General features: G+C 68.6%; 48 protein-coding genes (1 of these 48 cut by a window edge). 16 read left to right on the forward strand and 32 right to left on the reverse strand.

Annotated elements, in window-relative coordinates:
- Positions 1-274: 274 nt before the first annotated feature.
- From P3G67_RS22740 to P3G67_RS22760, 5 genes are all read left to right on the forward strand, one after another.
- On the forward strand, positions 275-1,300 hold the full coding sequence (locus P3G67_RS22740; protein WP_269853420.1) for an ABC transporter permease: 1,026 nt from the start codon (positions 275-277) through the stop codon (positions 1,298-1,300).
- An 82-nt stretch (positions 1,301-1,382) separates the two neighbouring features.
- On the forward strand, positions 1,383-3,146 hold the full coding sequence (locus tag P3G67_RS22745; protein WP_276095116.1) for an ABC transporter substrate-binding protein: 1,764 nt from the start codon (positions 1,383-1,385) through the stop codon (positions 3,144-3,146).
- Between the two features lie 147 nt (positions 3,147-3,293).
- Positions 3,294-4,271: an ABC transporter permease gene (locus P3G67_RS22750; RefSeq protein WP_276095117.1), complete on the forward strand. Its 978-nt coding sequence runs from the start codon at positions 3,294-3,296 to the stop codon at positions 4,269-4,271.
- 49 nt (positions 4,272-4,320) lie between these two features.
- On the forward strand, positions 4,321-5,400 hold the full coding sequence (locus P3G67_RS22755; protein WP_269853423.1) for an ABC transporter ATP-binding protein: 1,080 nt from the start codon (positions 4,321-4,323) through the stop codon (positions 5,398-5,400).
- A gap of 21 nt (positions 5,401-5,421) precedes the next feature.
- Entirely contained in the window at positions 5,422-6,555 is a 1,134-nt protein-coding gene (locus P3G67_RS22760; RefSeq protein WP_276095118.1) for an ABC transporter ATP-binding protein, read from the forward strand.
- A gap of 135 nt (positions 6,556-6,690) precedes the next feature.
- Here the strand turns inward: P3G67_RS22760 and P3G67_RS22765 are convergent, their stop codons facing one another.
- The 16 genes from P3G67_RS22765 to P3G67_RS22840 form a co-directional block, all read right to left on the reverse strand.
- Positions 6,691-7,722 carry an ABC transporter ATP-binding protein gene (locus P3G67_RS22765; protein WP_276095119.1) on the reverse strand — a complete coding sequence of 344 codons (1,032 nt, stop codon included), beginning with the start codon at positions 7,720-7,722 and terminating at the stop codon, positions 6,691-6,693.
- The gene (locus P3G67_RS22770) at positions 7,715-8,686 is read right to left on the reverse strand and encodes an ABC transporter ATP-binding protein (RefSeq protein ID WP_276095225.1); all 972 of its coding nucleotides are present in this window, start codon (positions 8,684-8,686) and stop codon (positions 7,715-7,717) included. Before P3G67_RS22770 ends, P3G67_RS22765 begins: the two co-directional genes overlap by 8 nt.
- Before the next feature lie 20 nt (positions 8,687-8,706).
- Positions 8,707-9,684, reverse strand: coding sequence for an ABC transporter permease (locus P3G67_RS22775; protein WP_269853426.1), 978 nt, complete (start codon positions 9,682-9,684; stop codon positions 8,707-8,709).
- Positions 9,677-10,600, reverse strand: a complete 924-nt coding sequence (locus tag P3G67_RS22780) for an ABC transporter permease (RefSeq protein ID WP_276095120.1) — start codon at positions 10,598-10,600, stop codon at positions 9,677-9,679. The genes P3G67_RS22775 and P3G67_RS22780 overlap by 8 nt, the downstream gene beginning before the upstream one ends.
- Before the next feature lie 21 nt (positions 10,601-10,621).
- The gene (locus P3G67_RS22785) at positions 10,622-12,244 is read right to left on the reverse strand and encodes a peptide ABC transporter substrate-binding protein (protein WP_276095121.1); all 1,623 of its coding nucleotides are present in this window, start codon (positions 12,242-12,244) and stop codon (positions 10,622-10,624) included.
- 238 nt (positions 12,245-12,482) lie between these two features.
- Positions 12,483-13,004, reverse strand: a complete 522-nt coding sequence (locus P3G67_RS22790; RefSeq protein WP_276095122.1) for a hypothetical protein — start codon at positions 13,002-13,004, stop codon at positions 12,483-12,485.
- A complete protein-coding gene (locus P3G67_RS22795; protein ID WP_276095123.1) occupies positions 12,982-13,434 on the reverse strand; it encodes a hypothetical protein in 453 nt (150 codons plus the stop codon). The genes P3G67_RS22790 and P3G67_RS22795 overlap by 23 nt, the downstream gene beginning before the upstream one ends.
- A 97-nt stretch (positions 13,435-13,531) precedes the next feature.
- Positions 13,532-13,744: a DUF397 domain-containing protein gene (locus P3G67_RS22800; RefSeq protein ID WP_276095124.1), complete on the reverse strand. Its 213-nt coding sequence runs from the start codon at positions 13,742-13,744 to the stop codon at positions 13,532-13,534.
- Positions 13,731-14,618, reverse strand: coding sequence for a helix-turn-helix domain-containing protein (locus tag P3G67_RS22805; protein ID WP_276095125.1), 888 nt, complete (start codon positions 14,616-14,618; stop codon positions 13,731-13,733). The genes P3G67_RS22800 and P3G67_RS22805 overlap by 14 nt, the downstream gene beginning before the upstream one ends.
- Positions 14,619-15,458: 840 nt before the next feature.
- The gene (locus P3G67_RS22810; protein ID WP_276095126.1) at positions 15,459-16,487 is read right to left on the reverse strand and encodes an ABC transporter ATP-binding protein; all 1,029 of its coding nucleotides are present in this window, start codon (positions 16,485-16,487) and stop codon (positions 15,459-15,461) included.
- Positions 16,480-17,508: an ABC transporter ATP-binding protein gene (locus tag P3G67_RS22815; RefSeq protein ID WP_276095127.1), complete on the reverse strand. Its 1,029-nt coding sequence runs from the start codon at positions 17,506-17,508 to the stop codon at positions 16,480-16,482. The genes P3G67_RS22810 and P3G67_RS22815 overlap by 8 nt, the downstream gene beginning before the upstream one ends.
- A 12-nt stretch (positions 17,509-17,520) precedes the next feature.
- Positions 17,521-18,453 (reverse strand): ABC transporter permease, encoded by a 933-nt coding sequence (locus tag P3G67_RS22820; RefSeq protein WP_276095128.1) that lies wholly within the window; start codon positions 18,451-18,453, stop codon positions 17,521-17,523.
- Positions 18,446-19,369: an ABC transporter permease gene (locus tag P3G67_RS22825; RefSeq protein ID WP_269853433.1), complete on the reverse strand. Its 924-nt coding sequence runs from the start codon at positions 19,367-19,369 to the stop codon at positions 18,446-18,448. The genes P3G67_RS22820 and P3G67_RS22825 overlap by 8 nt, the downstream gene beginning before the upstream one ends.
- Positions 19,370-19,492: 123 nt before the next feature.
- Positions 19,493-21,112 (reverse strand): peptide ABC transporter substrate-binding protein, encoded by a 1,620-nt coding sequence (locus tag P3G67_RS22830; RefSeq protein ID WP_276095129.1) that lies wholly within the window; start codon positions 21,110-21,112, stop codon positions 19,493-19,495.
- A 395-nt stretch (positions 21,113-21,507) separates the two neighbouring features.
- Positions 21,508-23,412 (reverse strand): translational GTPase TypA, encoded by a 1,905-nt coding sequence (gene typA / locus P3G67_RS22835; protein ID WP_269853435.1) that lies wholly within the window; start codon positions 23,410-23,412, stop codon positions 21,508-21,510.
- A 154-nt stretch (positions 23,413-23,566) separates the two neighbouring features.
- Positions 23,567-25,339, reverse strand: coding sequence for an ABC transporter family substrate-binding protein (locus tag P3G67_RS22840; protein ID WP_276095130.1), 1,773 nt, complete (start codon positions 25,337-25,339; stop codon positions 23,567-23,569).
- A 261-nt stretch (positions 25,340-25,600) separates the two neighbouring features.
- Between P3G67_RS22840 and P3G67_RS22845 the strand changes: the two genes are divergently transcribed.
- From P3G67_RS22845 to P3G67_RS22860, 4 genes are all read left to right on the forward strand, one after another.
- Entirely contained in the window at positions 25,601-25,906 is a 306-nt protein-coding gene (locus tag P3G67_RS22845) for a hypothetical protein (RefSeq protein WP_269853437.1), read from the forward strand.
- A gap of 64 nt (positions 25,907-25,970) precedes the next feature.
- Complete coding sequence (locus P3G67_RS22850) at positions 25,971-26,792, forward strand: hypothetical protein (RefSeq protein WP_276095131.1); 822 nt, start codon at positions 25,971-25,973, stop codon at positions 26,790-26,792.
- A gap of 45 nt (positions 26,793-26,837) precedes the next feature.
- Positions 26,838-28,781 (forward strand): fumarate reductase/succinate dehydrogenase flavoprotein subunit, encoded by a 1,944-nt coding sequence (locus P3G67_RS22855; RefSeq protein WP_276095132.1) that lies wholly within the window; start codon positions 26,838-26,840, stop codon positions 28,779-28,781.
- Complete coding sequence (locus P3G67_RS22860; protein WP_276095133.1) at positions 28,778-29,572, forward strand: succinate dehydrogenase/fumarate reductase iron-sulfur subunit; 795 nt, start codon at positions 28,778-28,780, stop codon at positions 29,570-29,572. Before P3G67_RS22855 ends, P3G67_RS22860 begins: the two co-directional genes overlap by 4 nt.
- A gap of 84 nt (positions 29,573-29,656) precedes the next feature.
- On the opposite strand, the gene P3G67_RS22865 is transcribed toward P3G67_RS22860, so the two are convergent.
- The 7 genes from P3G67_RS22865 to P3G67_RS22895 all read right to left on the reverse strand — a co-directional run bounded on the left by P3G67_RS22865 (position 29,657) and on the right by P3G67_RS22895 (position 38,765).
- Positions 29,657-31,870 carry a SpoIIE family protein phosphatase gene (locus tag P3G67_RS22865; RefSeq protein ID WP_276095134.1) on the reverse strand — a complete coding sequence of 738 codons (2,214 nt, stop codon included), beginning with the start codon at positions 31,868-31,870 and terminating at the stop codon, positions 29,657-29,659.
- A 228-nt stretch (positions 31,871-32,098) separates the two neighbouring features.
- Positions 32,099-34,648: a SpoIIE family protein phosphatase gene (locus P3G67_RS22870; RefSeq protein ID WP_276095135.1), complete on the reverse strand. Its 2,550-nt coding sequence runs from the start codon at positions 34,646-34,648 to the stop codon at positions 32,099-32,101.
- 187 nt (positions 34,649-34,835) lie between these two features.
- On the reverse strand, positions 34,836-35,246 hold the full coding sequence (locus P3G67_RS22875; RefSeq protein ID WP_276095136.1) for a (deoxy)nucleoside triphosphate pyrophosphohydrolase: 411 nt from the start codon (positions 35,244-35,246) through the stop codon (positions 34,836-34,838).
- Positions 35,247-35,288: 42 nt separating this feature from the next.
- Positions 35,289-35,459 (reverse strand): SPOR domain-containing protein, encoded by a 171-nt coding sequence (locus tag P3G67_RS22880; protein WP_269853444.1) that lies wholly within the window; start codon positions 35,457-35,459, stop codon positions 35,289-35,291.
- The gene (locus P3G67_RS22885) at positions 35,459-35,920 is read right to left on the reverse strand and encodes an RpiB/LacA/LacB family sugar-phosphate isomerase (RefSeq protein ID WP_276095137.1); all 462 of its coding nucleotides are present in this window, start codon (positions 35,918-35,920) and stop codon (positions 35,459-35,461) included. The genes P3G67_RS22880 and P3G67_RS22885 overlap by 1 nt, the downstream gene beginning before the upstream one ends.
- A 135-nt stretch (positions 35,921-36,055) precedes the next feature.
- On the reverse strand, positions 36,056-37,672 hold the full coding sequence (locus P3G67_RS22890; RefSeq protein WP_276095138.1) for an APC family permease: 1,617 nt from the start codon (positions 37,670-37,672) through the stop codon (positions 36,056-36,058).
- Positions 37,673-38,012: 340 nt separating this feature from the next.
- Positions 38,013-38,765 carry a GntR family transcriptional regulator gene (locus tag P3G67_RS22895; protein WP_276095139.1) on the reverse strand — a complete coding sequence of 251 codons (753 nt, stop codon included), beginning with the start codon at positions 38,763-38,765 and terminating at the stop codon, positions 38,013-38,015.
- A 398-nt stretch (positions 38,766-39,163) separates the two neighbouring features.
- Between P3G67_RS22895 and P3G67_RS22900 the strand changes: the two genes are divergently transcribed.
- Complete coding sequence (locus P3G67_RS22900) at positions 39,164-40,585, forward strand: APC family permease (RefSeq protein ID WP_276095140.1); 1,422 nt, start codon at positions 39,164-39,166, stop codon at positions 40,583-40,585.
- Positions 40,586-40,642: 57 nt separating this feature from the next.
- Here the strand turns inward: P3G67_RS22900 and P3G67_RS22905 are convergent, their stop codons facing one another.
- From P3G67_RS22905 to P3G67_RS22920, 4 genes are all read right to left on the reverse strand, one after another.
- Positions 40,643-41,815 (reverse strand): type III PLP-dependent enzyme, encoded by a 1,173-nt coding sequence (locus tag P3G67_RS22905; protein WP_391858321.1) that lies wholly within the window; start codon positions 41,813-41,815, stop codon positions 40,643-40,645.
- On the reverse strand, positions 41,805-43,535 hold the full coding sequence (locus P3G67_RS22910) for an IucA/IucC family protein (protein WP_276095141.1): 1,731 nt from the start codon (positions 43,533-43,535) through the stop codon (positions 41,805-41,807). The genes P3G67_RS22905 and P3G67_RS22910 overlap by 11 nt, the downstream gene beginning before the upstream one ends.
- 126 nt (positions 43,536-43,661) lie before the next feature.
- Complete coding sequence (locus P3G67_RS22915) at positions 43,662-45,380, reverse strand: IucA/IucC family protein (RefSeq protein WP_276095142.1); 1,719 nt, start codon at positions 45,378-45,380, stop codon at positions 43,662-43,664.
- A complete protein-coding gene (locus P3G67_RS22920; RefSeq protein WP_276095143.1) occupies positions 45,377-46,552 on the reverse strand; it encodes an ATP-grasp domain-containing protein in 1,176 nt (391 codons plus the stop codon). The genes P3G67_RS22915 and P3G67_RS22920 overlap by 4 nt, the downstream gene beginning before the upstream one ends.
- Positions 46,553-46,665: 113 nt before the next feature.
- Between P3G67_RS22920 and P3G67_RS22925 the strand changes: the two genes are divergently transcribed.
- Complete coding sequence (locus P3G67_RS22925) at positions 46,666-47,439, forward strand: (2Fe-2S)-binding protein (RefSeq protein ID WP_276095144.1); 774 nt, start codon at positions 46,666-46,668, stop codon at positions 47,437-47,439.
- Here P3G67_RS22925 and P3G67_RS22930 read toward each other — a convergent pair.
- Positions 47,361-48,176, reverse strand: coding sequence for a hypothetical protein (locus P3G67_RS22930; protein WP_276095145.1), 816 nt, complete (start codon positions 48,174-48,176; stop codon positions 47,361-47,363). The genes P3G67_RS22925 and P3G67_RS22930 overlap by 79 nt on opposite strands.
- An 84-nt stretch (positions 48,177-48,260) precedes the next feature.
- Here P3G67_RS22930 and P3G67_RS22935 point away from each other — a divergent pair, with 84 nt between their 5' ends.
- On the forward strand, positions 48,261-48,743 hold the full coding sequence (locus tag P3G67_RS22935) for an Lrp/AsnC family transcriptional regulator (RefSeq protein WP_276095146.1): 483 nt from the start codon (positions 48,261-48,263) through the stop codon (positions 48,741-48,743).
- Positions 48,744-48,954: 211 nt separating this feature from the next.
- Here P3G67_RS22935 and P3G67_RS22940 read toward each other — a convergent pair whose 3' ends face one another.
- From P3G67_RS22940 to P3G67_RS22955, 4 genes are all read right to left on the reverse strand, one after another.
- Positions 48,955-49,995: a hypothetical protein gene (locus P3G67_RS22940; protein WP_276095147.1), complete on the reverse strand. Its 1,041-nt coding sequence runs from the start codon at positions 49,993-49,995 to the stop codon at positions 48,955-48,957.
- Positions 49,996-50,051: 56 nt separating this feature from the next.
- On the reverse strand, positions 50,052-51,137 hold the full coding sequence (locus tag P3G67_RS22945) for a M23 family metallopeptidase (RefSeq protein WP_276095148.1): 1,086 nt from the start codon (positions 51,135-51,137) through the stop codon (positions 50,052-50,054).
- 83 nt (positions 51,138-51,220) lie between these two features.
- The gene (locus P3G67_RS22950) at positions 51,221-51,583 is read right to left on the reverse strand and encodes a thiol-disulfide oxidoreductase DCC family protein (protein ID WP_276095149.1); all 363 of its coding nucleotides are present in this window, start codon (positions 51,581-51,583) and stop codon (positions 51,221-51,223) included.
- 270 nt (positions 51,584-51,853) lie between these two features.
- Entirely contained in the window at positions 51,854-52,477 is a 624-nt protein-coding gene (locus P3G67_RS22955) for an HAD-IA family hydrolase (protein WP_276095150.1), read from the reverse strand.
- A gap of 1,146 nt (positions 52,478-53,623) precedes the next feature.
- On the opposite strand from P3G67_RS22955, the gene P3G67_RS22960 reads away from it, so the two are divergent.
- The 4 genes from P3G67_RS22960 to P3G67_RS22975 all read left to right on the forward strand — a co-directional run.
- A complete protein-coding gene (locus P3G67_RS22960) occupies positions 53,624-54,145 on the forward strand; it encodes an SseB family protein (protein ID WP_276095151.1) in 522 nt (173 codons plus the stop codon).
- A complete protein-coding gene (locus P3G67_RS22965) occupies positions 54,142-54,786 on the forward strand; it encodes a hypothetical protein (RefSeq protein ID WP_276095152.1) in 645 nt (214 codons plus the stop codon). Before P3G67_RS22960 ends, P3G67_RS22965 begins: the two co-directional genes overlap by 4 nt.
- Positions 54,783-56,624 (forward strand): putative T7SS-secreted protein, encoded by a 1,842-nt coding sequence (locus P3G67_RS22970; RefSeq protein WP_276095153.1) that lies wholly within the window; start codon positions 54,783-54,785, stop codon positions 56,622-56,624. The genes P3G67_RS22965 and P3G67_RS22970 overlap by 4 nt, the downstream gene beginning before the upstream one ends.
- A 589-nt stretch (positions 56,625-57,213) precedes the next feature.
- Positions 57,214-57,671, forward strand: the 5' portion of a protein-coding gene (locus P3G67_RS22975; RefSeq protein ID WP_276095154.1) for a toxin glutamine deamidase domain-containing protein. The gene runs 64 nt beyond the window's last position; the window shows 458 of its 522 coding nt (coding positions 1-458); it begins with the start codon at positions 57,214-57,216; its stop codon lies beyond the right edge, outside the window.

The raw sequence follows: 57,671 nt of genomic DNA on the forward strand, positions 1-57,671 counted from the left end.
CAGCGTGAAGCGTCCGTATATCGGTGATGCGACAGTCAAGTTGCCGGAATGTTAAGTCACTTGATGCCCGTTTAGGCACCTTCGCCCCAATGAATTGATCATTGTCAAGCACGCGGGCGCGGCAATCCGCAAAATCTTCGCTCAAGAAGCTGAAGAACATCACTTTCCCAGGGTTCCCCCTCTTGACTCCGCAATGAATCCATTGCGAAAGTCCGCACAACCCGCGGCATTCACTCAAAGCCGCGTCGACCCACTGCGCGGGGATGGAAGCCCAATGACCAGTCCTACTCAGGCAGCGACGGAGCCGGAGCCCGTTCCTGAGGACGCCACAGCGAACAGTTCCGGTTCCAAGATCGCCCCGGAACTCGTCGGGCGCTCCCCCAGGCAACTGGCCTGGCTCCGCTTCAAACGGGACCGGACCGGCATCGTGTGCGCCGTCATCGTCGGGATCTTCATCCTGATCGCGATCTTCGCGCCGGTGATCACCGCGGTCACTGGCAAGAGCCCGTACAAGCTCTACGGGCAGGACGACAACCTGCTCAACTCCTACGGCTACCCGATCAAGCCGAACGGCGGGATCGACGGCAGCCACTGGTTCGGCATCGAACCGAACCTGGGCCGGGACATCTTCGCGCTGCTGGTCTACGGCATCCGCACCTCGCTGGGCATCGCGCTGTGCGTGACGATCCTGTCGGTGGTCGCCGGTGTCGCGGTCGGCCTCTTCCAGGGTTACGCGGGTGGCAGGACCGACTACTTCGTCGGCCGGTTCTCCGACCTGATGATGTCCTTCCCCCAGCAGCTGTTCTTCATCGCGTTCACCCCGGTCATCGCGGCGGTCTTCGTCAAGCCGGGTGACCAGGAGTCGACGACCATCCGCTTCCTGGCGCTGGTGCTCGTCCAGTTCGCGCTCGGCTGGATGAGCCTCGGGCGCCTGGTACGCGCCCAGGTGCTCAGCCTGCGCGAGCGCGAGTACATCGAGGCGGCCAAGCTCAGCGGCGCGTCCTCGTGGCGCATCATCCGCAAGGAGCTGCTGCCCAATGTCTGGAGCACGATCCTTGTCCAGGCGACCCTGCTGCTTCCGGTCAACGTCACCGCGGAGGCGGGCCTGTCGTTCCTCGGCGTCGGCATGCAGAACCCCACTCCCGACTGGGGGTTGATGTTCCAGGACGCGGCGCAGTTCTACCAGTCCGACATCACCTACATGTTCTTCCCCGGCATCGCGATGGCGGTCTTCGTCATCGCCTTCAACCTGCTCGGGGACTCGGTCCGGGACGCTCTCGATCCCAAGACCATCCGTTGAGTGTCCAAGGTCGCCGCAGCCGGGTCCCGGCAGGCCGACTTCCAGGCAGTCGCAGATCAGTGACAGGCAGGAATCCATGAGAATGCGTAAGACTCATTACGCCGCGGTGCTGGCGGTGGGGGCGCTGAGCCTGAGCGCGTGCAGCAGTGGGGGCGGCGGGGGCGCGGGCGGGGGCACGGCCGACGTCGCGAAGCCCACGGTGCAGACCATCACCGTGGGCACGGCGGCCGACTCGCAGGGCCCGGCTCTGGCGGTCGACGGTGCGAAGAAGGGCGGCACGGTCAACGACCTGGAGCAGTCCGACTTCAACCACCTCGACCCCGGCCAGCTCTACGTCAGCAACCAGCAGGCGATAGCCTCGCTCTACAGCCGCACACTGACCGGGTACAAGATCGACCCGAAGACCGGTTCCGAGAAGCTCGTAGGCGACCTGGCGACCGACACCGGTGACCCCTCGGCCGACAAGAAGACCTGGACGTACCACCTCAAGGACGGCCTCAAGTACGAGGACGGCACCCCGATCACGTCCCAGGACATCAAGTACGGCATCGAGCGCCTCTACGCCGACTTCGAGACCGAGGGCCCGATCTACGTCCAGACCTGGCTGTCGGGCACGGACTACCGCAAGACCTACCCGGGACCGTACGGCGGCAAGGACCTGCCGGACTCGCTGATCTCCTGCCCGGACAGCAAGACCATCGTCTTCCACTTCCAGGCCCCGCACGCGGACGCTCCGTACGCGATGTCGATGCCGAACATCTCGCCGATCCCCAAGTCCAAGGACACCAAGCAGAAGTACGACCTGCACCCGGTCTCCACCGGCCCGTACAAGATCGAGAGCTACAACCCGGGCAAGTCGCTGGTCCTCACCCGCAACACCTACTGGGACCCCAAGACCGACCCGATCCGCGACGCCTACCCGGACAAGTGGAACTTCGAGATCAACGTTCCGGACCCGGGCCTGACGCAGCGTCTGATGGCGGGCGCCGGTGACGACAAGGACGCCCTGTCGCTCTCCCAGTCCGCGGCCCCGACGCAGATGGCGGCGATCCTGAGCGACCCGAAGTACAAGACGCGCACCGTCAACCAGTACCAGCCGTTCGTCGACGTGCTCTCCATCAACACCTCTCGGGTCAAGGACCCGAAGGTGCGCCAGGCGATCGAGTACGCCTTCCCGATGAAGCAGGTGCAGCAGGCGCTCGGCGGCGAGGCGCAGGGGGAGATGGCCAGCAACCTGATCAGTCCGACCGTCAGCGGCTTCAAGCCCTACGACCCGTTCGGCAAGCTGACCCACCCCAACGGCGACCCCGAGAAGGCCAAGGAGCTGCTGAAGGAGGCCGGGGTCTCCAACCTGAAGCTGACCCTCGCCTTCGCCAACAACGACAAGTGGCAGAACTTCGCCAGCACCTTGAAGAACGCCTTCGCCAAGGCGGGTATCAACCTGCAGCTGCAGTCGCTGGACCTGACGTCGTACTACACGCTGGTCGGCAAGGTGAACAACCCGTACGACCTGTACCGCACCGGATGGGGCGCGGACTGGCCGAACGGCTCCACCGTCATCCCGCCGACCGAGGACGGGCGGCAGATCGCCGACGGCAACCCCAACTACGCGCACCTGAACGACCCGCACGTGAACTCCGAGATCGACCGGATCAACGCGATCACCGACCTGTCGCAGCAACAGGCCGCCTGGGAGCAGTTGTCGGAGTACATCGTGAAGAACGACGTCCCGGCCATCCCCTACGCCTACGACAAGTTCTTCGGGATCTACGGTGAGGGTCTCGGCGGCGTGACCTACCGCCAGGACCTCGGTGTCATCAACGCCAACACCGTCTACGTGAAGTAGGAACCGCACCAACCGGATTGGCGCGCCGGTCCTGTCCCGACGGGGGCGGGACCGGCCGCCTCCGGCCGGATCGGCCTGGAACCACTTCCCCTCCGACCGTGACGCCGACGCCAACGGCGCCGCCCCCCTTACGGAAGATCCCGACCAATGCTCCGATTTCTCGTACGCCGGGTGCTCGGCGCCATCGTCATCCTCATCCTGATCAGCGCCGTCACCTACTTCCTCTTCTTCGCCCTCCCGGCCGATCCAGCGCTGCTGTCCTGCGGCAAGAACTGCGGGCCGCAGCAAGTCGCGCTCATCCACCACAACCTGGGGCTGGACCAGCCGATCCCGGTCCAGTACTGGCACTACATGGTCGGGCTGTTCGCCGGCCGTGACATGCCGATCGGACACTGCAACGCCCCGTGCTTCGGCTTCTCCTTCGCCAACCAGCAGCCGGTGTGGGACATCATCAAGGACCGCTACCCCACCACGCTGACCCTCGCCATCATGGGCGCGGCCATCTTCCTGACCATCGGTGTCGGACTCGGCCTCATCTCGGCCGCCAGGCAGGGCTCGCTGTTCGACAAGGTCGCCAGCGGCATCTCCCTCACCGGCCAGTCGGTGCAGATCTACTTCATCGGCCCGCTCGCCATCTACCTGTTCGCCGACACCCTCGGCTGGCTGGACCGCGGTCATGACGTGGACTGGGCGCACGACCCCGTCGGCTCCATCACCAGGATGATCCTGCCCGCGCTGGTGATGTCGGTGATCTTCTGGTCCAACTACAGCCGCCAGACCCGGTCGTTGATGGTGGAGCAGCTCTCCGAGGAGCATGTGCGCACCGCCCGGGCGAAGGGCATGAGCTGGCGCTACGTCTTCTTCCGGTACGCGCTGCGCGGTGCGATGGGCCCCATCGTCACCATCTTCGGCATCGACCTCGGCTCCGTCTTCGGTGGCGCGATCATCACCGAGACCACCTTCGGACTGCACGGCATCGGACAGCTGGCGGTGGCCGCCGTGCTCCAGACGGACCTACCGCTGGAGATGGGCGTGATGCTGTTCAGCGCCGCGTCCATCGTCCTGTTCAACGTGCTGATCGACGCCTCGTACGCCTTCATCGATCCGCGGATCCGGCTCGCATGACCGGCCCGTCCGCCCCGCCCCACGCACCGCTTCCCAGGAGACCCCTCCCATGACCACCCTCACCCAGCCCGAAGGGCAGGCGTCGCCCCAGGACGCGGGCGCTCCGTTCCTCTCCGTGCGTGATCTGTACGTCCGGTTCGCCACCGAGGACGGGACCGTCAAGGCGGTGGACGGACTCTCCTTCGACCTGGAGCGCGGCAGAACGCTCGGCATCGTCGGCGAGTCCGGATCCGGCAAGTCCGTCACCAACCTCGCCGTGCTCGGCCTGCACAACCCCCGCAACACCGCCATCAGCGGCGAGATCGTGCTGGACGGCCAGGAGTTGACCGGCGCCACGAACAGGACGCTGGAGAAGCTGCGCGGCAACAAGATGGCGATGATCTTCCAGGACTCGCTGACCGCGCTCTCCCCGTACTACACGGTCGGCCGGCAGATCGCCGAACCGTTCCGCAAGCACACCGGGGCGAGCAAGAAGGAGGCCCGGGACCGGGCGGTCGAGATGCTGCGCAAGGTCGGTATCCCGCAACCGCAGACCCGGGTGGACGACTTCCCGCACCAGTTCTCCGGCGGTATGCGGCAGCGCGCGATGATCGCGCTCGCGCTGGTCTGCGACCCGGAGCTGCTGATCGCCGACGAGCCGACGACCGCACTCGACGTGACGGTGCAGGCGCAGATCCTCGACCTGCTCAAGGACCTCCAGCAGGAGACCGGCACCGCGATCATCTTCATCACCCACGACCTGGGCGTGGTGGCCAACGTCTGCGACGACGTGCTGGTGATGTACGCCGGGCGGTGCGTGGAGCGGGGCAGCGTCCGGGACATCCTCAAGACCCCGCAACATCCCTACGCATGGGGCCTGTTGAGTTCCATCCCACGGCTGTCCGCCTCGGTGGACGCGCCGTTGCAGCCGATCAAGGGCACCCCGCCGAGCCTGCTCAACCCGCCGTCCGGCTGCCCGTTCCATCCACGCTGCGCGTTCCGCGACGAGGTGGGCGGCACCCTGTGCCAGGACGAGCGTCCGCCACTCGCGCTGGAGGACGGCAGGGGGTCCGCCTGCCATCTCGCGACCGAGCAGAAGCAGTCAATCTTCGCCGAGCGGATCCAGCCGTTGCTGGGCCGAGCAGGCTGATCAGGAGCCGAGGAAACACCGATGAGCGACCCCACGTTGTCCCCGGAGCAGACCCCCGAACCTCCGAGCCGCCCCACCCTGGACAAGCCCGCCGCCGAACGGCGCGCCGGAGAGCCGCTGTTGGAGGTGTCCGGGGTCACCAAGCACTTCCCGGTGCTGGACGGCTTCCTCTTCAAACGGCAGGTCGGCGCCGTCCAGGCGGTGGACGGGGTGGACTTCCACGTACGGGCGGGCGAGGCCCTCGGCCTGGTCGGCGAGTCGGGGTGCGGCAAGTCCACCACCGGTCGGCTGGTGACCCGGCTGCTGGAGCCGACCGCGGGAAAGATCAGCTACCGCGGGCAGGACATCACCCACGCCAACCGCAAGCAGCTCGCGCCGATCCGCTCCGAGATCCAGATGATCTTCCAGGATCCGTACGCCTCGCTCAATCCGCGGCAGACCGTCGGCAACATCATCTCCGGGCCGATGGAGATCAACGGGGTCAATCCGCAGGGCGGCCGGGAGAAGCGGGTCCGTGAGCTGCTGGAGATCGTGGGCCTCAACCCCGAGCACTACAACCGGTTCCCCCACGAGTTCTCCGGCGGTCAGCGGCAACGCATCGGTGTGGCCCGGGCGTTGGCCCTGCAGCCCAAGCTGATCGTCGCCGACGAGCCGGTGTCCGCGCTGGACGTGTCCATCCAGGCGCAGGTGGTCAACCTGTTGCAGGAACTCCAGAGGGAGATGGGCATCGCGTTCCTGTTCATCGCCCATGACCTGGCCATCGTGCGGCACTTCTCGCAGCGGGTCGCGGTGATGTACCTGGGCAAGATCGTGGAGATCGGGGACCGGGCGGACATCTACGAGCGGCCGCGGCATCCCTACACCCACGCCCTGCTGTCCGCCGCGCCGGAGGCCGACCCCGACGACGACCGGGAACGCATCCGGCTCGCCGGTGATGTGCCGTCGCCGATCAACCCGCCGTCGGGGTGCCGGTTCCGGACACGGTGCTGGAAGGCGCAGCAGAAGTGTGCGGACGTGGAGCCGCCTTTGGTGCGGCTGCACGGGAACGAGTCGGGGCACCTCACCGCCTGCCACTTTCCGGAGGAGCCGACCATTGCCGGGCGGGAGGAGGACGTGATCCTGGATCCGGCCCTGGCGGCCATAGAGGAGGCGTAGGCGCCTCGCGCACCCGCGCACCACTGGCGGAGTGAGGGGCGGCCCCGGCGCGCCCCGACCCACCCGCGGAGGGGCGCGACGGCAAGCAGAAAGCCCACGTCAAGCGGGCGGGTGGTGGGTGGGTGGGAAAGCCCCCTAACCTCCCGCGGGTGCGCAGTCCCGTTCCGCCGCGAAGTGGCACGCGCTCTCGTGCGCCGCGGGCCCGGCCACCTCACGGAGAGCCGGAGGGACCGCCAGCGGCGGTACCTCCACCGCGCACCGCTCCTGCGCCTTCCAGCACCGCGTGCGGAACCTGCATCCGGAGGGGATGTTCGCGGGCGACGGCACGTCGCCCGCCAGGATGATCCGCTCGCGGTGCTCACGGGACTCCGGGTCCGGCACGGGCACCGCGGACAGCAGCGCCTGGGTGTACGGGTGGGTCGGGTGCTCGTAGATCTGTTCCTCGTTGCCGAGCTCGACGATCCGGCCCAGGTACATCACGCCGACGCGGTCGGAGATGTGCCGGACGATGGACAGGTCGTGGGCGATGAAGATGTAGGAGAGGTCGAACTCCTTCTGGAGCCGGGTCATGAGATTGATGACCTGTGCCTGCACGGAGACGTCCAGCGCCGAGACCGGCTCGTCGCAGATGATGATCTCCGGGTTGAGCGCCAACCCCCGTGCGATACCGATGCGTTGCCGCTGGCCGCCGGAGAACTGGTGCGGATACCGGTTGATGTACTCCGGGTTCAGCCCGACCACGTCCAGCAGGTCCTGGACCTTCCTGCGGCGGTCGCCCTTCGGCGCCGCCTCGGGATGGATCTCGAACGGCTCACCGATGATGTCGCCGACCGTCATCCGGGGGTTCAGGGAGGTGTACGGGTCCTGGAACACCATCTGGATGTTCCGCCGCACCGCCTTGAGCGCCTTGCCGGACAGCCTGGTGATGTCCTCGCCCTTGAACAGGATCCGTCCCGCGGTCGGCTCCTCCAACCGCATCAGCAGCTTGGCCACCGTCGACTTGCCGCAGCCCGACTCGCCCACGATGCCCAGCGTCTCACCCTGGAAGAGGTCGAAGTCCACCCCGTCCACGGCTCTGACCGCGCCGATCTGCTTCTTGAATACGATCCCCCGGGTCAGCGGGAAGTGCTTGACCAGGCCCCGCACCTGGAGAACGGCCTCAGCCATCGAGGGTCTCCTTCCAGAAGTGGCAGGCGCTGGCGCGGTGCGGCGCGACCTCGTACAGCGGTGGCTCGTCGGTGCGGCAGACGTCCTGGGCCATCGGGCAGCGCGGGTTGAACGCGCAGCCGGGCGGGATCCGCAGCAGACTGGGCGGTAGCCCCTTGATCGCGTACAGCTCCTGGCCCTTCTGGTCCAGCCGGGGGATCGAGTCCAGCAGGCCCTTGGTGTACGGGTGGGCCGGGGCCTTGTAGATCTCGTGCACCGGGGCGGTCTCCACGATCCGGCCCGCGTACATCACCGCGATCTTGTCGGCGACGTCCGCGACCACACCGAGGTCATGGGTGATCAGGATCAGCCCCATGTGCATCTCGCGCTGCAACTCCGCGAGCAGGTCCATGACCTGGGCCTGCACGGTGACGTCCAGCGCGGTGGTGGGCTCGTCCGCGATGATCAGGTCCGGCTCCAGGGCCATCGCCATCGCGATCATGATGCGCTGCCGCATACCGCCGGAGAACTGGTGCGGATAGTCCCCCACCCGCTCCCTCGCCGCCGGAATGCGCACCCGGTCCATCAGCTCGACGGCCCGCGCCCGTGCGTCCCTACGGGACAGACCGCGGTGCACCACGAACATCTCGCCGAGCTGGTCGCCCACACTCAGCACGGGATTGAGCGCGGACAACGCGTCCTGGAAGATCATCGCCATCCTGGCGCCGCGCAGCTGGCGGCGGGCCTCGCGGTGCAGCGAGAGCAGATCGGCGCCCTGGAAGAAGATCCTGCCCCGGGTGATGTGGCCGGGCGGTGAGTCCAGGATGCCCATGACGGCCTGCGCGGTCACCGACTTCCCGGAGCCGGACTCACCGAGCACGGCCAGCGTCTCACCGGCGTTCACCGAGTAGTTGACACCGTTGACCGCCTTGGCCACCCCGTCCCGGGTGCGGAACTCGACATGCAGGTCGCGTACGTCCAGCAATGTGTCCAACGGACGTCTCCTCAGCGCAGCTTGGGATCGAGGGCGTCGCGCACCGCGTCGCCGAGCATGATGAACGCGAGCACCGTGACGCTCAGCGCGGCGGCGGGCCACAGCAGCATGTGCGGTGCGTCGCGGATCTGGGTGGAGGCCGAGGAGATGTCGATCCCCCAGGAGACGGTGGGTGGTTTGAGCCCCACGCCGAGGAAGGACAGCGTCGCCTCAAGCGAGATGTACGTACCGAGCGCGATGGTGGCCACCACGATCACCGGAGCGATCGCGTTCGGCGCGATGTGCCGCAGCAGCATCCGGGCAGGCCCGGCGCCGAGCGCGCGGGCGGCCTGTACGTAGTCGTTCTGCTTCGCGGTGATCACCGCACCGCGGGCGATACGGGCGATCTGCGGCCAGCCCAGCAGCACGATGAAGCCGACCACCGGCCAGACCGTGGTGTTGGTGACCACGGAGAGGAAGACCAGGCCGCCGAGGATGATCGGAATGCCGAAGAAGATGTCGCTGACCCGGGAGAGCAGCGCGTCCCACCAGCCGCCGAAGAACCCGGCGAAGCCGCCCAGGATGCTGCCGAGCAGTGCGGCCCCGGCCGTGGCGCAGACGCCGACGGTGACCGAGGCCCGGGCACCGTAGACGGTGCGGGTGTAGACGTCGCAGCCCTGGGTGTCGAAGCCGAAGGGATGGCCGGGCGCCGGACCCAGTTGCGACTTGTTGATGTCGCAGGCCAACGGGTTTCCGCTGGCGATCAGTTGGGGCCAGATCGCGATCAGCACCAGGAAGAGGATGAGCAGCGCGGACACGATGAAGATCGGGTTGCGGCGCAGATCGTGCCAGGCGTCCGACCACAGGCTGCGGGCCCGCGCGGACGGCGCGGTGGCCTGGCCGATGGACGCCGCCTCGGTGGCGGCGAACTCCATGGCGCCGCCCGCGCCGGCGTTGCCGACGGCGTCGGCCGAGGTCCGGCCGTTGGGCTGTTCGAGCTGCTCAGGCATATCGGATCCTCGGGTCCAGTACCGCGTACAGCAGGTCCACGAGCAGGTTCGCCACCAGGAAGACGATCACCAAGATGGTGACGAAGCCGACCACCGTCGGGGAGTTCTGCCGCAGGATGCCCTGGTAGAGCTGGTAGCCGACGCCATGGATGTTGAAGATCCGCTCGGTGACGATGGCGCCGCCCATCAGCGCGCCGACGTCGGTGCCGATGAAGGTGACCACCGGAATCAGGGAGTTGCGCAGCAGATGCCGGAAGATCACCCGGCGGCGCGGCAGTCCCTTGGCGATGGCGGTGCGTACGTAGTCGGCCCGGTGGTTCTCCACGATGGAGGTACGGGTCAGCCGGGTGACGTACGCCAGCGAGACCAGCGCCAACACGACGCCGGGCAGGGCCAGTTCGTTGAACGGCGCCGCCGGTGAGACCGAGGGGTTGACCACTCCCCATTTGACGCCGAACAGGAACTGCAGGACGTATCCGCTGACGAAGGTCGGAATCGACACCACGATCAGCGTCAGCACCAGCACACCGGTGTCCACCGAGCGGCCGCGCCGTAGTCCGCTGACGATGCCGAGGATGACGCCGATGACCGCCTCGACGGCGACCGCCACGATGGTGAGCCGAATGGTCAGCGGCCAGGCGGATCCCATCAGTTCGAGAACCGGTTGGCCGGTGAACGCGGTGCCGAAGTTCCCCTGGAAGATCTGCGCCATGTAGTGCGTGTACTGCTGCCACAGCGGATGGTCGAGATAGAGGTCCCTGCGGATCTGCGCGGCGGTCGCCGGATCGGGGGCGCGGTCACCGAACAACGCGGCCACCGGGTCGCCCAGCGCGTACACCATGACGAAGATCAGGAAAGTGCTGCCGACGAAGACCGGAATCATCTGGAGCAGCCGCCGGATCACATACCGTCCCATGGAGCCTTTCCCCGAGTGTGTTCAGCTGACGGTGATGTCGTTGTAGACCGGGACGCTGAACTGGTTGAGCGCCACGTTCGAGAGGTTGGCGGAGTAGCCGGCGTTGCCGTTCTGGTACCACAGCGGAATGGCGGGCACCTGCTGGGCGAGGATGCGCTCCGCGTCCTGGAAGTCGTTCACCGCCCGGCCCCGGTCGGATTCCCCGTTCGCCCGGTCGACCAGCCGGTCGAAATCGGCGTTGGACCAGTGCGAGTCGTTGGAGGAGCCTCCCGTGTAGTACAGCGGCTGCAGGAAGTCCTGGATCAGCGGATAGTCCATCTGCCAGCCCGCGCGGAAGGGCTGGGTCTCCGACTTGTTGGTGATCTGGTTGCGGAAGTCCGCGAAGGTGCCGACCGGGGCGCCCACGCACGCCTTGTCGTTGCCCAGAGCGTTGTTGACGCTGTTGCAGACCGCGTCCACCCACACCTTGTGCGAGCCGGTGTCGGCGTTGTAGCCGATCTTCATCTGCCCGCCGGGCAGGCCGCCGCCCTCCTGGATCAGCCTTTTCGCCTGGGTGGGGTTGTAGGTGCACACGGCGCCGCACAGCCCGGCTTTGAATCCGCCGCGCGCGCCGAGCACCGGCGAGGTCCAGTCGGTGGCAGGGGTGCGGGTGCCACGGAAGATCCGGGTTGTGATCGAGGCGCGGTCAATGGCCATGGAAATGCCCTGGCGCACCTTCTGTGCGTTGCCGCCGCTCCACCGCGACTGGTACATCGGAAAGGCGATGGTCTGGATGATTCCGGCGGACTGGTTGATGTAGCGCGACCCCAGGTCCCTTTTGACGTTGCGCAGTTGGGTGGTGGGGATGTCGTCGACCAGGTCGAGGTTTCCGGCCTGCAGATCGGTGTACGCGGTGTTGCTGTCGGTGTAGACCTGGAGGTCGACGCCGCCGTTCTTCGCCTTGTCGTCGCCGGTGTAGCCGTCCCATCGGCGCAGCCTCATGACGGTGCCCCTGGTGTACGAGTTGATCTCGTACGGGCCGTCGCCGACCGGTTTCCGCAGCCAGCCCGCGTGGTCGGTGAAGAACGCCCTGGGCAGCGGGTAGAACGCCGAGTAGCCGAGGGTGTCCGGCCAGGTGGAGAACTTCTGGCTGAGCCTTACGGTGAATGTGCGGTCGTCCTTGACCGAGAGCCCGGACATGGTCTTCGCGGTAGGGCTTCCGGAGTCCGGGTGGACCTGGCGGTATCCGTCGATGTAGCCGAAGAAACTGGAATTGAGCTGCTTGTTGGTGACCAGCGCGCCGTAGTTCCAGGCGTCCACGAAGGAATGCGCGGTGACCGGCTCGCCGTTGGAGAACCGCCAGCCCGGCTTGAGCCGCACGGTGAAGTTCTGCTGGTCCGAGCTGGTGATCGAGTCTGCGATCCAGTTCTGTGCGGCGCCGGTCTTCGGGTCGTACCTCTTCAGGCCGCGGAAGACCATGTCGAGCACCTTGCCGCCCTGCACCTCGTTGGTGTTCGCGGGCTCCAGCGGATGCTGCGGATCGCCCCAGGACGCGCGCACGACGGCGTTCGGACCCCCGGGACGGCTACCGCCACCGCAGGCGGTGGCCGTCAGTACGACCACTGCCGCGCACACCGCCCACTTCGGGCGTGCGGGTCCGCGCATTCGGGTGCCTCCTCATGGCTCACGTCACACGTAGCCACAAATAACACCCAACGGGTGATCTTCCACGCCTTTCCGGCGGTCGTACACGCGGAGACCGCGGGGGAAACCGCCCGTATGCACCCATCCGCGTGAGTCATCCGGGGCACGGGGCGTAACGTGCCGGACCGCACTACCGCTCCCGGCTCAGCAGGCCTCCGGCCGCCGCACCGGCACGTCGCACTCGCGCTCCCGGCGCTGCTCAGCGGCGGACCGGTACCCGCTTTTCCAGGGCTCGCCGGGCGCCGACTTCGCTGGGGTACTCGCGCACGGTCACCATGGCGCAGGTCCACCCCAACACCCACGCCGCGAACGCGGGCATCACAGGAGCCGCGAACAACATCACCGCTCGCCCCAGAGCGATCAGCCCGGGGGCCCTTCGCTGCTCGTCACGCTTGCGCGCCCGGATCTCGCCAGGAGAGGGAGGATCCAGCAACTGGCGCCGTAGGTCCGCGCGTTGTACCGCCCATCCCCAAACCACCGCTACGCACGAAGCGGCGACCTGCGCCCAGTCCCAGATCATGCGCACAGTCGGCGGCAGATCGGTTCTGAAGCTGCGGTAGAGGCTTATTGCGATGAAGCAGAAAAATGCCACCATTGCCAGCCACACCACAGCCGTGGTGATGCGACGCACCCAATATCGAGCACCACGCCCGTACCAAGTGGTTCCAAGGCCCGGAAGCTTGGGGATCGCCAGCATTTCAGAAGAGGCTCTTGATGCCATGCCAGATATCATCCTTCATGCGCACGAAATCTCCCCCTGTCTGCGAGAAGACATGGCCACTACCGTGCAGGATTCCGGCGACGACGCCGTGGTTGTGGATGTCTTCCTTCCAGTGCTCGTGAAACGCGTGGTCAAGAACCCCCGTCACACCCACTGCGACTACGCCCCCAACCCCGGCCACCACCGCCGTTGGTGCCTCGATCGGGAGGAGCGCAATCGCCCCCGCCGTGATTGCCAGTCCGCCGACGTTGGCCCCACCATCCACCACCACCGAATGCGTCCACGACCAGCCCTCATCATGGTCCTGCTTGGCCTCCAAGAGGCTGCAGGTGCCCGCGGCGGCAACATCGATGACGGGAATCTCCTTGAGAAAGTCCGGGACCTTCTCCAGCCCCTCTCCCAGGCGTAGCGTCTTGGCCGCGTCTTCCACCTTGACGTTGAACCCGCTGGCCCGGCAGCCGCTACGCGCCGCCGGGCCGTTGGCTTCACAGCGGATCGCCTGCCGAGGCTCCCGCGTCGCTCCGCGCTCAGTCGAGGGTCGGAAAGTCACCTGCCTTGACCCCAGCCACGAACGCCGTCCACGCGGCAGCTCCGAATGTCAGAGCAGGACCGCTCGGATCCTTGCTGTCCCGCACGGGGACTACCCCGTTACGCGGGAAGGCCACCTCCACACAGGCGCCTTGCCCGTTGCTGTAGCTGGACTTGAACCACTCCGCGTTTATCAGGTCAACCCTGCCCATAGCTTCCTGCCACTTCACAGATCAGGCGCTTCGATTCGTCCTCGTCCAGCGCTGTCGCCCAGACGTTTTCGAAGGCCGCGCCGTAGCGTTCAACTTCGTTTGGCTTCTCGAGGTACAGCGCGCCGGTGTAACCGTCCACGTAGACGGTCGGTGGCTCACTCTCGGCTCCGTCACCGTTGAGAGGGAATCTCAGGATGACGAAGGGGCCTGACATGACGCCCAAGTGGAGCCCCGCACTGAAGGGGACCACCTTGATCGAAACGTTGGGCAGCTCGCCAACTTCCACCAAGTGTGTGAGCTGTGCAGCCATCACGTGGTTTCCGCCAACCGGGCGCCTCAACACGGCTTCGTTGAGTACGACGTTCAGTTCTGGCGGTTCTGTGACCCTGGTGAGCAGGACTTGACGAGCGATGCGCACGTGAACGCGCCGCTCAATCTCTTCGTCGTCCTCGTCAGGGTTATCAGCGCGGATGATGGTGCGCGCGTAGTCATCTGTCTGGAGCAGACCAGGAACCAAATCGCTTTCAAACCAGGCGATTTGCGATGCGGCCTCTTCCAGTCCGATGAACAGATCCAGCCACTCCGGGATCACGTCACCGTAAGCATGCCACCAACCACGCGCCTTGGTTTCCTTGGCCAGGCCCATCAGGGCTTCGGTGAGACCAGCGGGAGCTCCGTAGACCTTACACATGGCCTCAACGTCGAGGCTGCGCAGCGAGGTCTGCCCTGTCTCGATGCGCCACATCTTGGCCTCGGACCACTCCAGCTTGCGCGCCGCCGCGCGCACCGTGAGACGCGCCTGGTTGCGTAGATCGCGCAGGTACCGCCCAAGTTGCCTGCGGGGAACCGTCGATCCTGTCGGCCCTTCTGTCATGGGTCACCCCTCCCCTTCTCAGTATGAAGCACCCCCAGCACTCGAAATGAAAGCACTGCGGTGCTCGCTTCGCAATGAGTGTCAACCTTTCGAGTTTTTAAGGGTGAATCTTCAAAATGAAGTCTTGCAAACTGGTGGGTAGCAAGAGACTCTGAGCCTGCAAGTCCCATCAAACCCTGGGGCTTACAAGGGACTTGAGGAGGCGACGACGTTGGGAGAGGAGTACGACCTGGAGGTCGGCAGGGTGATGCTCGATACCACGCTGGATCGCGTCGGCGTGGTGTTGGGCTGGAACGCCGGGACGGTGAGCTTGCGTCCAGCTGGTAGTGGTGACCCGTGGAAGGCTCGGCTGGCAGATGTATGCCCGGCAGGGCCGATGGATGAGTTGCGGGCGAAGGTGGCGGAGATCAATGCCCGACGGGCGTGGGGCCGATGAGTACCGCCCTGCCATTCGAGTCGGACTGCTCCGAGTGTGCCCGGTTTCGAGCTGCCGAGGAGGCGGCCCGCAGAGAGCGCAACCACAGCCGCGCAACCGATTACCGGGTCTTGGCACGGCGCCATCTTCAGACCGTGCACAGCGTGATCACGTTCGCCTGTCAGGAGAAGGAGCATCAGTGACCAGGTTCGCAGCATGGCTCAGCAGGCGTGCCGTACTGCTCGGCATCGCCCTCATCGCGCTCTGCATGGGGTGGACCATCGGCCTGGGCACAGTCGGCCCGTAACCCGCGCGTGGTGACGGCACACCGCCGTCCCAGCGCCCCCAGGCCCTGAAGCCAGGGTGAACGCCGACGAGGGCGCCCCCCGGGACACAGGGGGCGCCCTCATCCGGTCGGGTACGGCTCAGGCCGCGCCGACCACGTCCTTCTCCTCCGCGAAGTGGCAGGCGCTCTCGTGCGCGGCGGGCGAGTCGACGTCCTTGAACCGTTCCGGGATCGCCAGCAGCGGCGTCTCGGTAGCGCACTTGTCCTGCGCCTTCCAGCACCGGGTGCGGAACCTGCATCCGGACGGCGGATTGGCCGGAGACGGCACGTCGCCGGTCAGGATGATCCGCTCGCGGTGCTCACGGGACTCCGGGTCCGGCACGGGCACCGCGGACAGCAGCGCCTGGGTGTACGGGTGGGTCGGGTGCTCGTAGATCTGCTCGTCGTCGCCGATCTCCACCATCTTGCCCAGGTACATCACGCCGACGCGGTCGGAGATGTGCCGGACGATGGACAGGTCGTGCGCGATGAACATGTACGACAGGTCGAACTCCTTCTGGAGCCTGCCCATCAGGTTGATCACCTGTGCCTGCACGGAGACGTCCAGCGCCGAGACCGGCTCGTCGCAGATGATGATCTCCGGGTTGAGCGCCAACCCCCGTGCGATACCGATGCGTTGCCGCTGGCCGCCGGAGAACTGGTGCGGATACCGGTTGATGTACTCCGGGTTGAGACCGACCACGTCCAGCAGGTCCTGGACCTTCCTGCGGCGGTCGCCCTTCGGCGCCGCCTCGGGATGGATCTCGAACGGCTCACCGATGATGTCGCCGACCGTCATCCGGGGGTTCAGGGACGTGTACGGGTCCTGGAACACCATCTGGATGTTCCGCCGCACCGCCTTGAGCGCCTTGCCGGACAGCCTGGTGATGTCCTCGCCCTTGTAGAGCACCTGGCCGGAGGTGGCCCGCTCCAGGTTCATCAGCAGCTTGGCCACCGTCGACTTGCCGCAGCCGGACTCGCCCACGATGCCGAGCGTCTCACCGCGGTACAGGTCGAAGCTGACTCCGTCGACGGCCTTGACCGCGCCGATCTGCTTCTTGACGATGATGCCCTGGGTCAGCGGGAAGTGCTTGACCAGGTCCCGCACTTCGAGAATGGCCTCAGCCATCGAGGGTCTCCTTCCAGAAGTGGCAGGCGCTGGCCCGCGTGTCGCTCACGGCCGCCAGCGGCGGAACGTCGGTACGGCAGACGTCCTGTGCCACCGGGCAGCGCGGGTTGAACGCACAACCCGACGGAATCCGCAGCAGGTTGGGCGGTAGCCCCTTGATCGCGTACAGCTCCTGGCCCTTCTGGTCCAGGCGCGGGATCGAGTCCAGCAGGCCCTTGGTGTACGGGTGGGCCGGGGCCTTGTAGATCTCGTGCACCGGGGCGGTCTCCACGATCCGGCCCCCGTACATCACCGCGATCTTGTCGGCGACGTCCGCGACCACACCCAGGTCATGGGTGATCAGGATCAGCCCCATGTGCATCTCGCGCTGCAACTCCGCGAGCAGGTCCATGACCTGGGCCTGCACGGTGACGTCCAGCGCGGTGGTGGGCTCGTCCGCGATGATCAGGTCCGGCTCCAGGGCCATCGCCATCGCGATCATGATGCGCTGCCGCATACCGCCGGAGAACTGGTGCGGGTAGTCCCCCACCCGCTCCTTCGCCGCCGGAATGCGCACCCGGTCCATCAGCTCGATCGCCTTGGCCTTGGCGTCCTTCTTGGACAGGCCCTGGTGCACCCGGAACATCTCGCCGAGCTGGTAGCCCACACTGAGCACGGGGTTGAGCGCGGAGAGCGCGTCCTGGAAGATCATCGCGATCTTCTGGCCACGGATCTTGCGGCGTTCCTCGCCGGACATCTTGAGCATGTCCTGGCCGCGGAAGAGGATCTCGCCCTTCGGGATCCGGCCCGGGGGCATGTCCAGGATGCCCATGACGGCCTGTGCGGTCACCGACTTGCCGGAGCCCGACTCACCGAGCACGGCCAGCGTCTCACCGGCGTTCACCGAGTAGTTGACACCGTTGACGGCCTTGGCCACCCCGTCCCGGGTGTGGAACTCGACGTGCAGGTCGCGTACTTCGAGCAGCGGCGCGGTGCCGGTGGCGCCCGTCTGCTCGGGACCAGCCTTCTCCATAGTGGTCATGGCGACGCCTCCTCAGCGCAGCTTGGGATCGAGGGCGTCGCGCACCGCGTCGCCGAGCATGATGAACGCGAGCACCGTGATGCTCAGCGCCCCCGCGGGCCACAGCAGCATGTGCGGAGCATTGCGGATCATCGTTGAGGCCTGGGAGATGTCGATGCCCCAGGAGACGGTCGGCGGCTTGAGGCCCACCCCGAGGAACGACAGCGTCGCCTCAAGCGAGATGTACGTACCGAGTGCGATGGTGGCCACCACGATCACCGGAGCGAGCGCGTTCGGCGCGATGTGCCGCAACAGCATCCGTCCACTGCTGGCGCCGAGGGCGCGCGCGGCCTGTACGTAGTCCTGCTGCTTGGCGGTGATCACCGCGCCGCGGGCGATACGGGCGATCTGCGGCCAGCCCAGCAGCACCATGAAGGCGACCACGGTGGCGATCGAACCGCCCTTGATCACCGACAGGAAGACCACACCGCCGAGCAGGATCGGGATGCCGAAGAAGATGTCGCTGATCCGGGAGAGGATCGCGTCCCACCAACCGCCGTAGAACCCGGCGAGACCGCCGAGCACCGAGCCGAGGATGGTCGCGCCCAGGGTGGTGAAGATGCCGACCGCGACCGAGGCGCGAGCGCCGTAGACGGTGCGGGCGTACACGTCGCAGCCCTGGGTGTCGAAGCCGAACGGGTGCCCGCCGGTCGGCCCGAGCTGCGACTTGCTCAGGTCGCACGCGTACGGGCTGGTGCTGGTCATCAGGCTCGGCCAGAGCGAGATGACGATCAGGAAGAGGATCAGCAGCGAAGAGACGTAGAAGATCGGCTTGCGGCGCAGGTCGTGCCACGCGTCGTTCCACAGGCTGCGCGGTGCGTCGCGCTGCGCCGGGGTGACGGCGGCGACCGCGTCGAGCGTCGTCGCTTCCTGGTCCTTCACCGTGGAGTTGGTGGTGTCAGGCATACCGGATCCTCGGGTCCAGGACCGCGTACAGCAGGTCGACGAGCAGGTTGGCGGCGAGGAAGACCAACACCAGGACGGTGACGAAGCCGACCACGGTGGGCGGGTTCTGGCGCAGGATGCCCTGGTACAGCTGGAAGCCGACGCCCTTGACGTTGAAGATCCGCTCGGTCACGACGGCGCCCGCCATCAGGTTGCCGATGTCGGTGCCGAGGAAGGTGACCACCGGGATCAGGGAGTTGCGCAGCAGATGGGTCGTGACCACCCTGCGGCGCGGCATGCCCTTGGCCACCGCGGTGCGGATGTAGTCGGCGCGGGAGTTCTCCGCGACCGAGGTACGGGTGAGTCGGGCCACGTACGCCAGTGAGACACCGGCCAGCACGATGCCCGGCAGGATCAGGTCGCCGAACGGAGCGCCGTCGGCCACCGCCGGGTTGGCCAACTGCCACTTGACGGCGACGAAGTACTGCAGCAGGTAGCCGGTGACGAAGACCGGGATGGAGATCATCAGCAGCGTGAAGCCCAGTACGCCGGTGTCGGCGAACCGTCCGCGGCGCATGCCGGCCAGCAGGCCGAGTGCGATGCCGAAGATGCCCTCGATGGCGAACGCCACCAGCGTCAGCCGGAGCGTCACCGGGAAGGCACTGCTCATGAGTTGGGTGACGGGTTGGCCGTCGAAGGCGGTGCCGAAGTCGCCCTGGAGGATCTGCCCCATGTAGTGCAGATACTGCTGCCACAGCGGGTGGTCGAGGTAAAGCTGGTGCCTGATCATGGCCGCCGTCGCGGGGTCCGGTGCTCTGTCGCCGAACATGGCGGCCACCGGGTCGCCGAGCGCGTAGACCATGACGAAGATCAAAAGTGTGGTTCCGAGAAAGACCGGAACCATCTGGAGCAGTCGCCGGATGACGTAGCGCCCCATCTGCCCTCCAGGGATCGGGTACGCGGCAGCAGGGCCTCGTGGGCCCGGCTGCCGCGCACACCGCGTGCGGTTTGCTGTGGATTCCCCCGTGCGCCGCCTTGGCGGAGACGCCGTGTTACCAGGTCACTTGACGGTGATGTTGTAGAAGACCGGGTAGCTGAACGGGTTCTCGGTCACGTTCGAGACCCGGTCGGACCAGGCGACGCCACCGTTCTGGTACCACAGCGGGATCGACGGCATGTCGTTGACGAGCAGCTTCTCGGCCTGCTGGTACAGCGCCACGGACTTGGCCTTGTCCGGCTCGGCCTCGGCCTGGCTGATCAGCTTGTCGAAGTCGGGGTTGGCGTACTGCGAGTCGTTCGAGCTGGCGCCGGTGCCCCACAGCGGCTGCAGGAAGTCGTCGATCAGCGGGTAGTCCATCTGCCAACCGGCGCGGAACGGGTTGATCATCTGCTTCTGCGTGATCTGGTTGCGGAAGTCCGCGAAGGTGCCGACCGGGTTGCCGAGGCAGGCCTGGGTGCCCAGCGCGTTGTTGATGCTGTTGCAGACCGCGTCGACCCATTCCTTGTGGGAGCCGGTGTCGGCGTTGTACGAGATGGTGAACTTGCCACCCGGGATGCCGCCGCCCTCCTTGATGAGCTCCTTGGCCTTCGCCGGGTCGTACTTGCAGACGTCACCGCAGATGTCGGTGCTGTAACCACCGGCCGAGCCGAGCACCGGCGAGGTGAAGTCGGTGGCCGGGGTGCGGGTGCCCTGGAAGATCTTCTGGGTGATCGAGGCACGGTCGATCGCCATGGAGATGCCCTGGCGGACCTTCTCCATGCCCTTGGCGCCCCAGGTCTTCTGGTTCAGCGGGAAGGTGATGGCCTGGTTGATGCCGGCCGGGAGGTTCTGGTAGCGCCCCGCCATGTCGTTCTTGACGTGCGGGATGTCGGACGCCGGGATGGAGTCGTCCACGTCCAGCTGGCCGGCCTGCAGGTCCGCGTACGCGGTGTTCTCGTCGGTGTAGACCTTGAGCAGGACGCCCTTGTTCTTCGGCTTCTCCGCACCGGTGTAGTACGGGTTCGGGACGAGCTTCATGCTCTGGCCCTTGCTGTACGACACGATCTTGTACGGGCCGTTGCCGACCGGCTGCTGGAGCCACTTGGCGTGGTCGGTGAAGAACGACTTCGGCAGCGGGGCGAACGCCTTGTAGCCGAGGCTGTCCGGCCAGGCCGAGAACTTCTGGGTGAGCTTGACCGTGAAGGTGAGGTTGTCAACGACCTTCAGGCCGGACATGGTCTTCGCGGTCGGCTGGCCCTTGTCCGGGTGGACCTGGCTGTAGCCCTCGATGTTGCCGAAGAACGAGGCGTCCTTCTGGGCGTTGGTCAGCAGCGCGCCGTAGTTCCAGGCGTCCACGAAGGAGCTGGCGGTGACCGGGGTGCCGTCGGAGAACTTCAGGCCCGGCTTCACCTTGATGGTGAAGGTCTGCTGGTCGGTCGAGGTGATGGAGTCGGCCGCGGCCAGGTAGGCCTGGGAGTTCTTGGGGTCGTACTCCTTGAGGTCGCTGAAGATCATGTCCAGGACCTTGCCGCCGTTCACCTCATTGGTGTTGGCGGGCTCAAGCGGGTTCTGCGGGTCACCCCACCAGGCGCGGACCACGCCATCCTCTGCGCCGCTGCTGCTACCACCGCCACAGGCGGTGGCGGTCAGGGCGATGGCTATCGCCCCGATGACCATGGTGGCGCTCTTGGCTCCGCGCATGGGTAAGCCTCCTCACAGGCGTTCACAATCACTACGTGAAAGGAGGGCCGGTCCCCCGCTGACACCCCTGACAGCGGACGGCGGCTCTCCTTGCTCGTGAGTCGGCGCTCCCCATCAGCGCGTGACCCATTGACCCGAGCTCAATGCGTCCAACTATCGGACATGTTGGGCCTGGCACCAACATGCAAATGGTCTCGCTTTGATCACACCTGGGGTTAACAGCCCCGCAATCTTGGACATATGGAACATAGACAGACACCCGCGAAAGGGACCGTTCACACAAAACAAACGGCCTGTTGAAGCCATGGGCTTCAACAGGCCGTCCGATATGCGAACTTAGGGCGCAGGGGGTCTGGGGTACCCCCCAGAAAACCCTCAAAGCCAAGCGGCAGGCGTTACCGCTTGGCGCGGGACGCGGCGCGGCCGCGCTCCTTCTGGTCGAGGACGACCTTGCGGATGCGGACCGCCTCCGGGGTCACCTCGACGCACTCGTCGTCGCGGCAGAACTCCAGGGACTGCTCAAGCGACAGCTTGCGCGGCGGGACGATCGACTCGGTCACGTCAGCGGTCGACGACCGCATGTTGGTGAGCTTCTTCTCCTTGGTGATGTTGACGTCCATGTCGTCGGAGCGCGAGTTCTCGCCGACGATCATGCCCTCGTACACCTCGGTGCCCGGCTCCGTGAACAGCACGCCGCGCTCCTGGAGGTTGGTCATCGCGAAGGCGGTGACGGCACCGGCCCGGTCGGCCACCAGCGAGCCGTTGTTGCGGGTCGTCAGCTGGCCGAACCACGGCTCGTGGCCCTCGTGGATGGAGTGGGCGATGCCGGTGCCACGGGTCTGGGTCAGGAACTCCGTGCGGAAGCCGATCAGACCGCGGGACGGGACGACGAACTCCATGCGGACCCAGCCGGAGCCGTGGTTGGACATGTTGTCCATACGGCCCTTGCGGACGCCCATGAGCTGGGTGACGGCGCCCATGTGCTCCTCGGGCACGTCGATGGTCAGGCGCTCGACGGGCTCGTAGACCTTGCCGTCGACCTCCTTGGTGACGACCTGCGGCTTGCCGACGGTCAGCTCGTAACCCTCGCGGCGCATGGTCTCCACCAGGATGGCCAGCGCCAGCTCGCCACGGCCCTGGACCTCCCAGGCGTCGGGGCGGTCGGTGTCCAGCACGCGGAGCGAGACGTTGCCGATCAGCTCGCGGTCCAGGCGGTCCTTGACCTGGCGGGCGGTGACCTTGCGGTCCTTGACGGCCGCCTTGTTGTCGGCGCCCTTCCCGGAGCCACCACGGCCGACCAGCGGCGAGGTGTTGGTGCCGATGGTCATGGAGATCGCCGGCTCGTCGACCGTGATCAGCGGCAGGGCGACCGGGTTCTCCGGGTCGGCCAGGGTCTCGCCGATCATGATGTCCGGGATGCCCGCGACGGCGCAGATGTCGCCCGGCCCGGCCTTCTCGGCGGGCTTGCGGGTGAGCGCCTCGGTCATCATCAGCTCGGTGATGCGGACGTTCTGGACGGTGCCGTCACGCTTGATCCAGGCGACGGTCTGCCCCTTCTTCAGCTCGCCCTGCTCGACGCGGAGCAGCGCGATACGGCCGAGGAAGTTGTCGGCGTCGAGGTTGGTGACGTGCGCCTGCAGCGGCGCGTCCTCCTCGTACGTCGGGGCCGGGATGTGCTCCAGGATCGTGGAGAAGAACGGCTCCAGGCTGGTGGAGTCGGCGGGGACGGTGCCGTCCTCCGGCTTGGTCAGCGAGGCGATGCCGTCACGGCCGCAGGCGTAGACGATCGGGAACTCGATCTGGTCCTCGTCGGCGTCCAGGTCGAGGAAGAGGTCGTAGGTCTCGTTGACGACCTCGTCGATCCGGGAGTCCGGGCGGTCCGTCTTGTTGATGCACAAGATGACCGGCATCCGCTTGGCGAGCGCCTTGCGCAGGACGAAGCGGGTCTGCGGCAGCGGGCCCTCGGACGCGTCGACGAGCAGCACCACGCCGTCGACCATCGACAGACCGCGCTCGACCTCGCCGCCGAAGTCGGCGTGGCCGGGGGTGTCGATGATGTTGATGGTGATCGGCTCGCCACCGCCCTTGGGGTGGTACTTCACGGCCGTGTTCTTGGCCAGGATCGTGATGCCCTTCTCACGCTCCAGGTCGTTCGAGTCCATGACCCGGTCGTCGACGGAGTCGAGCTGATGGGCGGCGAAGGCGCCAGCCTGCTTGAGCATGGCGTCGACGATGGTCGTCTTACCGTGGTCGACGTGGGCGACGATGGCAACGTTACGGATGTCGTGGCGCGTGGGCATACTGCGGCGCTTCTCCCGGATTCGTGGATGGCGGCGCGTCCGGTCCGGTACGCGCGCCCGCCGGGCAACATCACGCCGCGGCCTTACCCCCATGGTACGGGGCGCGGGCGAAAGCGTCCGCCTGGGCGATCTCGGAGCGCCCCGGGGCGGACGCTCAGCGGCGGAAGCCGATGTTCTGGTAGCGCGGAGTCTGGAAGCCGAACGCGCCCACGTTGGCGACCCTGATGCTCTGGGCGACCAGTTGGGGGCGCTGGTAGAGCGGGATGGAGCCCGCGGCGGCCCAGATCCTGGCGTCGGCCCGCTTGGTCAGGTCGGCCGCCTTGCCGGGGTTGAGTTCGGCCCCCGCCTGGTCCAGCAGCCGGTCGATCAGGTCGGTGCCCACCCGGGCGTAGTTCTGCTGGACGACCAGCGAGCCGTCCGCGCCCGGCTCCGGCTTGGCGTAGATCGGGCGGGCGTCGGTGGCCGGGAAGGCGGTGCCGGGCCAGGAGTACAGGGCCAGGTCGAAGTCGCCGGAGGCGATCTGGTCCTGGAAGAAGCTGCTGTCCGCGACCTTGGTGATCTGGCTGCGCACCCCGATGCCGGCCAGCATGTGCGCGATGCGGTCGCCGACCGCGCCGAGCGTGGCGTCGTGCTGCGGCAGCACGAACTGCAGGGTCAGCGGATGTCCGGACCGGTCGGTGCGCAAGGCGCTGGGCTCCACGGTCTCGGTCCGCGCGACCTTGCCGCCGCCCGGCGGCGGGGCGGCCGGGTGGGCGTGCCAGGGGCCGGGCGCCGCGGCGTTCCGCGCGCTGTTCGCCTTGCCGGGCTGCCATCCGGCGTCGGCCAGCAGGGCCTGGGCGGTCTTCACGTCGGGGCCGCCGATCGCCGAGCTGTTGTCCTGGTAGCCGTCCTGCGACGCCAGCACCAGGTGGTTGCCGAGCGGCGCGGTGGGCAGCCCGGCGGGGCGCAGCACCTGCTGAGCGATGGCCTTGCGGTCGATCGCCCGGGCCACCGCCCGCCGAACCCGCTCGTCGGCGAGTGGACCGCTGCCGCCGTTCAGCGTGAGCTGGGTGTACGAGGCGTCCAGGGCGCGGTGCACCGCGAGCCGCCGGTCCCGGGTTACCGCGCCGAGCGCGTCCGGGCTCACCTCTGCCACGTCCACGCTTCCGGCGGCCAGGGCGGCGGCCCGGCGTGCGCTGGGCACCGCGGTGAACACCAGCCGGTCCAGCTTGGCCGGCTCGCCCCACCACCGGGGGTCGCGGGCCAGTGTCACGGTGCCGCCCCTGGCGTTCACCGACTGGACCGAGAACGGGCCCGCTGTCACCGGGAGCGCGGCGCGACTGCCGTCGTTGAAGGCGTCCGGGGTGCCGGTGACCGCCTTGGGGTACAGCGGTGTGAACAGGGACCGCCAGGTCGCCATCGGGCGGCTGAAGGTGACCTTGATCTCGTGGGCGTCCGCGCCGCGCCGTACGTCGCAGACGCGGTCGTAGCCGTCGTTGTGCGCGCTCCAGTACGCGGAGTTGGTTCCGTTCAGCGCCTTCCACTGGGCGGCGAAGTCGTCGGCGGTGATAGCCCGGCCGTCGCTCCAGGCCGCCTTGGGGTTGAGCTTGTACACCACGACCTGCGGTGACCTGCTGACCACGGCCGCCGACTCCAGGTAGTCCGGGTCGCGTTGGGGTCGGCCGCGGCCGTCCACGGTGAACAGCGCGGGCAGTACCGCGCCCGCGACCCGGGCGGTCTGCGGGTCGGCGGCGGCCTGGAAGGTGTTGAGCGTGCCGGGGACCGCGTCCACCGCCCAGCGCAGCGTGCCGCCGTCGCGTACCGAGGAGCGGGCGACGGAGGCGACGTCGACGGCGGAGGCGGCGGTTCCGGAGGAGGCCGAGCAGCCGGCCGCCGCGGCGCTCGCCACGACGACCAGGGCGATGGTTCCGACCGCGGTGCGGGACATCGTGGCTACCTCCGGGGGACTCCCGAGCGCTTATCTCGTTTGCCGCTTATCGCACCTACTGAAGGTGATGGCGCCCGGGCGGCCGGTCCGACACGGCGTCGGGGACGGCGAAGGCCACCTGTGTGGCCTAGCCGAGCGCCTGCCACCCCTCGCGGGAAAACGCAAGACCCCGACGGAGCGGATACCGTCTTCACAAGCGCGCCTGTGACGCGCGACACTTTCTGGGGCAACCCGCGCGAACGCGCAACGGAGGTGCTGTCCATGTCCCTACAGGATGAGCTCACTGCCACCCAGCGACGCCTTGACGACCTTGACCGCTGCCTGACCACGCTGGAGCAGCATGTCGGGCAGAGCATCGACATGCGGCGGGTCCGGGCCGACGCCAACCATCTGCGGGAGGACCTGGCGTTGCTGCGCGACAGCGCTCCAGCCTCCAGGACCGGGCCGTCCGGTCAGTCGAAGGCCGCCCAGCAGATGATCACCGTCCCGGACGCCCCGTACGACCCGAACCTGTGGCGTGACTCCGACGACGAGGGCCTGGGCGCCCGCGACCGGCACGCCCCCTAGCCCCCCAGCACGGCACACCGTGAGGCGAAACCGGTAAGCCACCCACCTCGCCGGAGGCGACCCGTTGGCCACGACCGAGACAGCAGGACCCTCATCAGGCGGCGTGCACGCCCCCGGGCGTGCCGCGATCGCCGCGCGGCAGCTGCGCACCGACCGCTGGTGGCTGGCGCCCGCCGTCACCGCGACCGTGCTGACGGTGTTCGTCGTCTATTCGACATGGCGGGCCTTCGCCAATGCCGACTACTACGCCGCGCCCTACGTGTCCCCGTACTACTCCCCCTGCATCGCGACCAACTGCGTGAACATGAAGGGGGGTGCGGACCTGCAGATCTTCGGGCCCTGGTGGGGGCTTTCGCCGGCGCTGCTGGTACTGATCTTCCCGCTGGGATTCCGGTTGACCTGCTACTACTACCGCAAGGCGTACTACCGGGGCTTCTGGGCCGCGCCGCCCGCGTGCGCGGTGGCCGAGCCGCACCGCAAGTACACCGGGGAGACGCGCTTTCCGCTGATCCTGCAGAACGTGCACCGCTACTTCTTCTACTTCGCGCTCGTCTTCGCGGTGATCCTGACCTATGACGCGGCGCTCGGGTTCCGGGACGCGGCCGGGCGCTGGGGCCATATGGGCCTGGGCACCCTGGTGTTGCTGGTGAACGTCGCGCTGATCTGGGTCTACACCCTGTCCTGCCATTCCTGCCGGCACGTCGTCGGCGGGCGGTTGAAGAACTTCTCCAAGCACCCGGTGCGCTATCGGATGTGGAGTTGGGTGGGGCGGCTGACGGCTCATCACATGGCACTGGCCTGGGGCTCTTTGGTGATGGTCGCGGTTGCCGACCTGTATGTGTACCTGGTCGCCAGCGGCGCGTTCACCGATCCGAAGTTCTTCTAGCGGGCAAGAGGTCGCCGGAAACCAGCGAAAGGGATGCGGCAGCACATGACGCAAGTCGAGCGGCACACCTACGACGTGGTGGTGGTCGGCGCGGGCGGGGCGGGGCTACGGGCCGCCATCGAGGCCCGGGAACAGGGCCTGCGCACCGCCGTGGTCTGCAAGTCCCTGTTCGGCAAGGCGCACACGGTGATGGCCGAGGGCGGAATCGCCGCCAGCATGGGCAACGCCAATCCGCGTGACAACTGGCAGGTGCACTTCCGGGACACCATGCGGGGCGGGAAGTTCCTCAACAACTGGCGGATGGCCGAGCTGCACGCCAAGGAAGCCCCGGACCGGGTGTGGGAGTTGGAGACCTGGGGTGCGCTGTTCGACCGCACGAAGGACGGCCGGATCTCCCAGCGCAATTTCGGCGGCCACGAGTATCCCCGGCTGGCGCATGTCGGCGACCGCACCGGTCTGGAACTCATCCGCACCCTCCAACAGAAGATCGTCTCCCTCCAGCAGGAGGACCACAAGCGGTGCGGTGACTACGAGGACCGGCTGCGCGTCTTCCAGGAATGCACCGTCACCCGAGTGCTGAAGGACGGTGAGCGGGTTTCCGGGGTGTTCGGCTACGTAAGGGAGTCCGGGCGCCTCTTCGTCATCGAGGCGCCCGCCGTCGTACTGGCCACCGGTGGCATCGGCAAGTCCTTCAAGGTGACCTCCAATTCCTGGGAGTACACCGGGGACGGGCACGCGCTGGCGCTGCTGGCCGGGGCACCGCTGATCAACATGGAATTCGTGCAGTTCCATCCGACCGGAATGGTCTGGCCGCCGTCCGTGAAGGGAATCCTGGTCACCGAGTCGGTGCGCGGTGACGGCGGGGTACTGCGCAACAGCGACGGCAAGCGCTTCATGTTCGACTACGTTCCGGACGTCTTCAAGGAGAAGTACGCGCAGAGCGAGGAGGAGGCGGACGGCTGGTACACCGATCCGGACAACCACCGCCGCCCACCGGAACTGCTGCCCCGCGACGAGGTGGCCCGGGCCATCAACTCCGAGGTGAAGGCGGGGCGTTGCACTCCGCACGGTGGGGTGTTCCTGGACGTGTCGACCCGGCTGCCCGCCGAGGAGATCAGACGGCGGCTGCCGTCCATGCACCACCAGTTCAAGGAACTGGCGGATGTCGACATCACCGCCGAGCCCATGGAGGTCGGGCCGACCTGCCACTACGTGATGGGCGGGGTCGAGGTCGACCCGGACAGCGCGGCCGCGACCGGGGTTCCCGGGCTGTTCGCGGCGGGCGAGGTGGCCGGCGGAATGCACGGCTCCAACCGGCTGGGTGGCAACTCCCTCTCCGACCTTCTGGTGTTCGGCCGCCGGGCCGGGCTGCACGCCGCCGAGTACGCCGCCGGGTTGGGCACCGACGGCCGCCCCCGGGTCTCCGCCGAGCAGGTGGACGCCGCGGCGGCCGAGGCACTGCGCCCGTTCAGCGTCGAGGGCGACGAGCCGGAGGCGGCCGGGGGCCCTGCGGAGAACCCGTACGCGCTGCACCAGGAGTTGCAGCAGACCATGAACGACCTGGTCGGCATCATCCGGCGGGCCCCTGAGATGGCCGAGGCGCTGCGCCGCCTCGCCGGCCTGCGGCAGCGCTCCCGGCGGGCCGGGGTCGAGGGGCACCGCCAGTTCAACCCGGGCTGGCACCTGGCGATCGACCTGCGCAACATGCTGCTGGTGAGCGAGTGCGTGGCGCGCGCCGCGCTGGAGCGCACCGAAAGCCGCGGCGGCCACACCCGCGACGACTACCCGGAAATGGACCGCCGTTGGCGGAAGACCAATCTGGTCTGCGAACTCGCCGACCGCGACGGCGAACTGGCGGCGGTCGATCCCGCCGACGGCCAGGTCAGGCTGACCCGGCGGGAGACGCCGCCGATCCGCGGCGATCTGCTCGGCCTTTTCGAAAAGGACGAGTTGCTCAAGTACCTCACGGACGAGGAGCTCGACACATGAGCGCTGCGCCTGGCCCGAAGGCCAACGGTTCCGTGTACACCGGTCGTTTCCGGGTGTGGCGCGGCGACGCGGACGGCGGCGAGTTGCGGGACTTCGACGTCGAGGTGCACGAGGGCGAGGTCGTCCTCGACATCATCCACCGGTTGCAGGCCACCCAGGCCAACGACCTCGCGGTGCGCTGGAACTGCAAGGCGGGCAAGTGCGGTTCGTGCAGCGCGGAGATCAACGGCCAGCCGCGGCTGATGTGCATGACGCGGATGTCGGTGTTCGCGCCGGACGAGACGGTGACCGTGACGCCGATGCGGACCTTTCCGGTGGTGCGCGACCTGGTGACCGATGTGTCGTTCAACTACACCAAGGCCAGGGAGGTTCCGTCGTTCGTCCCGCCGCCCGGGCTGGGCCCCGGTGAATACCGGATGCAGCAGGAGGACGTGGGGCGTTCGCAGGAATTCCGCAAGTGCATCGAATGCTTCCTGTGCCAGAACACCTGCCATGTGGTGCGGGACCACGAGGAGAACAAGAAGGCGTTCGCCGGGCCGCGTTTCCTGATGCGGATCGCCGAACTGGACATGCATCCGCTGGACTCGGCCGACGAGTCGGGCCTGGACCGCAAGTCCGCCGCGCAGGAGGAACACGGGCTCGGTTACTGCAACATCACCAAGTGCTGTACCGAAGTGTGCCCGGAGAACATCAGGATCACCGACAACGCGCTGATTCCGCTCAAGGAACGGGCAGTGGACCGTAAATACGATCCACTGGTCTGGTTGGGGAACAGGATTCGTCGGCGCTGAGACGGGATTCCAAGGTGCGGGCCGTGGGCCGTGTTGTGCCCATCCGTTTCCGTCGTGCGGAGCGGCTGCCCACAACACGACCGATCAGTACACGCTGAGCAGCGCCGACGCCAGGTCCGGTCCCCTCGTCTCCCCGTCGGGCAGCCCGAGTTCGAACCACACGGTCTTGCCGCGCGGCGTCCTACGGCTGCCCCAGCTCTCGCTGAGCATGCTGACGAGTTGCAGCCCGCGACCGCCCTCGTCGGTGTCCCGGGCCCGCCGCCGCCTGGGCTGGACGAGGCCGGAGTCCCAGACCTCGCACACCAGCGTCCGGTCCAGCAGCAGCCGCAACCGTATGTCCCCTCTGCCGTGCCGCAGCGCGTTGGTGACCAGCTCACTGACCAGCAGTTCGGTGGTGTCGACCAGTTCGCCCAGGCCCCAGGCCTCCAGCCGCCCCCGGGCCAGCTCCCGGGCCTGGGCCACCGACTGGCCCTTCGGCGGCAGCGTCCAGTCGCCGACCGCGTCGTCCGGCAGGCCCCGCACCCTGGCCATCAGCAGCGCCACGTCGTCCTCGCCGTGGTGGGTGTCCAGGCTGGTCAGTACGTGGTCGCAGGCGTCCTCCAGCGGCAGCGCGGCGGTGCTCAGGGCGCGCCGGAAGGCCTCCAGGCCCTCGTCCAGGGCGTGGTGGCGGGACTCCACCAGCCCGTCGGTGTAGAGGGCGAGGAGCGCGCCGTCGGGGAGTTCGATGTCCACCTCCTCGAACGGCTCGCCGCCGACGCCCAGCGGCATGCCGGGCGGCACGTCGAGCATCAGCGCCGGATCACCTGGCTGCACGATGACCGGCGGCAGATGGCCGGCGTTGGCGATGGTGCAGCGCCGGGTGACCGCGTCGTACACCGCGTAGACGCAGGTCGCCAGGTACACCTCGGCCAGGTCCTCGGTGTCGCGGTCCTTGGCGCGTCGGCTGCGGCCGCCGCTGGGGTCGGACAGGCCGCGGGCGATCTCGTCCAACTGGGTCAGCACCTCGGCCGGTTCGAGGTCGAGCAGCGCCAGGGTGCGTACCGCGGTGCGCAGTTCGCCCATGGCGACGGCGGCCCGAAGTCCGCGGCCCATCACGTCGCCGACCACCAACGCGGTGCGGTGGCCGGGCAGTTCTATGACGTCGAACCAGTCACCGCCGACCTCCGCGGCGGCGTTGCCCGGCAGATAGCGGCAGGCGATGTCGAGTCCGGCGGCCTCCGGATTGCCCGGTGGCAGCAGGCTGCGCTGGAGCAGCAGCGCCCGTTCGTGCTCGCGCCGGTACAGCCGTGCGTTGTCGATGCACACGGCGGCCCGGGCGACGAGTTCCCCGGCCAGCGCGCGGTCGCGTTCGCCGAACGGTTCGCTGCCCTTGGCGCGGGAGAAGTGCACCAGGCCGAGCACGGTGTCCCGGGCGACCATCGGCACCACCAGGGTGGACTGGACGACGGCTGGCAACTCGCCCCGCTCCGGGTCGGGTTCGGTCGGCTCGTCGGCCATGGAGCCGCCGCCGCTGACGCCGACGACCTGGATCTGCGCGGTGCGCAGCGCCTTCGCCGCGGGCGAGGTGAACGGATAGCGGTGCACCGCGCCCACGCTCACCGAGCCGTCCTCGACGCCCAGTGAGTCGGGGCCGCCGGAGACCGCGCTGGCGCCCGCGACCCTGCGCACGTCCGCGCTGCCGTCGGAGCTGCCGACCGGGTCCTCGTCGCCGGTCAGCAGCACCTGGTAGAGGTCGACGGCGGCCAGGTCGCAGAAGTGCGGTACGGCGACATCCAGCAGCTGCCGGGCGGTGGTCTCCAGGTCGAGGGAGTTGCCGATGCGGGTGCCCGCCTCATTGAGCAGGGCCAGGTCGCGCCGGGTGTGCGCCGCCTCCCGTTCGGCGCGCTGACGAGTCGTCACATCTGTTGCCACGCCCGCCACTCCGGACGGACGGCCGTGCGGGTCCGTGAGCCGGTACAGGGAGATCGCCCAGCGACGGCGGCCGGGAGAACCGGGGCTGGTGCCGACGACCTGCATGTCGACCACCGGTTCGCCGCAGTCCAGCACCTGGCGCAGCGCCGCGGTGAGCCGGTCGGCCTCGACCCGGGGCAGGAAGTCGTGCGGGGTGCGGCCCGGGTAGTCCCCCGCGGGCTTGCCGTAGACGTGTGCGAAGCGCTCGTTGACGCGGATCAGTCTGAGGTCGGTGTCGGCGAGGAAAAGCCCCATCGGAGATTGGCCGAAAATCGCCTCGAACGCGGCCAGGGAGGCGTCCCGCTCCCGGTCGCCTTCAAGGCCCCGGGGACTTGGCAGTTCAGCCATGGTCGGCCCCCGAGGGGTGATGGCCTTCTCCGTGCGAAGCGGCGGAGCAGGATCCGCCGGAACGTATGCAGCGCAAGACCCCTCCAGATATTCAGTACTCCCGGACCGGCCGCTGCCCAGTCTTCAGGGTATTGGGCACCCCTGAAGTATTGAGCACCGGCGGCACCGGACACACGGTCTTGTCGATCACAGCATCATTTCGGCTTCAACGAGGCAACTTCACCGAGGTCAGCTACCCGGCAACGCCAGTTCGAACCACACCGTCTTGCCCAGCGGCCCCTGCCGGGTGCCCCATCGCCGGGATGCCCGGGCGACGAGTTGGAGTCCGCGGCCGCCCTCGTCCTCGTGGTCGGCGGTACGGGCGCGCGGCGGATCGGGCAGCGGGTCGGAGACCTCGACCAGCAGCGAGGGTCCGCGGACCATGCGGACGCCGATGGGTCCGTGCGCGTACCGCAGGGAGTTGGTGACCAGTTCACTGACCAGAAGTACGGTCACGTCGGTCAGCGCGTTCAAACCCCATACGGCCAGCGTCTCTCGGACATGCGTGCGCGCCTGCCGTACCGCGCTGGGTTCGGCGGGGAAGGCCCAGGACGCCGCACTGCCCTCGGGGAGGCCGCCGAGCCGGGCCATCAGCACGGCCACGTCGTCCGGTTCGAGCTCCCCGACCAGGTTGGTGACCATGTCGTCGCACGCGTCCTCCAACGACCGGTGCGGGCGGCCGAGTACCGCCCTGAGCCGGTCGATGCCATGGCCGATGTCCTCGCCGCGCCGCTCGATCAGACCGTCGGTGTACAGCACCAGCACCGAGCCGTCCGGCACCCGCAGTTCGGTGGTCTCGAACTCCGCTTCGCCGACGCCGATCGGGGTGCCGGTGGGCATGTCGAGGCGGTGCACGCCTTCGGCTCCGCGCTCGCCTGGGTCGATCAACAGGGGTGGCAGATGGCCCGCCTTGGCGATGGAGCAGATCCGGGTCGACGGGTCGTAGACGGCGTAGACGCAGGTGGCCATCATCGGTTCGTCGGGGAACTGCGCGAAGTCGTCGGACAGGTCGTTGATGCGGCGCAGTAGTTCGTCGGGGGTCATGTCGAGCGCGGCGAGGGTGCGCATGGCGGTGCGCAGCCGTCCCATGGTGGCGGCGGCCTGGAGCCCGTGCCCCATCGCGTCGCCGACCACGAAGGCGACCCGGCCGCCCGCCAGCGGCACCACGTCGAACCAGTCGCCGCCCGCCTCCGCGCCGGTGCTGCCGGGCACGTAGCGGTAGGCGACCTCGACGCCCGGCAGTTCGGGCACGTGCTGCGGCAGCAGGCTGCGTTGCAGCATCAGGGCGCCCTCCCGTTCCCGCGCGTACAGCCGGGCGTTGTCGAGGGCGGCGCCCGCGCGGTCGGCGAGTTCGGTGGCGAGCGCCAGGTCGTCGGGGTCGAACGACTCGCGCTGCACGGAGCGTCCGATGACCAGCAGGCCGAGCACGATGCCGCGGGCCCGCAGCGGGACGACGAGCATCGAGCCGACGCCCAGTTCCAGGGCGGCCTTTATGCGCGGGTCGAGGCCGTACGCGCTGTCCGTGGCGGCGTGCAGGTCCGCGCTGGTCTCGGCGTACCAGGCGGGGCCGCCGGCCAGCACCTCGGTCAGCGGTGAGCCCTCGGGGAAGCTGAGGCTGGCCCCGGCGCGCAGCTGGGCGGCGACCGCCTCGGTACCGGGTCCCGTGGTGACCCCGGCCAGCACGAGCGGGGTGTGCGCGGGGTGCGGGCGGCGCGGCAGGTCGGCGCCCCGGGGGACGTCGCGGACCAGCAGCACCCCGGCGTAGTCGGCGAACTCCGGTACCAGGATGTCGGGCAGCAGCCGGGCGATGCGGTCCACGTCGAGCAGGTCGGACAGGACCCCGCCCACGTCGTTGAGCAGGGTGAGCCGGGCGCGGGCCCGCTCGGCCTTGGCGACCGCGATGTGGCGTTCGGTGACGTCCATGACGATGCAGGAGATGCCCAGTACCCGCCCGGCCCGGTCCACGATCCTGGCGTACGAGGCGGAGCGCAGGCCCTCGCCGCCCGGTCCCTTGTTCAGCAGGTCGACCACGGTGCGTCCGGTGGCCAGCACCTCGCGCTGGACCAGGGTGAGGTTGTGGCCGGTCCTGCCGGGCAGGATCTCGTCGACGGTGCGGCCTATGTGGTCGTCCGGGGGGCGGCCGTTCATTCGGGCCAGGGCCTGGTTGACGCGGACGAAGCGCAGATCGGTGTCGAAGATCGCGATGCCGAGCGCGGAGGTGTCGAACACCGCGTCGACAATGGCCAGATCGTGCTCCAGGCCGCGCAGCAGCTGGGTCTCGGCGAGCGAGACCAGGATGTACGGCTTGCCGTCCCCGTCCACCAGCAGCGAGGCCCGCACCTCGGCCTGCACGGTGTGGCCGTCGCGGTGCCGTAGCGGCAGCACCCCGCCCCAGCGTCCGGCGCGCAGCAGCTCGGCCAGCACCTGCTCCGCGGGGCCGGGGCTGGGCACCCGGCCGAGGCGCTCGGCGCGGACGGCGTGCGCCGTGGACCAGTCGCTGATGATGTGGTCGATCCGGCGGCCGACGATGTGCTCGCCCGCCCAGCCCAGCAGTTCCTCGGCCAGCGGGGACCACAGCACCACTCGGCCCCGGGTGTCCAGCATGATGACGCCGACCCGCAGGGTGTCCAGCAGCCCACCGGAGTCGGCGGGTTGGGTGGCTGCCGGTTGCAGGCCGCGCGTCCGGTGGCGGTCGGCCGCGTTGTGTGGCGGATTGTGCGCGGCGGATGGGGTGCTCATCCGGCACACCTCCCGCCAGTTCGGACATAGTGCCTAAACCCCCCGTACCCCATGATCAATGGAGTACACGGCGACCGGCCCGGCGCGTTACTCCGTTCAGTCCGGCGGAGTCCTCGAACGGGTCCGGCGCGCCCGCCTCCCGCCCGCCTCAAGCGGGGTGCCGCGCGCCGCCCTGTCCGCACCGCGCTCACCGGCCCCCGGAGAGCCTGCGGGCCGCCTCGGCGACCGCCGGGCGGTCCTGGTCCAGCCAGTCGACGCCGGCCACCTCTGCGGGCGACAGCCAGCGCAGGGCGTCGTGGTCTTCCAGGGGACGCGGCGGCGCGGAGCCCTCGGCCAGCCGGGCGGTCCACACCCGCAGCACCAGATCGGCCCGCAACGGCCACTCGCCGGGGATCCGCTCCAGCGGCTCCGCCTCGACCCCCAGTTCCTCGCGCAGCTCGCGCACCAGGGCCTGCTCGGCCGTCTCGCCCGGCTCCACCTTGCCGCCGGGCAGCTCCCAGCGCCCGGCCAGCTCCGGCGGGGCGCTGCGCCGCGCGGCCAGCAACCGGCCCTGGTGCAGCAGCGCCGCGCCCACCACCACACGCACCGAAACGCTCATGCGCGGCACTCTACGGCGCCGCGCAGGGCGTCCCGTCAGCGGCTAGGAGGCCTGGGGCTGGTCGATCTTCTCGATGAGGTAGCGCCGCCCCAGCCCCCGTGCCTCGAAGTGCCCCGCGACCGTCTCGGCCTCCTCGCGGGTCTCACAACTGGCGACGCGGTAGCGGTTGCCGTTGTCGTCCTGGCGTATGACGGCCCACAGCAGCTCGCCCATCAGGCGACTCCGTCGATTTCCCGTACGTGGTCGATGCTGGCGAGGTCGTCCTTCTCCTCGCTGGCCCTACCGGCGAACCACGCGTCGAGGATCTCCTTGAGCAGTGGTTCCGAGGTCTGCCGCAGGCCGATGGCGAGGACGTTGGCGTCGTTCCACTGGCGGGCGCCGTTGGCGGTGTAGGCGTCCGTGCACAGCGCGGCGCGCGCTCCTGGCACCTTGTTGGCGGCCATCGACGCGCCGGTGCCGGTCCAGCAGCAGACCACCGCCTGGTCGGCCCGGCCCGCCGCGACCTCGCGGGCCGCGGCCGTCGCCGACCACGCCCAGTCGGGGCGTCCCGCGCCCTCCCTGTCGTCGCTGCGCAGCGCCCCGTAGGCGGACACCTCGTGCCCGCGCCTGCGCAGCTCGTAGACGAGGACCCTGGCTACCGGCTCATCCATGTCCGAGGAAACGGCGATCCGCATATGCCACAGCCTACGCCCGCCGGTGACCGTGTGAACCCGTCCGTACGCGAACGGGTATGAACTCGCCACCTGTTGAAGGCGGAAACGATGAGGACCCCCGCGCGGTGCGCGGGGGTCCTCATCGCGAGCGACGGATCAGACCGCCGTGGAGACGCGCTCGGCGTCGTCCTGGGCCGCCTTGAGCTCCTCGCGGACCGCTTCCAGCGACGGGTTGTGCCAGGCGCTGCGCACACCCCAGAAGTAGAAGGCCAGCCCGATCACGGCGACGACCAGCAGGTCCCAGCCCTCGGGCAGGTAGCCCTGGCCGCCGTAGTCCTTGCTTCCGATGTACGAGATGAAGGCCATCACGAACAGGTAGGCGACCATCCAGACGCCCGCCTTCAGGTGCGGCTTCAGCTGCGACATGGGCTTGCGTAGCTCGTAGAAGGCCCAGATCGGCAGACCGGCCGCCATCAGCAGGATGACCTTGCCGGTCAGCGGCCACTTGGCCCAGTACAGCACCAGCGAACCGAAGACCATCGCGATCGGCGCGATCACCGGCATCGCCTTCAGCTGCACCGGCCGCGGCATGTCCGGCGCCAGGCGGCGCAGCGACATCACGGCGACCGGGCCGGTGATGTACGAGATCACGGTGGCCACCGAGACGATCTCGGCCAGCGAGCCCCAGCCGCGGAACACCGCGAGGAAGGCGAACGCCACCACCAGGTTCAGCAGCAGCGCCGGACGCGGCACACCGGTCTTGGGGTCGACCTTGCCGAAGACGCCCGGCAGGTGGCCGTTCTCCTGGACGCCGTGGATCATGCGGGAGGTGGTGGCCGCGTAGATCATGCCGGTGCCGGACGGGGAGATGAAGGCGTCGGCGTAGAGCAGCATGGCCAGCCAGTTGATGCCCCAGGCGATGGCCAGGTCGGCCAGCGGGGACTTGAAGTTCAGCGCGGACCAGCCGCCACCGGCCAGGTCGTGGGCGGGCACCGCCATCAGGAAGGCGACCTGCAGCGCCACGTAGATCACCAGCGCGATGAGGATCGAGCTGATCACCGCACGCGGCAGCGACTTGCGCGGGTTACGGGCCTCGGCGGCCATGTTGAGCGGCGACTGGAAGCCGTTGTACGCCCAGACGATGCCGGAGACGGCGACCGCGTTGAACACCGCGTTCCAGCCGTGCGGGGCGAAGCCTCCGGCGCGGCTGAGGTTGTGCGTGTCGAAGTGCGACAGCATCAGGGTGGCCGCGGTGAGCGTGGGCACCACGATCTTGAAGACGGTGATCGCCGTGTTGGTCTTGGCGAACAGCGTGATCGCCCACCAGTTGAGCGCGAAGTAGACCAGCAGCAGCACACTGGCCAGCGCGACACCGGAGCCGGTCAGCTCGGTGCCGTTGTACAGGCCCTTGGCCCAGGACCACTTCCACGAGCTCATGTAGGTGACCGAGGCGGTCGCCTCACCCGGGATCACCGAGACGATGGCGATCCAGTTGGCCCAGGCGGCCAGGTAACCCGCGAGCGAGCCGTGCGAGTACTGGCCGTAGCGGACCATGCCACCGGCCTTGGGGAACATCGAGCCCAGCTCGGTGTAGGTCAAGGCGATGGTCAGCGCGACCACGGCACCGATCACCCAGGCGAAGATCGCCGCCGGCCCAGCCAGGTGGCTTGCCTTGGCGGCACCGAACAGCCAGCCCGAGCCGATGATCGAGCCGAGGCCGACGGCAGTCAGCGATACCGTGCCGAGGGAACGGCGGTAGTTGGAACCAGACAAATCGGTGGTTCCCCTTTCTTCTCCCCGTGGCCTTGCACAAACTCCGGCAGCTTAAAGGCGATAGGCCGTCCGCGGTTCCCCCTGGAGGCGTTGTGTGATCTTTGCAACAGCCACGTATCGTGATCGAACCGGTTCGCGAACGGACCACTCCGTCAACGACGTTGCAGCTCAGAGGGGTTACACCGACCGATCGGCCGGGAAGCCGTCACTGATTGTCAGCAGTCGGTATCACCCGTGCGAAGGCCGGCCGCGAAGAGCATTCCGCCGTGCCGCGAGCGGCGACGGCGAGTGGCGGACACCGCACCGGCACCCATGCGAGCGAGCGGTCCAGGGAAGGGCATCAGCGGACCGGAAGGTGGTACGCCACCTTGAAGCGGTCGGCCGGGATGACCAGGTCGGCGGTCTCCACCGGCCGGTCCGAGGCGTAGAAGGTGCGGGAGACGACCAGCACCGCGTGGCCCGGAACGCCGCCGAGTTCCGCGGTCTCGACGGCCAGGCCGGGACGCGCGGCGACCTCCTCGACCACGTTGTCCACCACGATGTCGATGGCCGCCATCCGGTCCACCACGCCACGTCCGCCCAGCGGCCCCTCCTCGGGCAGCATGACCGGGGTGCGCCCGGTGACGGCCAGCGGCTCCCAGGAGGTGGAGAGCATCATGGGCTCGCCCTCGGTGCGGAACAGATAGCGGGTGCACATCACCCGGTCGTCCGGCTGGATCCGCAGCCGGGCGGCGATCGCCGGACTGGCGCTCTCCTGCGTGCTGACCGACTCCCAGGTGCCCTTGCAGCCCTCGTCCGCCTGCTCCTGGCGGAACGGGGTGGGGCCGTACGACGGCCGGTAGCCGGAGCGGGCGATGGCACGCGGCTCCGGCCGTTCACGGACGTACGTACCGGATCCGGAGCGGCCCTCGACGAAGCCCTCGGCCATCAGGACCTTGCGGGCCTCCAGGGCGACCGTGTCGGAGACGCCGTAGTCCCGGCGGATACGAGCCTGCGAGGGCAACCGGGTGTGCGGGAGGAGGATGCCGTCGAGGATCTTGTTCCGCAGGTCGTCGGCGACCCGGAGGTACGCGGGCTGCTCACCAAATGGCACGTGACCCTCCACAGAGGTTGACCGGCTGCAACAGCTTGACAACGTACCGTGTCCAACCGCAAGCCAAGGCCAACGCATCACCTCTGGATTCCCCTACCCTGGCGGCAATTAATTTCTCTCGCCGCGCCACCCCCGCCGCGCGATCCGCAGTGCCGCCACAAGCGGCCGTGACCCCCGTCACGCCATGCCGTTTACCTCCATTTAACAGCTAATCCGCTTTCAGATCAGTCGAATTCGATCTACCCGACAACGGATTTCGTTGCGAGATGGGGGTTGACGCTTTGTTGACACCAGTTGTCTCATGACGTCCCGGGAGCGCCCCAGCATCTGATGAGCCAGCCATAACGGAGGCGATAACGCTCCCCCGCAGAGCCCCACCGAGCCCGATGGGACGCCGTATGACCGAAATCCTGCGCCCGCCCGCCGAAGTCCCCGAGTCCGCCGCCGCCTCCACGGCGGCAACGGAAAGGGGCAAACTGACCCGCTCCATCGGAGTGGTCGGCGGCACGCTGCTCACCCTTTCCTGCCTCACCCCGGCCTCGTCCCTCTTCGTCATCGTCCCGGGCTCGTTCGCCACCCTCGGCACCGGCACCGCGCTGACCCTGGTGATCGCCGTCGTGCTGTGTGTCGCGGTGGCCTTCTGCTACTCGGAGTTGGGCACGCTGATCCCCAGCGCGGGCGGCGAGTACGCCATGGTCGGCACGCTCACCGGTCGCTTCTCGGGGTGGCTGGTGTTCATCCAGGCGCTGATCGTGGTCATGATCGTCCCGCCGATCATCGCGCTGGGCACCGCCGACTACCTGGCACCGCTCATCCACGTCGACGCCAAGGCGACGGGCGCGGCCGTGATGCTGCTGGCCACCGTGATGGGCCTGCTCGACCTGCGGGCCAACGCCTGGATCACCGGCGTCTTCCTGGTACTTGAGGTGGTCGCGTCCGCCGTGGTGGCCTTCCTCGGCTTCTCGCACACCCGGCGCTCCGCCTCGGTGCTGCTCCACCCGGTGATGGCCGGGGACCACGGCGCGAGCCTGCCGGTCACCGGTGGGCTGATCGTCGCGGGCCTGGCGGCGGCCCTGTTCATCCTCCAGGGGTTCTCCACCGCCGTGTACCTGTCGGAGGAGATGGAGAACCCGCGGCGCACCGTCTCCCGGACCGTGCTGTGGACGCTGGCCATCGGCGCGGCCGTGGTGCTGGTCCCGGTGGTCGCCATCACCCTGGGCGCTCCCGACCTCAACACGCTGGCCGGCGGCGACATCGCGGGCATGGTGCAGAAGTGGAGCGACTCCGGCGTCGGCACCTTCATCAGCCTGTGCATCGCGCTGGCGATCATCAACGCGGCGATCGTGATGGTGATCCAGAACTCCCGGGTGCTGTTCGCCTCGGCGCGTGACAACGCCTGGCCCGCGCCGGTCGGCCGGGCACTGGCGGCGCTGAGCAAGCGGTTCGGCTCGCCGTGGATCGCCACGCTGGCGGTCGGCGTACCGGGCGCGGTGCTGTGCTTCGTGCCGGTGGCGACGCTCAACGGCGTCACCGGCGTGGCGGTTGCCGCGCTGTACGCCTTCGTGGCGGTGGCCGCCCTCGCGTCCCGGCGCGGCGCGCACAAGGAGCGAGAGGGCGTGTGGCGGATGCCGTTGTGGCCGGTGGTCCCGGTGCTGCTGCTGGCGGTACTGGTCTGGGTGCTCGCCCAGCAGGCCGCGCGCGATCTGCTGATCACCGGGGGCATCACCGCGGTCGCCGCCCTGTACTGGGTGTTCTACCTACGGCCGCGCCGGGCCACGCACTGGGTGATCACCGTCCCCGAGGACGAGATGGTGTCCTGAGCGGGAACGCTCACACGACGCGGGCCCGGCGGTGCGGACGGTTCGGCACCGCCGGGCCTAGTCCCGCCCGAGGTGGTGGAAGCCCGGGTGCGGATGCATCAGGAAGCCGTGGTGGGAGATGTTCCAGGCGTAGGCCCCGGCCAGCGCGAACACCACCCTGTCCGCCGGCCGTAGTCCGGCGGCCCCCGGTACGGCACGGGCGAACACGTCCTTCGGGGTGCACAACTGCCCGGTGAGCGTGGCGCGTTGGCCGCGCACCACGGGCCTGGGCCAGGGGTACGGCCAGTCGTCCACCGGCAGCACGGTGAACGGCTGGTCGTGCCCCTTGGTCACCGGGGTGCGCAGATGCTGGGTGCCGCCGCGCAGTACGGCGAAGTCCTCGCCGTGCGCGCTTTTGACGTCCAGCACCTCGGTGGCGTACCAGCCGCAGTACGCGGTGAGTGCCCGCCCCGGCTCGATCCGCAGCCGCAGCCCGGGGTGGCGGCGCAGCAGCCGGTCGAGTCCGGCGCCGAACGCGGCCCAGTCGAAGCGGGCGGCCGGATCCGCGTAGTCCACCGCCATGCCGCCGCCGGTGTTGACCTCCTCGATCGGGACCGGCAGCCGTACCGCCCAGTCCACGATCCGTTCGGCCACGGCGAGTTGGGCGCCCGCGTCCAGGCCGCTGGCCAGGTGGGCGTGGATGCCGCGCAGCCGCAGCCGGGCGAAGTCCGGCCGGGCCAGCAGGGACAGGCACCGGTGGACTCCGGCCGGGTCGAGGCCGAACGGGCTGGGGCCGCCCATCGCCAGGGGGACGCCGCGCAGTTCCACCGGCAGGTTGACCCGCAGCAGGATGTCGGCGCGCCGCCCCGGCCCCACCGCGCCCGCCAGCAGCCGCAGTTCGCGTTCGCTCTCCACGTGCAAGCGCGTGACGCCGGTTCCCGCCGCCGCGGCCAGTTCGCCGGGCGTCTTGCCCGGCCCGCCGAAGGCCACGGGCGCGCCCGGAACCGCCCGGCGCACATGGGCCAGCTCGCCTCCCGAGGCGACCTCGTAGCCGGTCACCGCGCGGCGCAGCGCGGCCAGGATCTGCGGGTCCGGGTTGGCCTTGGCCGCGTAGTAGAGCTCCACCCGCTCGGGCAGCGCGTCCCGGACGCGCCGGGCGTGCGCCCGCAGGGCGGCGATGTCGTAGACATACGCGGGGAGTTGGTCGTCCGGCAGCGCACGGACGTGGTCACGCACGGCCTCAGTGATCACGGCGGACTCCCGGTGCGGCGGTCTGGGCGCCCGCCGCCAAGGAGGCCTCGTGTCCCGGGGCGGCGAGTGGTGAGCGCACCGCAACGTATCCCGCGTCCCGGTCGGCGTGGCGGGCCCAGCGGGTCAGCAGGTTGGCCTTGGCGGGCAGTGGCACGCCCGCGAGCAGGGCGCGCAACCGCGGCGGACAGCCGTGCTCGTCCGCGTACTCGCGCAGCACGGCCCGGACCCGCCCCCACAGCGCGGGCTCCGATCCGGGGTGCAGATCGGCGAGCGCGGCCAGCAGTTCGGCGGTGTGGTTGACCAGCAGGCAGTAGACCACCCGGTCCCAGCCGCGCCGCGCGTCGTACGTCAACGGCCCGGCCACATCGGCGGGCAGCGCGGCCAGTGCCTCGCCGTGCCGCTCGGCCAGCAGCTTGGTGCCCTCCAGATCGCGGAAGACGATGTGCCGTGGCAGCCCGGCGCCGTCGACGCCGACCAGCACGTTCTGCAGGTGCGGCTCCAGGACTACGCCGTGGTCGAAGTAGGCGGCGAGCACCGGTGGCAGCAGCAGCCGCAGATACGCCGTCCACCACTCCAGCGCCTCCGGCGGGCCCGCGCCGTCCAGCAGCCGGGAGACATGGGCGCCGCTGGTCGGGTACTCGTCGGCCACGGCCGCGGCCAGCAACGGGGTCACGCCGGGCGGCAGATGGGTGGCCAGGCCGTCGCGGACGATCACGCCGAACCCCTCTAGCAGCGCGTCGTCACCGGGCAGCGCCAGTGTGCGGTACGCGGGCTCGCGCAGCATGGCGGTGCCGGGGAAGCGGGCGGCCAGCTCGCGCAGTACCGGGTCGAGCAGTCGGGTCAGGGCGACGGCACCGGCGAGTTCGTAACGGGCGTTCTTCCGCAGGCAGTTGGTGATACGCACGTTGAGGCTGAACTTGAGGAAGGCGCCCTGGCCGTACAGGGTGCGCACCGAGGCGGTGGCGGTGAACGGCGCACCGCCCTCGCCGAGGTCGCGCACGTCACCGGCGCCGATGGCGGCGCGCAGCCGGGGCACGTCGGCCAACAGCCGGTACTGCCAGGGGTGTACGGGCAGCAGGCGGTAGCCGTCCGGGACCGTCCGCAGCCGGTCCAGCAGCGCGTCGGCGCCCGGGGTCGCGCACTCCCCCGCGACCAGTTCCCGGCGCACCGCCAGGTGCCGCAGCGGAAAGGCGGTGCGGGCCTCCGGCGCGTAGTCGTCCCAGGCGTCGTACGCCGCGCAGCGGGCCTTGGGGGTGGGGTGGAAGCGGTGGCCGTAGACCAGCGACTGCTCGGACTCCAGATAGCGGTCGGCCCCCGGGTACGGGCGGGTGCGCAGCGCCAGGGCGGCGGCGATGCCGTCGCGGCTGGCGGCGAGCTGGCCGAGGAACTCGTCGTTGCCGACGCCGGAGCGCAGCGACAGCTCGGCGTGTACGTACTCAGCGAGCCGCTCCGGTGCCACCTGCCGCCAGCCGCCGTCGACCCGCTCGGCCGCCGGTCCCCGGAAGCGGTGCGCGCCGAACAGCGAGACGCGCCGCAGTGCCACGCGCAGCAGCACACCGCGTCTGGGCAGCCGCAGGTACAGGTGCCCGTCCACGACGATGGCCTGCTGCTCGGGTCCCGAGACCTCCCGCAGCAGGCAGTTGAGCAGTGTGTGCACGGCGACCACGTCCGCGTCGGGCAACGTGGGCGACCTGCGGTCGGTCACCGGGGAGAGCAACATGGGGTTCTCCAGCGGAGGTTGGTGGGGTGTGGCTCGCTCGGACCGCCGGTCCGCGTCGTCGGGGGCCGCTCGCCGCCGCGGCGGCTCGACCTCCCGGGCTTCCGCCCTGGACCCGGGCCCTGGGGGTTACGCCCCCAGCAGGTAGTTGGGTCCGGACGTGTAGTGCTTGTTGATGTCCATCGCGCCGCTGCGCGCCTTCGCGAACAGCGTTCCGGCGCTGACCATCGCCTTGACCGGGAGCCGCTCGGCGTCCAGTACGCGCTCGCGCAGCACCTCCCGCGGGCCGTGCGGCAGGCGGTCCACCGCCTCCGCCATGCGGGCGCGGATCATCCGCAGGGCCGCGACAAGGGGCACGCGGCCGGTGCGGGCGAGGGCGAAGGCGTACGCCCCGGCGCACAGGTGCACGGTGATGGTGGTGAACAGGTCGGCCAGCGGGCCGTCGTCCTCGGTGGTGATCCGCGGATCGTCGAACGCGTACGGGCCAAGGCGGTCGCCCAGTCGTACGGCGTTGATCCGCGGGCCGTCGTTGTCCTTCAGCAGCAGCCGCACCCGGTCGGCGTCGAAGACCAGCGAGATGTTCTGCTGGTGCGACTCCAGGGCGATGCCGTAGCCGAACAGCGTGGTCTGCCAGTCGAACAGCAGCCGCAGCACGGCGTCGAGGAGCGCCAGCGGATCGCCGCCGTGGAACCGGTCGGCGAGGTGGTCGATGACCAGTCGCCCGCTCGGCGCGGTGGCCAGCAGCGCCGCCATCGGCACCACCGCCGACTGGTCCAGGCCCGCCGGGTGCACGCGCACCAGGGCGGCGAGCAGTGGATGCCCGGCGTGCGCCCAGCAGGTCTCGTCGGCGAGCAGCACGGTGTCCGCGAAGCGCGGCTCGCGGGCGGTCACCGCCTCCAGCAGCCGCTGGCACTCGGCGCCGTCGCCCAGCGTGCCGGGCTTGATGGTGCGCAGGTTGGCGGCGCCCAACGTGGCCGTGTCCAGCGGTAGTTTGAGGTGTGCGCGGGGATGGTCGGCGAGCGCGCCGGTGCGCATGGAGAGGGTGGGGACCAGGTCCAGATGCGGTCTACGGGCCAGTGCGGCGTCCCGGTCGAGCCCGACCGCCCGCAGCGCCTCCTGGATCGACCGGGCCTTGGTCAGCGGGTGCACCGGCAGCGCGAGGTGGTCCCGGTCCCGCTCCGGCATGCCCAGCAGCGCGGGGCTGGGCCACCGGCCGGGCAGCACCTCCTCGGGCACCGCGCCGCCGACGCTGACCGCCTCCCGGGGCAGCACCAGCCAGCGCGGCCGGTACCGGGGATGGAACTCCGGTGCGCAGGACCGCAGTTCGGCGGCGCCGAGACCGAGGCGGCCGCGGGCGGTGGGGTACACCGGGTGGTCCAGATAGGCGGCGAGGGTGTCATGGGCCAGCGCGCCGCGGTGGCCACGCCAGTGGGCCGGGTCCGGGCCGTGTTCGGCGGCCAGCCGCCGGTGGGTGGCGGCGCGCACCTCGTCGTGCAGCCGCATCGTGGCCAGGGTCTGCCGGTACTCCTCGGCGAAGGCGTCGAATCCGGGGCGGTCGACCGGCTCGGCGAGGGCGCGCAGGGCGCCCAGGATGTCGGCGAAGCGGGTGAGTTCGGCGGTGCGGCCGTCGGCGCTCTCATGCCGTAGCAGCGGCAGTCGGGCGGCGTACTCGCACTGGTAGCCGTCCGCGGCCACCGCCAGCAGCAGCGCGCCGCCGTCCGCGGCGGGCAGCCGCAGCCAGCGCCCGTCCGGCCGTGCCACCGGTGTGCTACGGCGGCGCAGCCCGACCACGTCCTCGCGCAGCAGTGCGCTCAGCACCCGCAGCGTCAGCTGGTCCTCGGCCGTCACCGGGTGATCTCCCAGCGCTGGGCGGCCAGGAACCCGGTGGCGGCCCGGTCCACGGCCGCCTGGTCGGCGCCGGTGGTGCGCAGCACTCCCAGGTAGTCCCGGTTGGTGTGGTGCAGTGGCCGCCGCTCGCCGGTCCGGCGCAGCGGCCGGTACGTCAACCGCACGCCGTCCACGGTGAGTTCGGCCGCCTCGGGCGCCGAGGTCAGGGTTCCGGCGCGGTCGGCGTACGGGTAGTCGATTCGGGCGGCCCGGTCGGCGCGGGCGCCGAGGTCGGCGGGGAGCGGTTCGCCGAGGTGCGCCCGCAGCACGTGCTCGAAGAACGGGACGCCCAGCAGTCCGTCGAGCAGCAGGTCCACCTGGTCGCCCGCGGCTCGGTAGTTGACCTCGATCAGCCTGGCCTGCCCGTCGTGCACCACGTACTCGGTGTGGCAGGCCCCGAAACCCACGCCGAGCGCGTCGAGTTGGGCCAGTACCTGCTCGACCACCCCGGGTGGCGGCTCGGGTTCGAAGACCATCCGCTCCTCGATGAAGTACGGCGGCGGCGACAGTTCGGTGTGGAAGCCGCCGAGCACATGGCGGGTGCCGTGGCCGTCGCCCAGCGTCTCCAGGGTGTGCAGTTCGCCGGGCAGGAACTCCTCGACCAGCAGTGCGGCGCCGGGCCGCCGGGCCTGGATCTCGGCGCAGCGGGCGAGCAGTTCGCGCTCGTCCGCGACGCGCACCACGTCTTCGCTGGCCACCCCCTCGCGCGGTTTGACCACGCACGGGTAGCGCGTCCGCGAGGTGTCCGGCGCCGCGCCCGCGGGCACCTCGGCGCACCAGACGTCGGCGAGGTGGCGGCGCAGCTGCGCCTTGTTCTTGGTGCGCAGCGCGGCCCGCCAGTCCTTGCCGGGCAGTCCGAGGTACTCGGCGGCCAGCGCCGCCTGGGTCTGCAGGTGGTCGCTGTTGGTGAACACCGCGGCGGGAGCGGGGCGTTGGGTGATGGCCCCGACGACCTCGCGGATCTCACGGACCTCGCAGCCGACGACCTCCACCCCGGCCGGGTACGGGACGCGGCGGTGCGGCGCGGGGTCGTCGGTGAGGACGGTGACGTCCAGGCCGAGCCGTTCGGCGGCGGGCAGGAATCCCTCGGTGACCGAGTCGGTGGGGTTGAGCGCGAGCAGGTAGAGCCGCATGGACGGACGCCTTCGTTCGGTCGTCAACACGCGAGAAACTTAGGTTAGGCACACCTAATTCTGTCAAGTATGGTGTGGCTCTTCCGGCGCGCCCCACCCTGATCGGAACGCCAATGCCCAACACCAGCACGGGGTTCACCGACCCCTCCAGCACATGTGTACGACCGCTCACCGAGCTGTACCGCCAGCTCACCCGGCGCTGCGAGGCATGGTGCGCCGAGGTCGCCAGCGGCCCCGCGGAGTCGATCACGGCGTCGGACCTGGCCACCCGCCCCGAGGCGCTGGCCGCCGTCATCGACGGCGAGTCGGCCCGCATCCTGGCCGACCACGGCCTGCGGCCCCGCCGCGACGTCGCCGCGTCCCGGGCGCTGCACCACTACCTGTGGACGGCCAGCCTGCTGTTCAGCGGCCCCTGGTACCTGGACCGCCGGGTGCCCGACATCGCCCCCGACCGGGTCCGCGTCGACCCGGTCAGCGGCACGCTCGCGCTGGCGCCCGACGGTTGCCGCGAGGGCCGACGCGCCGCGCGCCCGGCCGAGTTGCGCACCGCCGTCGCCGAGCATGTGGCACCGGTGCTGCGGGCCTTCGCGCCCCAGGTGCGGCGCGGACCACGGGCGCTGTGGGGAATGGCGGGCGACGACCTGGTGTCCGGCATCTGGTACCTCGGCCGGGTGTTCGGCGACGAGCGGCGCGGGGTGCGGGAGGCCGGTGCCGTACTCCCCGGCGGCACCCCGCCGTTCCCCGGCGCCGCCGCCTTCCGTGAGCTGTCCGGCCAGCCGATCCGCACCCGGCTCGGCTGCTGCATGTACTACGCCATACGCCCGGACGAGGCCTGCCTGACCTGCCCGCGTACGAGCGACGCCGAACGGGTGCGGCGGATGGCGTAGACCGTCCCCTGGACGACGGCCGCGCAGCACGCGGCGGCGCCGAAGGCCGCGCCGACGCCCAGCGTGGGAAGCAGCACGGCCAGTACCCCGAACCAGGTGAGGAACGCGAACTCGGCATGGACCACACCGCGCAGGAAGTCCACCGCCGAACCGGCCCCCATGTGCCGGTGCGTGTGCACCACCTGCGCGACGACCAGTACCGGAAACGGCGAGCACACCCCGACCACCTTCGGCCCCAGCGGCCCGGCCAGCGCGGTGGCGGTGCACACGTAGAGGGCGGCCAGGGCCATCCGCACCGGCAACCTCGCCCTGGCGCCGTCGCCGGTGACCGGTGCCGTACCGGGCGCGGGCCACCATCCCAGCACCGCCAGCAGTACGGCCGGGGCGACCACGGCGGCGCCCAACGGGCCGATGCCCGCGGCGAGTTGCCCCATGGCCACCGCCAGGAACGCCGCGCACCCCGTGAGCAGCGAGCGCACCGGGCCGAGGCGGCGTGCGGTCAGCGCGTACGACCAGCACAGCAGGCAGGCCGCGACGGCCCCGCCGATGGTGGCGGCGGCCAGGTGCGCGGCGAAGGACGGACCGTGATCGAGCGCCGCGAACAGCACGATCGGCCCGGAGGTCAACGGCAGCCCGGCGACCAACCCGCCGAAGCGCGGACCGTAACGGCGTTGCAGGGCGGACACACAGGCGAGCAGCAGGGGCGGAAGGAGGATGCGGGCTATCGCGTCGGCCATGCCTCGACCCTGCGCCGGATCGCGCCGCGTCGGGCGCGGACTTCCCCCCTGGTGAGCGGCTTCGACCGTGACATTCTCGGGGGTATGGCGATACAGGGAAGAAGAACGCGGCCGGGCCTCGACCGCCTGGACCGGGAGATCCTCGCCGTGCTGGTGCGCGACGGACGCGCCACGTATCTGGAGGTGGCCCGCCGGGTCCGGCTGTCGGCGAACGCGGTGGCCGACCGCGTCCGCCGGATGCGCGCGGACGGTGTGATCCGCGGCTACCGCGCGGACCTGGACCGCACCGCCATGGGCGCGACGCTCTGCGCGCTCACCGATGTCCGCCTGCGCGAGGGCGTGGACGGCCGCGGCTTCGAGACCGGCCTGTCCGCCCTGCCGCAGATCGCGGCGGCGGCGCACACCACGGGCGAGTACGACTACCAGCTGCGCGTGGTGTGCGCCGACCCGCCCGAACTGGAGTCGGTGGTCGAGAGGTTGAAGAAGGACCACGGCGTGCGGGAGCTACGCAGCCGCCTGATCCTACGAGAGGTCGAACTGGACCCGACACGCTTCCTGCACGTGTGAGGCGGCCCCTGATTCGCCTAGGGCCTCTGCGGTGCCATGGGCGCGAGCCCACGGATGCCCACGGCTGGAAGTGGTCCGGGCCACCGCCGCCCGCGCGCTGGGCCCGCAGGCGCGAAGGCACCCGTCCGTACGCCGACGTCCGGCCTCCGGGCCGTGCGCTGCCGCGAGCACGCGGTGCCGCGTTGAGCCCCGCCCGGTACGGCCGCCTGGCTCAGACCGCGCCTGATGCGTTGCCGCCCGTCACCGAGTGGAGGGTGAAGGTATCCGACTCCGCCGGAAGCGACAGGTCGACCGCGACGCCGTAGTTGGAGTAGTAAGTGGTCGAGGTGACCCTGGCGGTGTCCGTCTGTACCTGCTCCTGTGTCTCCACCGGCAGATTGTCGCTGTTGACCCAGAGGTCGACGTGCCCATCGGTAGCGCCTTGCGCCGCGACCTCCTTCTTGAGGAACTTCACGTCATCGGGCGTCAGGCCTTGCTTGCTGGCGATCACTTTGGCCAGGTCCAAAGTGCCCGTGTAGTGGGTGGCGGTCACTCCGCGTACGGTCTCCTGGCCCACCTTGCGCACATCGCCACTGGCGATCAACATCCGTATTTCCATGGTCGGGTCGGCCCGCCTCAGCTGGTCGGTCTCAGCCTTGCCTCCGTCGCCTTGCGCGGCGAGGAGGTCGAGCGGCTCCTTGACCCAGTGCTTGCCGCCCAGCTTGGCCACGTTCTGCGCAGGCACCCGCACGTACATGGCGTCGCTCCGGATCTCCATCCGCAGAGGTGAGACCGGCGTCTGGGCAGAGGTCTTCACCGAGAACGTGACGTTGCCCTGCAGACCGTTGGCCCAGTCGTTGTCGCCCGCGATGCGCATCTCGCGCATGGTGCCGACGGCGACGGTCTGGTCTACTTCGGCCGAGTGCACCTTTGCCGTGGCGTCCTCCACCTTGAGCAGGTAGGCCATGGGCGAGACGGCGACTGGCGACGGTGCCGCGTGCGCGTGCTCGCCCGTCGCCGACGCGGATTTGCCGCCGCAGGCGGAGACCGCGCCCAATGCCGCCGTGGCGGCCGCGACCGCCATAACCGTACGGAATCGCATGCCACGCATGGCGCCCCCCGTTTCCTGTTGTCCAAGTAGTTGGATATTCAAATGACGGGGGCACAGTAACGCACCGTGGGACCAGCCGATCAGCGCCTCTGTGCAGCGCAGGAGCCGATCCACCCAGCGTTCGTGGGCGGCGACGGTCTGCCCGGCTCGGGAACCGGTCACACCGTGAGCGTTGGGCAGTTGGCGGGGCGCGTAGGGGCAGGTCGCGTGCGGAAGCGCTAGTTCCGGGGGCGTATCACGCGTCCTCGGTAGAGGCGCCCGTTCATCCCTTCGAAGCGCAGGTCCAAGCCGAGTCCTTCCCGTTCGGCATGGATGTGAAGGTGCGGCTCCGTGGTGTTCCCGGAGTTGCCGACCTCACCCAGCAGTTCGCCAGAGCTGACGGTGTCGCCGATGGAGACGGTGACGGTACCGGGGCGCAGGTGGGCCAGAAGGACCCGTTCATGTCCGGTGTCAATGATCACGTGGTTGCCGTAGACAGGCGCGTACCGGATGTGGCCCGGTACCTGCTCTCCAATCCCATCAGCGGCTGAGACCACCTTCCCGGCGCACGGGGCGTAGACCTTTGTCCCGTAGCAGCGGTAGGCGTCAAGGGACCGGGAAGGGATGAGTGGGCCGGCGACGCACACCATGTCCAACGCAGCGCGCTGTTCGGGCACTTGCGCGTGGTGGTTCGTCGCCTTGCCGCCACCTTGGAATATGCACCAGGTGCCGTCCTCGAACGGCCATCGCAGCGGTATCGACACGGGGGTCCCGTACTGGTGCGAGCGTGCGCGGTACGCCGACCACGACACGTATCCAAAGGCGCACAACAAGATGGCGCACGTGGCGGTGCCATGGCCCCGCGGCAGGTCGCCCAGGCGCCAGAACGACAGGACACTACCGGCGCACAAAGCCCGCGGGGCCATGGCGGCCCAGTAGGGAAGGGTCGCCGGGGCGTAAAACGTTTCGAAGGCCGCCCATACGATCAAAGCGGCAACACACGCCTCAAGCCAATCGGTGACCGAGGCAGCGGCCACGGCTTCGCACAAGAACCACACAGCCAATGCGGTGTAGACCGTCAGCACGGCCAGCGGTATCCACCGTCTCAGAGCCCGCGCTCGGGACGGTTTGAACACCTCCCAGTCCACGCTCAGCCCGCTGAGAGTGCCGTCGGGGCCGGACCGCGCCCAGGCAAGGACACTTGCGTTTGTGCCATGGATGAGCAGCCCGTCAGGGCTGTCGGTGACCTTTGTGAACGCACCCGTGCGTTGAAGCGTGGCCTCAATGATCGACTCCAGGCGCGGCAGGCCGATCGCGTCGATCACGCGGGGAGCGATGTGTGCCCACTCGCTCGGGCCGGAGCTCAGGAGCTTCTCCAGAGCAGCGACGGCGCCGCCGTGCGCCGCGTCTATATCGTGCATGTGTGTTCCCACGGCCCGGGGATGCGATGACGGTTACGCGCCACCAACCAGTAGACGCACCCGGCGAGTTGAGCGACGCCGGGAAGGCACAACGCGTAGCCAAGGACGCGCGCTGTGCGGTTCCCCGTGCGCAGCCAAGCGGCGAAGGCCGCGGCTCCCGCATGACGGGTGGAGCCATGGACGTACCACATACGCTGTGTGACGTCGCGACGTGTCAGCCCGAGGGCGTGGATGTCGGTTCCCTGCCAGGCGACGCGCCTGCCCTTGAGGTCGAAGCGGTTGGCGAGCCAGGTGACGCCGGCTCGGCAAAAACCGCAGGTCCCGTCGTAGACGACCAAGGCTTCAGACACCGCTGGCCTCCCGGTGTGTCGCCGCAGGGAACTGGGGCGAAGTGATGGTGATACCCAACTGTTCACGGACGCTACTCCAAAGTCGCACGGCCGTGAGCGCATTACTCATCAACAGTCCCCCGCCGCCACGCCGTCAGTGCGGTTCGAGGGCGCCGCCCCGGCCGAACACACCGGCCAGGAAGCAGCGCCGAGAAGCAGCGGACCAACGACGAAGCAGCGGAATCCGTAACCACGGTGCCACCCGCGATGCGATCGCGGGTGAGTCTGGACCTATTCGGTCAGGGGCACCCCAAGCAGGTCCTCAAGCTGGGAAATCGTCTGCTTGGGTTCCTTCGCGTGAACTGTTGCGAAGCCGAGATCGGCCGCTGCCGGAAGGTAACCTTCGGCGTCGTCGACGAAGACGCACTGCTCAGCGGGCAGCCCCAGGAGCTTCAGCGCGACCTGGAAGATCTCCGGGTCAGGCTTGCGCATCCGGTGGTGCTCGGAGATCACCACGGCGTCGTAGAGCGTGTCGAGGTCGTATCCGTCGTAGAGGTTCCAGGGGTCGAGCCCGACGCTGTTGGACAAGACGCCCACCTTGATGCCCGCTCGTCGCACGGCGGCAGCCGCGTTGATCATCAGCGGCTCGGGGCGCAGGTCAGCGAAGATCCTGCCCATCAGGTTGCCTGGGGAGACCCCGAGCTGCGGCGCCGCAGCCTCGTTCCACTCGGTCTGGGTGATAGCACGGCACTCCAACTCGTGGGTGCGCCTTGTCCCGTCCTCGTCCAGGTACAGCGAGGTGATGCACGCGCCCTCGGCCAGACCCTCGCGCTTCTCGAAGTTCAGCACGGCGGGCAGCAGTGGTGTGGCGAGCACCCCGCCGAAGTCGAGTACGAGGCCGGTGCGGTGGGGCATACGGGAACTCCAGCGGTGATGAGAGCTCGGGTGTCGTTCAGAGCGAGCAGGCATGCAGCAGCGCCGAACCATGTTCGGCGTCAGCGGCTGCCGTACCGCGCGGATGACCTCGTCCCAGTTCGATCCGGGGCGGCCTCCGCCTGCGGGAAGCAGCGGCGCAACAGCCGGTCCCACCATCCCGGAGCCTCATCAGCGGCCTTCGACGCAGGGCGGTGGCGTCGGCACCGCCAAGTCCCGCGTGAACAGCAAGCACGCAACCCGGGCGTTGGCGTGGCGCGATGGGCGTATCCGGAAAGCCTCGCCGGGGAATAACCCGACAGCCGAACCCCCAGGCGCGGGAGCTCTCGGCGGGGGCTCCCGCGCGGACAGTTCGACAAGCCTGCGGTACGTCTACCGAAGCCAGGCCGCGGCACGCTGGACGGGGTTATCCACGATGCGTGCTTCCGGTAGGGGCGCAGCGTCATTCATTCCAGGAGCCGGTGCGGGAAGTAACTGCCCTGCCGCCTCTCAGGGGTGGCCAGTTGGATGGTGCTGGGGCATGTGTCCCGCTCACCTGGGCGGTGACCGTTCGCCTATGCGGGCCTCACCTCGCACCCGAGCAAAACTCCCGGATCAGGCCGAACCCTATACACCACTTCTCGGGACGCAATCGGAACTGCCTGCTGCTGGTAGTGTCGTGGCGGCGTCGGGACGGGCGGAGCAAAGCTTGCCGCGCCAGGAGTCTCATTGGCGGGGCGGCATCTGCAGCAGCCGGGGGATGGATGACTGCTTTACAGGACTGCCAGCAATGTACCTGGCCGCAGTTCGTCCACCCTTGCGCGCTGTGCACTGGCTCGTGCGGTCGTGACCTGACAGGTCGGCCTGCGGGACGGGTCCGGAATCCAGCCGCTAGACCGGCACATCGGCAGCCCAGCCAAGGCTGTCCCCTTTACCACGCCGGGCAGGCGGCGTGATGGCGTAGCGGAGGCATGCTACCCATACCGCCGTGTCCTCGGAGGGTGCGGGCGAGCCGTGGCGGAGCAGCGGCGTGAACCTCGTCCACATACCTTGAGACAAGCCTGATCAGGAGCGACGAGACAGTCTTCGGCCTGTCTGCCAAGCCCTTTGAAAGCAGTGCGACGGAATCGCGAAGGGACCGGGCCCAACATGAGGAGCAGCAACGCCAACTGGGACCGCAGGCTCAATCTGTACGGATTCAACGCTGAAGGCGAACCGACGGCAGCGACAAGGCGAAATAACGCGCTCGGACCTGTCGCGTATGCCCCGCCCGATGCCAGATGCGAACTCGCCGACGAGATCACCGCTATGCATCAAGGCAACGGTGAGCCAAAGCGATTGCTCGATGGGTTTCGTGACAGCGTGGTGCTCCTACCCTTGATCGAAGGCCATGCGTGGTCCGCAGAGTGGGGCGGCGTGCGCTGGCTGTACGCGTTCTCAGGAGAACTCGAACTGACTGCATTCCTGAGGTCCAGGGGCGGGGCAACCGGCGAAGAAGGACAAGAGTACGTGCGGGCGGCGGGGGCCCAGCTGCTGGACGTTGTAATACCCGAAGTCGGGGAGCCCGCGGGAGTGGCCCTGGACGTCGGAAGCAGGCGCCCAATGCTGTTCCCACCGGTCGCGGGGATCGTGCCGAACGCGGTGGCTGTGGACGTGAGGGGCATGGCGTGACGACGGCCAACAATTCAGGCAATCCAGATCTTTCCGCGAATCCTGAAGCCCTGCGCCAAGCAGCCGAAGGGCTGACGAAGTCCATCAACGAGCTGAAGTCCGTGGGTATGGTGGGCGCGGCGGAGATCGGCCGCGGCTTCTCCAACGTGTCGTTGACGGGGCTGCAGTTGGGAAATGCGGATTTGACCTCCGCGTTGGAGGAGTTCAGCAACAGATGGGCTTGGGGAGTCCGCACGCTGATCCAAGACGGGGACGAGTTCGCGCGGGCGCTCGGTCTCGCCGCTGGCGCCATTCATGAGATGGATCAGTATGCGTCGGGTACGTTCAAGGATCTAACGGCGGACTTCATCGGGGATCCGAACAAGTCGGACACCGACGTGGAGAAGGAATCCTGGAAGACGGTCCTTGGCGACAACGCCTACACCCAGTTCGAGCACGCGGACTACAGTCGCCAAGGGCTGGACAAAGCAGTGAGCCACATGGCTAAGACCGATGGCGCCGAAGCCCACGATGCGATCACGCACAGCCCGTTGCTCGAGACGGTCGACTACGCATCAGGCGGCTCGCTATCACATCACACGGACAGGTGGTCAAAGTTCATATCGGACGCAGCTGACCAGGACGCCAAGGATCACAAATGAGCGGCCTCTCCGACTTCACTGACTACGTTGGTAACAAGCTGGAGGGGGCAGTCAAGGGCGGAGAGAAGGCGCTCGGCTCGTTCGTCGACACAAGCGCCCATGGACTCGGCTGGGGTCTAAACGAGCTGGGTCTGCACAAGTACGCCAGAAAGGTGGAATCCTTCGGCGATCACGTTGCCGACCACCTCGGCGTACAGATCCCCGAACAGGAGCTGGGCGAGAGCGACGTCCCGTCGGACTTGGTCCATGGCGACGTGAAGGGCATACAGGCAGCGGCCAAACACCTCCACAACTTCTCCTCGGCGTTTCAGGAGACCAGTCGAGGGCTGCGAGGGCTTGACACCGACCACTGGAAGGGCGAGGCGGCCGACGCCTTCCACCACAAGTTCGCTCCACACCCCGCACAGTGGTCCAGGGCCGCTGACGCCTGTGAGGTCGCTGCGAAGGCGCTGTCCGCCTACGCGGATACCGTGCATTGGGCACAAGGTCAGGCCCAACGCGCCATCGATACCTACCAAAAGGCCAAAACAGCCTCTGATGAAGCCCGAGACGCCTACAACAAGAAGGTGGAGGCGTACAACAAGGCGCTGTCAGACAACCGAAAGCAAGACTCGGGCGCGCAGCCCGTGGACCCAGGCCCGTTCCATGACCCGGGCGAAGCCGGCATGAAGGAAGCCGTCGACATCCTCCACGAAGCCCGGCGGCAACGTGACACCCAAGCTGCCGTCGCCAGGAAGTCCATCACAGAAGCGACCAAAACCGCCCCGAAGGAACCCACCTTCCTGCACCGCATGGAAGACGACTACGTCGACGGCATGTCGGGCGAAACCATCTTTGCCGAGCACTTCGTGGGAGGCTTCGTCAAAGGCCTCGGCGACATGGTCAAGTTCGCCCGCAGCGTGAGTCCAACAGACCCTTATAACCTTTCACATCCTTGGGTCTACCTGGACCACGTCAACACTGTCGACATGGGATTGCTCCACGCCGCCAACCACCCCATGGATCTAGTCAAATCCATCATCGGCTCAGGCTGGAGCACCGACCCCGGGCAGGCATTCGGCCGACTGATGTCGAACCTGGTCACCGTTCCCGCCACGGACGGCGCGAGCGCGACGGATGGCCTCCTGGTCGACGCTGCGAAGAACGCTCCGGAAGCCGCGGTGCAGGATGCGTCCAAAGCGGCGTCGCAGGAACTCGCTGAGCGTGCCGCTGCCCAGTCCACACGCTTCAGCGAGATCAGGAACTCTCTGCAAGGAGGCCCCTTCGGACTCCGTGAACCGAAGGCAATCGATCAGGTGCTTCTGGAGAAGGCCATGCCGCGTGACGCGGCTGGTCAGTACCAGAAGTTCGCAGACCCTAGGGACAACTGGTTTCAGCTGCAAAACGACGGCGGCCCCACGATGCCGGGCCGCTCCAACAACTGCGTTGACACCGGCAGGGCATTCTACGAAACCTGGCACGGAAACCCGCAGGTCTCCGCCCCGCGTACCTTGGATCCTCACCCCGAAGAGCCTTACGACCGTGTGAGCGGCGAGCGTAACGCCGTCCAGAACGTGGAGTACTGGACTGGGGCCAGACTCCGTGACTCCGGAGCAGGACCGCAAGGCTTCCAGCAAATCGCCCACGAGCTTCAGCAGACCGGGCATGGCGCGAGTTCTGTCATCTTCGTCGACTGGCCGGGAGGAGGTGGGCATGTGTTCAATGCAGTGAATTACCGCGGAGAGGTCCTGTGGATCGACGCACAGTCAAGGGTGGTCAGTGCCGTACCCATCCACGTCAACAACGTACGCGTCCAACACGTCACCATAGGCGCAAACCGCCAGCCTGTTATCCCGTAAGCGGGGAAGCCCAGCACCGCCAGATCACCAGAGACAGACAGACGACAGCATGATGAACTCATCCCACGAAGGACAGCGTCCCGTTCCGCATGATGCGGAGAGCGCTCTTCAGATCGCTCGCAGCTATTTTCCGTCCGGGGCACCGGACGGAAGCCCAACGCAACTAGAAGTCTATGAGTTCGAGGAGTGCTACCTGGTCTGTCGCGTGCTCCCGCTGAACGACCCTGCGCGAGGTATCGCGAACTACGGTGGTTCACATGTCGTCGTCCGTAAAGGAACGGGAGAGGTTACCTTCGTCCCCAACTTTCCACCAGAGTCGGCGATCGAAATGTACCGACGCCTCTATCGTCCGGCTCACCCACCATTGCAGGCCATAGGGGCGAATCCTATGCGGTTGCCTGTCAGCCCTCCGGCGTCTACCACGGGGACGAGGGCTGTTCCTGATCCGGTCAGAACGGCTGCCGAGTGGGTCCGATCGCTCTACAACGGCCTCGTGGAGTTGGCCCCTTCGCACCCTGTCGCCGAAAGCTCTGAAGCATGGGTGTTCGTTTGCCGGGTACTTCCACAGCCTGGTTATCCCAACACGCCCATGCTGGCCTCGTCCATCGCCGTGCCAAAGAACGGGAACCTTCCCTTCCTCCTCGCCACGGACAATCCTTGGGACGACCTGGCAGACTACGACCAAGCTCCGCAGCCCCGGCCTTTCCCAGCGCAAGCGCACCGAATCAACGCTCGTAGTCAGGCCATCACCTACGACGCCGCCCTCAACGGCTATCGGGCTTCCTCGCTGCCCTGGAAACCGGCAGACGAGGCCCCTGGCTGGTGGGACAGGCTCATCCGCCGCTACTTCCCAGGCTCCGAGGTATCAACCTGCCCCAGCTGGGACAGCGTGGTATCGGCAGTACGAGACGGTGGTCCACAAGCACGCGGTGTGGTCTGGATCCGGCGGCAGTTCCGCGGTTTTGAGACGACAGGCCATCTGGTGAACGTACACATCGACAATGGTCAGGCTGTGTTCCTCGGCGGGCAGACAGGCCCCTTGGAGCA

Origin of the sequence: Streptomyces silvisoli (assembly GCF_029269905.1) — a bacterium.
GTDB lineage: Bacteria > Actinomycetota > Actinomycetes > Streptomycetales > Streptomycetaceae > Streptantibioticus_A > Streptantibioticus_A silvisoli_A.

Coding starts and splice junctions, on each gene's coding strand:
- P3G67_RS22740 (WP_269853420.1), top strand. CDS start 275: ATGACCAGTCCTACTCAGGCAGCGACGGAGCCGGAGCCCGTTCCTGAG.
- P3G67_RS22745 (WP_276095116.1), top strand. CDS start 1,383: ATGCGTAAGACTCATTACGCCGCGGTGCTGGCGGTGGGGGCGCTGAGC.
- P3G67_RS22750 (WP_276095117.1), top strand. CDS start 3,294: ATGCTCCGATTTCTCGTACGCCGGGTGCTCGGCGCCATCGTCATCCTC.
- P3G67_RS22755 (WP_269853423.1), top strand. CDS start 4,321: ATGACCACCCTCACCCAGCCCGAAGGGCAGGCGTCGCCCCAGGACGCG.
- P3G67_RS22760 (WP_276095118.1), top strand. CDS start 5,422: ATGAGCGACCCCACGTTGTCCCCGGAGCAGACCCCCGAACCTCCGAGC.
- P3G67_RS22765 (WP_276095119.1), bottom strand. CDS start 7,722: ATGGCTGAGGCCGTTCTCCAGGTGCGGGGCCTGGTCAAGCACTTCCCG.
- P3G67_RS22775 (WP_269853426.1), bottom strand. CDS start 9,684: ATGCCTGAGCAGCTCGAACAGCCCAACGGCCGGACCTCGGCCGACGCC.
- P3G67_RS22780 (WP_276095120.1), bottom strand. CDS start 10,600: ATGGGACGGTATGTGATCCGGCGGCTGCTCCAGATGATTCCGGTCTTC.
- P3G67_RS22785 (WP_276095121.1), bottom strand. CDS start 12,244: ATGCGCGGACCCGCACGCCCGAAGTGGGCGGTGTGCGCGGCAGTGGTC.
- P3G67_RS22790 (WP_276095122.1), bottom strand. CDS start 13,004: ATGGCATCAAGAGCCTCTTCTGAAATGCTGGCGATCCCCAAGCTTCCG.
- P3G67_RS22800 (WP_276095124.1), bottom strand. CDS start 13,744: ATGGGCAGGGTTGACCTGATAAACGCGGAGTGGTTCAAGTCCAGCTAC.
- P3G67_RS22805 (WP_276095125.1), bottom strand. CDS start 14,618: ATGACAGAAGGGCCGACAGGATCGACGGTTCCCCGCAGGCAACTTGGG.
- P3G67_RS22810 (WP_276095126.1), bottom strand. CDS start 16,487: ATGGCTGAGGCCATTCTCGAAGTGCGGGACCTGGTCAAGCACTTCCCG.
- P3G67_RS22815 (WP_276095127.1), bottom strand. CDS start 17,508: ATGACCACTATGGAGAAGGCTGGTCCCGAGCAGACGGGCGCCACCGGC.
- P3G67_RS22820 (WP_276095128.1), bottom strand. CDS start 18,453: ATGCCTGACACCACCAACTCCACGGTGAAGGACCAGGAAGCGACGACG.
- P3G67_RS22825 (WP_269853433.1), bottom strand. CDS start 19,369: ATGGGGCGCTACGTCATCCGGCGACTGCTCCAGATGGTTCCGGTCTTT.
- P3G67_RS22830 (WP_276095129.1), bottom strand. CDS start 21,112: ATGCGCGGAGCCAAGAGCGCCACCATGGTCATCGGGGCGATAGCCATC.
- typA (WP_269853435.1), bottom strand. CDS start 23,412: ATGCCCACGCGCCACGACATCCGTAACGTTGCCATCGTCGCCCACGTC.
- P3G67_RS22840 (WP_276095130.1), bottom strand. CDS start 25,339: ATGTCCCGCACCGCGGTCGGAACCATCGCCCTGGTCGTCGTGGCGAGC.
- P3G67_RS22845 (WP_269853437.1), top strand. CDS start 25,601: ATGTCCCTACAGGATGAGCTCACTGCCACCCAGCGACGCCTTGACGAC.
- P3G67_RS22855 (WP_276095132.1), top strand. CDS start 26,838: ATGACGCAAGTCGAGCGGCACACCTACGACGTGGTGGTGGTCGGCGCG.
- P3G67_RS22860 (WP_276095133.1), top strand. CDS start 28,778: ATGAGCGCTGCGCCTGGCCCGAAGGCCAACGGTTCCGTGTACACCGGT.
- P3G67_RS22865 (WP_276095134.1), bottom strand. CDS start 31,870: ATGGCTGAACTGCCAAGTCCCCGGGGCCTTGAAGGCGACCGGGAGCGG.
- P3G67_RS22870 (WP_276095135.1), bottom strand. CDS start 34,648: ATGAGCACCCCATCCGCCGCGCACAATCCGCCACACAACGCGGCCGAC.
- P3G67_RS22875 (WP_276095136.1), bottom strand. CDS start 35,246: ATGAGCGTTTCGGTGCGTGTGGTGGTGGGCGCGGCGCTGCTGCACCAG.
- P3G67_RS22880 (WP_269853444.1), bottom strand. CDS start 35,459: ATGGGCGAGCTGCTGTGGGCCGTCATACGCCAGGACGACAACGGCAAC.
- P3G67_RS22885 (WP_276095137.1), bottom strand. CDS start 35,920: ATGCGGATCGCCGTTTCCTCGGACATGGATGAGCCGGTAGCCAGGGTC.
- P3G67_RS22900 (WP_276095140.1), top strand. CDS start 39,164: ATGACCGAAATCCTGCGCCCGCCCGCCGAAGTCCCCGAGTCCGCCGCC.
- P3G67_RS22910 (WP_276095141.1), bottom strand. CDS start 43,535: ATGTTGCTCTCCCCGGTGACCGACCGCAGGTCGCCCACGTTGCCCGAC.
- P3G67_RS22920 (WP_276095143.1), bottom strand. CDS start 46,552: ATGCGGCTCTACCTGCTCGCGCTCAACCCCACCGACTCGGTCACCGAG.
- P3G67_RS22925 (WP_276095144.1), top strand. CDS start 46,666: ATGCCCAACACCAGCACGGGGTTCACCGACCCCTCCAGCACATGTGTA.
- P3G67_RS22930 (WP_276095145.1), bottom strand. CDS start 48,176: ATGGCCGACGCGATAGCCCGCATCCTCCTTCCGCCCCTGCTGCTCGCC.
- P3G67_RS22935 (WP_276095146.1), top strand. CDS start 48,261: ATGGCGATACAGGGAAGAAGAACGCGGCCGGGCCTCGACCGCCTGGAC.
- P3G67_RS22955 (WP_276095150.1), bottom strand. CDS start 52,477: ATGCCCCACCGCACCGGCCTCGTACTCGACTTCGGCGGGGTGCTCGCC.
- P3G67_RS22960 (WP_276095151.1), top strand. CDS start 53,624: ATGAGGAGCAGCAACGCCAACTGGGACCGCAGGCTCAATCTGTACGGA.
- P3G67_RS22970 (WP_276095153.1), top strand. CDS start 54,783: ATGAGCGGCCTCTCCGACTTCACTGACTACGTTGGTAACAAGCTGGAG.